The sequence below is a fragment of the Vibrio sp. 10N.286.51.B11 genome, from assembly GCF_041469245.1.
GTDB classification, from domain to species: Bacteria; Pseudomonadota; Gammaproteobacteria; order Enterobacterales; family Vibrionaceae; genus Vibrio; species Vibrio crassostreae_C.
In genome coordinates, this window is sequence record NZ_JBFRKI010000026.1 from 1 (window position 1) to 57,671 (window position 57,671).

Annotated in this window: 39 protein-coding genes, 1 pseudogene and 1 other annotated feature (1 of these 41 running past the window's edge); of the genes and pseudogenes, 13 read left to right on the plus strand and 27 right to left on the minus strand. The window is 45.9% G+C overall.

Translation table 11 applies throughout. The features are described from left to right. Positions 1-40 precede the first annotated feature (40 nt). The 3 genes from thrC to thrA are packed head-to-tail and all read right to left on the minus strand — an operon-like array spanning position 41 to position 4,754. Complete coding sequence (thrC, locus tag AB4154_RS13355; RefSeq protein ID WP_102394353.1) at positions 41-1,324, minus strand: threonine synthase; 1,284 nt, start codon at positions 1,322-1,324, stop codon at positions 41-43. Beyond that, on the minus strand, positions 1,321-2,277 hold the full coding sequence (gene thrB / locus AB4154_RS13360) for a homoserine kinase (protein WP_032545653.1): 957 nt from the start codon (positions 2,275-2,277) through the stop codon (positions 1,321-1,323). Before thrB ends, thrC begins: the two co-directional genes overlap by 4 nt. Before the next feature lie 17 nt (positions 2,278-2,294). Then, positions 2,295-4,754 (minus strand): bifunctional aspartate kinase/homoserine dehydrogenase I, encoded by a 2,460-nt coding sequence (gene thrA, locus AB4154_RS13365; protein ID WP_017059312.1) that lies wholly within the window; start codon positions 4,752-4,754, stop codon positions 2,295-2,297. A 29-nt stretch (positions 4,755-4,783) separates the two neighbouring features. Further along, positions 4,784-4,902, minus strand: a sequence feature (Thr leader region). A gap of 317 nt (positions 4,903-5,219) precedes the next feature. Between thrA and AB4154_RS13370 the strand changes: the two genes are divergently transcribed. Then, positions 5,220-5,678: a hypothetical protein gene (locus tag AB4154_RS13370; RefSeq protein ID WP_017070076.1), complete on the plus strand. Its 459-nt coding sequence runs from the start codon at positions 5,220-5,222 to the stop codon at positions 5,676-5,678. Positions 5,679-5,816: 138 nt separating this feature from the next. Here AB4154_RS13370 and AB4154_RS13375 read toward each other — a convergent pair whose 3' ends face one another. Further along, entirely contained in the window at positions 5,817-6,302 is a 486-nt protein-coding gene (locus AB4154_RS13375; RefSeq protein ID WP_017059310.1) for a putative 4-hydroxy-4-methyl-2-oxoglutarate aldolase, read from the minus strand. 47 nt (positions 6,303-6,349) lie between these two features. On the opposite strand from AB4154_RS13375, the pseudogene AB4154_RS13380 reads away from it, so the two are divergent. Further along, positions 6,350-6,451 (plus strand): annotated as a pseudogene (locus AB4154_RS13380) (ribonuclease activity regulator protein RraA); the annotation flags it as partial. A gap of 429 nt (positions 6,452-6,880) precedes the next feature. Beyond that, positions 6,881-7,597 (plus strand): two-component system response regulator ArcA, encoded by a 717-nt coding sequence (gene arcA, locus AB4154_RS13385; RefSeq protein ID WP_004741534.1) that lies wholly within the window; start codon positions 6,881-6,883, stop codon positions 7,595-7,597. A 136-nt stretch (positions 7,598-7,733) separates the two neighbouring features. Here arcA and AB4154_RS13390 read toward each other — a convergent pair whose 3' ends face one another. The 4 genes from AB4154_RS13390 to AB4154_RS13405 all read right to left on the minus strand — a co-directional run bounded on the left by AB4154_RS13390 (position 7,734) and on the right by AB4154_RS13405 (position 13,525). Further along, positions 7,734-8,177 (minus strand): hypothetical protein, encoded by a 444-nt coding sequence (locus AB4154_RS13390; protein ID WP_017062884.1) that lies wholly within the window; start codon positions 8,175-8,177, stop codon positions 7,734-7,736. A 7-nt stretch (positions 8,178-8,184) separates the two neighbouring features. Beyond that, positions 8,185-10,554, minus strand: a complete 2,370-nt coding sequence (arcB, locus tag AB4154_RS13395) for an aerobic respiration two-component sensor histidine kinase ArcB (RefSeq protein WP_372123292.1) — start codon at positions 10,552-10,554, stop codon at positions 8,185-8,187. 174 nt (positions 10,555-10,728) lie between these two features. Beyond that, complete coding sequence (locus tag AB4154_RS13400; protein WP_017059307.1) at positions 10,729-12,480, minus strand: diguanylate cyclase domain-containing protein; 1,752 nt, start codon at positions 12,478-12,480, stop codon at positions 10,729-10,731. Between the two features lie 91 nt (positions 12,481-12,571). Further along, a complete protein-coding gene (locus AB4154_RS13405; protein WP_017059306.1) occupies positions 12,572-13,525 on the minus strand; it encodes a TIGR01212 family radical SAM protein in 954 nt (317 codons plus the stop codon). A 529-nt stretch (positions 13,526-14,054) separates the two neighbouring features. Between AB4154_RS13405 and gltB (AB4154_RS13410) the strand changes: the two genes are divergently transcribed. From gltB (AB4154_RS13410) to AB4154_RS13455, 10 genes are all read left to right on the plus strand, one after another. Beyond that, complete coding sequence (gene gltB / locus AB4154_RS13410; RefSeq protein ID WP_371721277.1) at positions 14,055-18,602, plus strand: glutamate synthase large subunit; 4,548 nt, start codon at positions 14,055-14,057, stop codon at positions 18,600-18,602. Continuing rightward, positions 18,602-20,071, plus strand: a complete 1,470-nt coding sequence (locus AB4154_RS13415) for a glutamate synthase subunit beta (RefSeq protein ID WP_017066517.1) — start codon at positions 18,602-18,604, stop codon at positions 20,069-20,071. Before gltB (AB4154_RS13410) ends, AB4154_RS13415 begins: the two co-directional genes overlap by 1 nt. 428 nt (positions 20,072-20,499) lie before the next feature. Next, positions 20,500-24,963: a glutamate synthase large subunit gene (gltB, locus tag AB4154_RS13420; RefSeq protein ID WP_372123293.1), complete on the plus strand. Its 4,464-nt coding sequence runs from the start codon at positions 20,500-20,502 to the stop codon at positions 24,961-24,963. A gap of 16 nt (positions 24,964-24,979) precedes the next feature. Next, positions 24,980-26,392 carry an FAD-dependent oxidoreductase gene (locus AB4154_RS13425; protein WP_372123295.1) on the plus strand — a complete coding sequence of 471 codons (1,413 nt, stop codon included), beginning with the start codon at positions 24,980-24,982 and terminating at the stop codon, positions 26,390-26,392. Positions 26,393-26,564: 172 nt separating this feature from the next. Beyond that, positions 26,565-26,993: a DUF1499 domain-containing protein gene (locus tag AB4154_RS13430; RefSeq protein ID WP_017059301.1), complete on the plus strand. Its 429-nt coding sequence runs from the start codon at positions 26,565-26,567 to the stop codon at positions 26,991-26,993. Between the two features lie 127 nt (positions 26,994-27,120). Further along, positions 27,121-27,816, plus strand: a complete 696-nt coding sequence (mtnN, locus tag AB4154_RS13435; protein ID WP_017059300.1) for a 5'-methylthioadenosine/S-adenosylhomocysteine nucleosidase — start codon at positions 27,121-27,123, stop codon at positions 27,814-27,816. 10 nt (positions 27,817-27,826) lie between these two features. Next, on the plus strand, positions 27,827-28,786 hold the full coding sequence (locus AB4154_RS13440) for a cobalamin biosynthesis family protein (RefSeq protein WP_372098066.1): 960 nt from the start codon (positions 27,827-27,829) through the stop codon (positions 28,784-28,786). 1 nt (position 28,787) lies between these two features. After that, a complete protein-coding gene (gene btuF, locus AB4154_RS13445; protein WP_017062892.1) occupies positions 28,788-29,657 on the plus strand; it encodes a vitamin B12 ABC transporter substrate-binding protein BtuF in 870 nt (289 codons plus the stop codon). A gap of 74 nt (positions 29,658-29,731) precedes the next feature. Continuing rightward, positions 29,732-30,349, plus strand: a complete 618-nt coding sequence (locus AB4154_RS13450) for a TRIC cation channel family protein (RefSeq protein WP_017062893.1) — start codon at positions 29,732-29,734, stop codon at positions 30,347-30,349. Between the two features lie 204 nt (positions 30,350-30,553). Continuing rightward, positions 30,554-31,399: a LysR family transcriptional regulator gene (locus AB4154_RS13455; RefSeq protein ID WP_137002421.1), complete on the plus strand. Its 846-nt coding sequence runs from the start codon at positions 30,554-30,556 to the stop codon at positions 31,397-31,399. On the opposite strand, the gene AB4154_RS13460 is transcribed toward AB4154_RS13455, so the two are convergent. The 19 genes from AB4154_RS13460 to ftsL all read right to left on the minus strand — a co-directional run. Beyond that, entirely contained in the window at positions 31,350-32,129 is a 780-nt protein-coding gene (locus AB4154_RS13460) for a TSUP family transporter (protein ID WP_017059295.1), read from the minus strand. The genes AB4154_RS13455 and AB4154_RS13460 overlap by 50 nt on opposite strands. A 195-nt stretch (positions 32,130-32,324) precedes the next feature. After that, the gene (carB, locus tag AB4154_RS13465) at positions 32,325-35,555 is read right to left on the minus strand and encodes a carbamoyl-phosphate synthase large subunit (RefSeq protein WP_017059294.1); all 3,231 of its coding nucleotides are present in this window, start codon (positions 35,553-35,555) and stop codon (positions 32,325-32,327) included. A 16-nt stretch (positions 35,556-35,571) separates the two neighbouring features. After that, positions 35,572-36,726 carry a glutamine-hydrolyzing carbamoyl-phosphate synthase small subunit gene (carA, locus tag AB4154_RS13470; protein ID WP_010434758.1) on the minus strand — a complete coding sequence of 385 codons (1,155 nt, stop codon included), beginning with the start codon at positions 36,724-36,726 and terminating at the stop codon, positions 35,572-35,574. A 503-nt stretch (positions 36,727-37,229) separates the two neighbouring features. Continuing rightward, positions 37,230-38,054 (minus strand): 4-hydroxy-tetrahydrodipicolinate reductase, encoded by an 825-nt coding sequence (gene dapB, locus AB4154_RS13475; RefSeq protein ID WP_020628676.1) that lies wholly within the window; start codon positions 38,052-38,054, stop codon positions 37,230-37,232. A gap of 92 nt (positions 38,055-38,146) precedes the next feature. Then, positions 38,147-38,545: an 8-oxo-dGTP diphosphatase MutT gene (gene mutT / locus AB4154_RS13480; protein WP_017062897.1), complete on the minus strand. Its 399-nt coding sequence runs from the start codon at positions 38,543-38,545 to the stop codon at positions 38,147-38,149. Between the two features lie 348 nt (positions 38,546-38,893). After that, positions 38,894-41,620 (minus strand): preprotein translocase subunit SecA, encoded by a 2,727-nt coding sequence (gene secA, locus AB4154_RS13485; protein WP_017059292.1) that lies wholly within the window; start codon positions 41,618-41,620, stop codon positions 38,894-38,896. A gap of 390 nt (positions 41,621-42,010) precedes the next feature. Beyond that, positions 42,011-42,928 carry a UDP-3-O-acyl-N-acetylglucosamine deacetylase gene (lpxC, locus tag AB4154_RS13490; protein ID WP_010434751.1) on the minus strand — a complete coding sequence of 306 codons (918 nt, stop codon included), beginning with the start codon at positions 42,926-42,928 and terminating at the stop codon, positions 42,011-42,013. Between the two features lie 96 nt (positions 42,929-43,024). Beyond that, the gene (gene ftsZ / locus AB4154_RS13495; RefSeq protein WP_017059291.1) at positions 43,025-44,254 is read right to left on the minus strand and encodes a cell division protein FtsZ; all 1,230 of its coding nucleotides are present in this window, start codon (positions 44,252-44,254) and stop codon (positions 43,025-43,027) included. A 31-nt stretch (positions 44,255-44,285) separates the two neighbouring features. After that, a complete protein-coding gene (gene ftsA / locus AB4154_RS13500) occupies positions 44,286-45,554 on the minus strand; it encodes a cell division protein FtsA (RefSeq protein ID WP_010434747.1) in 1,269 nt (422 codons plus the stop codon). Beyond that, on the minus strand, positions 45,547-46,239 hold the full coding sequence (locus AB4154_RS13505; protein WP_017629344.1) for a cell division protein FtsQ/DivIB: 693 nt from the start codon (positions 46,237-46,239) through the stop codon (positions 45,547-45,549). Before AB4154_RS13505 ends, ftsA begins: the two co-directional genes overlap by 8 nt. Positions 46,240-46,517: 278 nt before the next feature. Further along, on the minus strand, positions 46,518-47,978 hold the full coding sequence (gene murC, locus AB4154_RS13510; protein ID WP_017059288.1) for a UDP-N-acetylmuramate--L-alanine ligase: 1,461 nt from the start codon (positions 47,976-47,978) through the stop codon (positions 46,518-46,520). Between the two features lie 13 nt (positions 47,979-47,991). Next, a complete protein-coding gene (gene murG, locus AB4154_RS13515; RefSeq protein ID WP_017062898.1) occupies positions 47,992-49,053 on the minus strand; it encodes an undecaprenyldiphospho-muramoylpentapeptide beta-N-acetylglucosaminyltransferase in 1,062 nt (353 codons plus the stop codon). A gap of 12 nt (positions 49,054-49,065) precedes the next feature. Continuing rightward, the gene (ftsW, locus tag AB4154_RS13520; protein ID WP_017059286.1) at positions 49,066-50,262 is read right to left on the minus strand and encodes a cell division protein FtsW; all 1,197 of its coding nucleotides are present in this window, start codon (positions 50,260-50,262) and stop codon (positions 49,066-49,068) included. A gap of 22 nt (positions 50,263-50,284) precedes the next feature. After that, complete coding sequence (gene murD, locus AB4154_RS13525) at positions 50,285-51,601, minus strand: UDP-N-acetylmuramoyl-L-alanine--D-glutamate ligase (protein ID WP_372123298.1); 1,317 nt, start codon at positions 51,599-51,601, stop codon at positions 50,285-50,287. 58 nt (positions 51,602-51,659) lie between these two features. Further along, on the minus strand, positions 51,660-52,742 hold the full coding sequence (gene mraY, locus AB4154_RS13530) for a phospho-N-acetylmuramoyl-pentapeptide-transferase (protein ID WP_372123300.1): 1,083 nt from the start codon (positions 52,740-52,742) through the stop codon (positions 51,660-51,662). After that, positions 52,739-54,112 carry a UDP-N-acetylmuramoyl-tripeptide--D-alanyl-D-alanine ligase gene (murF, locus tag AB4154_RS13535; protein ID WP_372123303.1) on the minus strand — a complete coding sequence of 458 codons (1,374 nt, stop codon included), beginning with the start codon at positions 54,110-54,112 and terminating at the stop codon, positions 52,739-52,741. Before murF ends, mraY begins: the two co-directional genes overlap by 4 nt. Next, complete coding sequence (gene murE, locus AB4154_RS13540; RefSeq protein WP_372123304.1) at positions 54,112-55,596, minus strand: UDP-N-acetylmuramoyl-L-alanyl-D-glutamate--2,6-diaminopimelate ligase; 1,485 nt, start codon at positions 55,594-55,596, stop codon at positions 54,112-54,114. Before murE ends, murF begins: the two co-directional genes overlap by 1 nt. Positions 55,597-55,614: 18 nt before the next feature. Beyond that, positions 55,615-57,372, minus strand: coding sequence for a penicillin-binding transpeptidase domain-containing protein (locus tag AB4154_RS13545; protein ID WP_372123305.1), 1,758 nt, complete (start codon positions 57,370-57,372; stop codon positions 55,615-55,617). Then, positions 57,369-57,671 carry the 3' portion of a cell division protein FtsL gene (gene ftsL, locus AB4154_RS13550; RefSeq protein WP_017062901.1) on the minus strand. It continues 15 nt past the right edge of the window, so 303 of the gene's 318 nt are visible here — the last part of the coding sequence; its start codon lies off the right edge, out of view — the gene reads right to left on this strand; it ends in the stop codon at positions 57,369-57,371. The genes AB4154_RS13545 and ftsL overlap by 4 nt, the downstream gene beginning before the upstream one ends.

The window sequence follows — 57,671 nt, forward strand, 5'->3', positions numbered from 1 at the left end:
ATTGAGCGCCGTTTTTATTTGTTCGAAAAACAAATGGACGTTACGGTTGAACTCGACGAAGCACAGCTTTTAGCGCTTCAAAATCGTTATCAAGATCTTCAGACAACAATTCCATCGCCGCGTGTTTTGCTAGCGGGCCAGGCAGTTCGATATCAGAACCTAGGATGTCATCAACCACTTCTTTGAATTTCGCTGGGTGTGCTGTACACAGGAACAAGCCAGTTTCGTTCTCTTGCAGTTGCTCTTCCAGTAGACGGTAAGCAATCGCACCATGTGGTTCACATAGGTAACCTTGTGCTTTTAGGTCGCGAACTGACTCAGCGCTCTGCTCGTCAGATACTTTACCTTTGCCTAGTGTATCTAAGCCCCAACCTTTCAGTTGGCAAAGCTCTTCGATACGAGGCCAGTTGTTTGGTTGGCTTACGTCCATCGCGTTCGATGTTGTCGCAACAGTCGGTTTTGGATCCCATTGACCTGTTTCTAGGTAACGAGGAACAGTGTCATTTTCGTTAGTTGCTGCGATAAAACGCTTAACAGGTAGACCTAGCGCTTTAGCCAATAGACCAGCCGTTAGGTTACCAAAGTTACCACTTGGTACAGAGATAACGAGGTTTTCACGTTGCTCTTTAGTCAGCTGAGAAGCCGCCTCAAAGTAGTAACAGATCTGAGCCATTAAACGGCTGATGTTGATCGAGTTTGCCGAATTAAGACCGATCTCTTTACGCAGTTCAGCGTCATCAAATGAGTCTTTAACTAGAGCCTGACACGCATCAAAGTCACCATCAATCGCCACAGTGTGGATGTTCTTGCCAAGCGTACAGAACAGCTTCTCTTGCAGTGGGCTGATCTTGCCTTTCGGGTAAAGAATCACAACATTGATGTTTTCCATGCCGTAGAAAGCATGCGCAACCGCCGCACCAGTATCACCTGATGTTGCCGTTAAGATAGTGATTTGACCACCATCAGAAACAGCTGCTAAAGATTGAGCCATAAAGCGGCCACCGAAATCTTTAAACGCCAGTGTTGGACCGTGGAAAAGCTCAAGCGCGTAAACGCCGTCTTTTACTTGGTTGATTGGTGCAGGGAATTGGAACGCTGCATCCACCATTTGGTCGATCTGTTCTTTTGGTAATTCATCACCAATCAATGCTGACAGAATCTTTGAGCTACGAGGGACAAAGTCCTCTGCTAGCAGCGCATCGATATCATCAAACTTTGGCAGTTCAGATGGGAAAAATAGACCTTGATTACGGCCTAAGCCTTGACGAACGGCTTGGCCAAAAGAGACTTGTTCATCATTTTCTTTGATGTTGTACAGTTTCATAACTCACTTCCTGTAACGATCGAACCCTGCTTATCTAGGCGACAAACGTGAACGAATCCTTCTTCATTTTGTACGTAATTTTGTTCTAACCAGCGTGCAACACGCTCGGCGACATCTTGTTCTTTGCAAATGCTAAATAGAGTTGGACCACTACCAGAAATACCAGTAGCCAGTGCCCCAGCTGACAGCGCGTATTTACGAGCATCAGCAAACCCTGGAAGCAGTTTCTCACGATATGGTTCAGCGATCACGTCTTTGATCATCTTCGCCGCCAGTTCAGGTTGACCTGAATGACACGCGTGGATAAAGCCCGCTAAGTGACGACCATGAGCAATAATATCCTGACGACGATATTGAGATGGTAGGATCTCTCTCGCTTCAGCCGTTGAAACCTTAATACCCGGATAAGCCATTACCCAGTACCAGTCGTCAAAACACGGTACTTCTTGGCTGATGATGCCTAGCTCTTCAAGCATGAGCTGCACACCACCAAGGTAACATGGCGCAACGTTATCGTAGTGGATACCACCTGAAATCTTGCCTTCCATTTCACCCATCAGAGCAAGCAGTTCAGTTTCATTCAGGGGCTGACCGTGAAAACGGTTTAGCGCATCCAGTGCCGCGACGATTGAACATGCACTAGAACCCAAACCTGAACCGATAGGCATGTTCTTTTCTAGTGTCATTTCTAAAGGCTTTAGCGTAACGCCTTTTTTATCAAGCTCTCTCGAGAACACCACCCAGCAGTCGTAAACGATGTTTTCTTTTGCTTCAGTTGGCAGCTTAGAAACAAAGCTGCCTGCAGTTTTAAGTGAGAATGGTTCATCACCGGCTTTAACCATAACTCGGTCACCTAGCAGCGTGCCATCCACTGGAGACACAGCGGCCCCCAGCACATCAAACCCTACACTGACATTACCGATTGATGCAGGAGCATAAACGACAACATCCATATCACTTGAACTCATTCTTAAACTCCTAATTTCCAACCAAGAGTACGCATCACATCAGAGAATACGCCAGCAGCTGTTACTTCAGTACCCGCGCCGTAGCCACGCAGTACTAGAGGGATTGGTTGGTAGTAACGGCTGTAGAATGCTAATGCGTTCTCGCCATCTTTAATCTTGAACATTGGGTCGTCGCCATCAACAGCAGCGATACGAACCTTACACTTACCTTCAGCGATTTCACCCACATAACGAAGTACTTTACCTTCTTCTGCTGCGATAGCTGACTGCTCTTTGAAGTAAGCATCCGCTTCTGGTAGGCGAGCCATGAACTCTTCAACCGTACCTGAATCATCAAAACCCGGTGGCAGAGCTTGGTCTACTTCAACATCTTCAAGTTCAAGCGCCATGCCTGCTTCACGAGCAAGAATAAGCAACTTACGCGCCACATCCATACCAGATAGATCATCTCGAGGATCCGGTTCAGTGAAGCCGTTATCTTTTGCAATATTGGTTGCCTGGCTCAGTGTCATACCTTCATCAAGCTTGCCGAAGATGTAAGACAGTGAACCTGAAAGAATGCCGTTGAACTTCTCAAGTTCATCACCTGCAGAGATAAGGTTCTGTAGGTTTTCGATGACCGGTAGACCTGCACCTACTGTTGTCTCGTACATCAGCTTACGACGTGAGTTGCGTGCAACTTCACGAAGCTGATGGTAGTAAGCCATGCTTGCTGTGTTTGCTTTCTTGTTTGGTGTTACTACGTGGAAACCAGCCGCTAGGAAATCAGCGTACTGCGCCGCAATACCTTCGCTAGACGTACAATCAACCAATACTGGGTTGATGATATGGTTACGTTGAACCAAAGCCGCTAAACGCGCTAGGCTGAACTCTTCAGTCGCACTCGACATACGGTCACGCCACTGCTCTAACGGTAGACCATCGCTGTCTAGCAACAAACCTTTACTGTTTGCTAAACCACATACGCGAATCACGATGCCTTTTTCAGCCAGTTTGCCTTGCTGACGTTGGATCTGGTCAACAAGCTCGCCACCAACACCGCCGACACCCACAACGAATACATCTAGGAAGTGCTTAGAGTTAAATAGGTTCTCGTGACACGCTTTGATTGCTTCAGAGATTTTGTCTTCAGGGATAACCGCTGAAATAGCGCGCTCTGAAGAACCTTGAGCAATAGCAACAATGTTGACGTTCACTTCAGCTAAAGAAGAGAAGAACTGAGATGCTACGCCACGTGAAGTGCGCATACCGTCACCCACCAGCGTTACAATCGCAACGTCATCCATGAACTCAACCGGCTCTAACAGGCCATCTTTAAGTTCAAGTTCAAACGCGTCTGACAACACTTGTTTCGCTTTCACCTTATCAGCCGATTCAATACAGAAGCTGATGCTGTACTCAGAAGAAGATTGAGTAATAAGGACAATAGAAACGCCAGCAGAAGACATCGCGCCGAATACACGACTCGCCATACCTACCATGCCCTTCATGCCTGGGCCTGATACGTTAACCATGGTTAGGTCACTTAGCGTCGTAATACCTTTGATTGCTAGGTTATCTTCGCCAGTGTCTTGGCCAATCAAAGTACCTGCGCCTTGTGGGTTGAAGCTGTTTTTGATCAGACAAGGAATGTGGAATTGCGCAATAGGAGCAATGGTTTTCGGGTGTAGAACCGAAGCACCAAAGTAAGAAAGCTCCATCGCCTCTTGGTAGCTAAGAGACTTGAGCAGACGAGCATCATCAACTAAGCGTGGGTCACAGTTGTAAACGCCATCGACATCAGTCCAGATTTCACAGCAATCAGCACGTAGACACGCCGCTAACACAGCCGCTGAGTAGTCAGAACCATTACGACCTAGTGTGACTAGCTCACCTTTTTCATTACCCGCAGTAAAGCCAGGCATGATGTTAACGTGACCTTTAGGAAGTGGAGATTGTTGGAAGTTCTGAGTAGAGACATCCACATCGACCATAGCTTCAAGGTGATCGCCTTTAGCGTATAGGTATTGGACAGGGTCAATCAGGCTTGCTGGTTGGCCTTTCGCTTCCAGTACCGCTTTCATTAACTGGATAGAGATTCGCTCACCTTTACTGATGATGCGAGCATTAACGTGGTTCGGGCACATACCAAGTAGGTTGATGCCATTCACGAACTGCTTTAGCTGAGCAAGAGAGGTATCCACCTGCTCTTGAAACGCGGCACCATCGATAGAAGGCACGACCGCTTTGATCTCTGCAAACAGTGTGTTAAATGAAGATTCGATCTCTGTAATCTGTGCGTCAGCTTCACCATTTTTCAGTGCAGCTTCAATAACAGCGACCAACTTATTGGTTGTTTTTCCTGGAGCCGATAGTACAACGGCTAGCTCTTCTTGCTGGGCATTATTAGCGATGATATCAGCCGCTCGTAAAAAACGATCTGCATCAGCTAATGATGAACCTCCAAACTTTAAAACGCGCATCCCTTTCTCCATAAGTCATAAAAATGGTACAAAAAAAGGCCTGTATCTTGTTGGATACAGGCCTTTTTTTTAAAATCCGTTACTTAGCAGCCTGCCCCAACAATGTTAATGTCGGTAATAATAATGGTTGTGGTCATTACTAGGTGGCTTACGTGCTGCATATCAAATTCTCTGCTTGTGCTTTACTCTACGTGTATCAATTTTTACCACTGGACGTCAATGAAAAGTTGCGTTTTTTTTACATTCGCACCGTTTTTCAGAGCAAACCGTCATTTAAGGGATAAAACACCCTGTATAAACCTTCACTTAAGATACTGGATTTACTCATTGAACAGGCAAGAGTGATCAGTTGCACATATAGTCATAACAAAATGCTATATCGATTGTGCAGCGAACGTACAAGTTCTGTGCTTTAATTGAACGATAACGTTCGAAGAACAATAATAATGACATCAGGAGTGGGAAATGAAGAGATTACTTATTCTTTTGGCTTTTGCTATGCCTGTTGTTTGTTCAGCGAATAGCTTGCCTCTACTACCCAGCCAGATCGATAGTTCTTCTCATAAATTCTTTATCTCCACACAAAACGCGTCGAGTGAAAGCTTCGATACTTGGAAGATAGACAGTGGCTACTCTTATAGCTTGTTTTCAGATGTGGATCTTTACGTCGGTACACGTATCAATAGTGCGGCACTGAAACAGGAAAGTGGATTCTTGAGTGGTGTCAGTTATCAGTTCTCAGAAAGAGTCTCTTTTAACAGTTCTCTACACACCTATAAAGACGAGACCGAAGACAATGAGAAATCGGTAGCCGCAGAGGTTTCCAGCCGAGTGCAACTAACAGATAACCTAGATTTGCATGCCACCCTTGATTATGAAGAGTGGCAGCAAGGTGTTGAAGTGGGACTAGGGTTTCGCTTTTAGTCTCTTTAGCTTGTTCTTTATTAACAGATTAGTGCGGATTGAGATCCAAACTTTTAGTACATCACAAACCATTCCCCGTTTAGTACATCACAAACCATTCCCCGTTCTAATCTATCAACGGCATTCAATTTGAGTCAGTTACGATTCAATTAACAGCTCAGATGAAATTAACACGCCATTCCAATCGGCATAAATATAGTCACCAGGCTGAATCAGTTGATTATGTATAGAGAGTGTCACATTCACTTGGCCGACACCGCGTTTCTCTGTTTTGAATGGCGATGCACCTAACGCCTGAACGCCAAGGTCCATTTGCGACATCATGCCTACATCACGCACCGCACCGTTTACAATCACGCCTTCCCAACCGTTTTCTATCGCGAGAATAGCGAGTTGATCGCCAAGCAGCGCCTTCTGGCATGAGCCATTTCCGTCAACGACAAGCACTTTGCCACAGCCGTCGGTCTCTAAAACCTCGCGAACCTTGGAATTATCGTGATAACAACGAACTGTTACAATTTTTCCAAAGAACGCACCACGTTGGCCGAAGTTCTGCAATGGCATGTTCAGTAGGGTGACTTCGCTTTCAAACTCATCACACAAGTCGGGTGTTATATCGTGCATATATCCTCCGTGAGTAAGGCGTTACCGGTTATGTCAGGCTAGCCTCTATGCTTTTATATGTTATTAAAATTAATCCTTTGTTTTCATTGTTCTATGCTCAATTTATTACTCAATAAAAGTTGATTGAGCATATTTATCTACTAGACTCTTAAGACAGCTTTCAGCTTCCTTGGTTCATAATCCGGTCTTTAGCAGGCAAGATGTGCGAAGCATCTCGAATAATCATTCTTGTTTTGGTGCTAAATAGTCACCATAACATTGGTTAAGTTGTAGCCATACTATTAAAGTTTGTTGCGATACGGCAATTGATGTAAATCAACAAAGTGAATGGAATTAACATTCTCGCGTTGTTAGCATGCTGTTAACATTATAGAATCCACTCCAATCACTAAAAGAATGATTGAAAGGCGTACTGGATCTACGTTATTGGGCAATACTTCAAGGAAGGCAGATAGCTGGAAGTAAGTGTTTTTTTGAAAACTTTAAGTTATCATCAAAAATACATTACCTGTATGTTATGTTTTTGCCTAGAATTTATTCTATTAGCACAGTTTCGTCACAAATTTAGGTACCGCCAAATGCAAACCCCGCAGATTCTTATCGTTGAAGATGAGCAAGTAACTCGTAACACTCTAAAGAGTATTTTTGAAGCAGAGGGATATGCTGTTTTTGAGGCTAGCGACGGTGAAGAGATGCACCAAGTGCTATCTGACAACCAAGTTAACCTTGTAATTATGGACATCAACCTTCCAGGTAAGAATGGCCTACTACTTGCGCGTGAACTACGTGAGCAAGCAAACGTAGCGCTTATGTTCTTAACTGGTCGTGATAATGAAGTTGATAAGATCCTTGGCCTAGAGATCGGCGCTGATGACTACATCACTAAGCCTTTCAACCCTCGTGAACTGACTATCCGTGCACGCAACCTTCTGAACCGTTCAATGAGCACAAGCTCTGTTCAAGAAGAGAAGCGTAGCGTTGAGAAGTATGAGTTCAACGGTTGGGTACTAGATATCAACAGTCGTTCTCTGGTTAGCCCAGATGGCGAAGGCTACAAGCTACCTCGTTCAGAGTTCCGTGCTCTACTTCACTTCTGTGAGAACCCAGGTAAGATCCAAACACGTGCTGACCTTCTTAAGAAGATGACTGGCCGTGAGCTTAAGCCACACGATCGTACTGTAGACGTAACAATCCGTCGTATTCGTAAGCACTTTGAATCTGTTTCTGGTACGCCAGAAATCATCGCAACGATTCACGGTGAAGGCTACCGCTTTTGTGGTGACCTAGAAGACTAATTCGATTCGCGCCTCTTACCATTTAGCACTACTCACCAGTAAGTGTTTTGAACACTAGAAGCGTCATCAATAGTTATTAAAAAGGGAGAATGCCAACGCATTCTCCCTTTTTTATTGTTCTTAATTGGATAAGATTTTAGTAAACCGTATCCACCTTAACGTCTTTCTCTACTAACCACTTCACGGTTTCGCCATCTTTAAGTTCCACCGCCACATCAACAGGCTTGTCACTGTCGATTTCTAGCTGCCATACAAACGCGACTTCCCATTGAGTTTCACTGTGTGTTCTTAAATCAAGATCGTCAGCCGTTACCAACAAGGTGTCTGCACCCTGTTTAACCGTAACACTTTCAACCGCAAGCGTTGCTGGCAGTTGTGAGTCTGACTCTAGGTAGATAGCACCATGTAGGGTCTTATCTTGAGTCTCGCCAATCGTTGGCATCTTGTTGTGCCAAAGGTTGCTTTTCATGGTAACTGTTGCTGCAGATACTTCGACTTGATTATCTTGCTGCCATTCTACTTGTGGCGCAGAACAACCCGCTAATGCCACTACACATGCGGCGAATGCTAATTTTTTCATTATTCTTCTACCTTTGATTTAACCAACTCTTTAAAACTTCAATGTCATTCTGGTATTCGTTATTTATCTCATCAACCCAATCTGAAATGTTCTCCCACCACGCAGGCAAATCTGGAGATTGAGCTTTCTGGGCAACTTGTTGGATGCGTTTCAGACCAATAGAACCTGCAGCACCTTTAATCTTATGTGCCTCAGAAACGATACTGGCTTTATCTTTCGCGACCATGTTGGAGTTCAATATTTCCATATACTCCGGCATCATATCTTCGAACATCGCGATGTTATCCAAAACCGGTTTCGGTCCAACAATATCAACATAAGACTCTAGCATATCAATATCAAGCAAAGTGGTATCAATTTCTGAAAGAAAAGGCTTACTCGCGTCGACTTTATCAATGCTCTCAACCTTATCGGTGCCCGCTACCTTCTCAATTACCTCTGGTGCATCTTCGATAAGTTCACTGATGACATCTTGGATAGCTCGAACCGACAAAGGTTTACTGATCGCTTCGTCCATACCTTTCTGGAAGTACTCTTGCTTGTTGTTTAATACGTTCGCAGTTAACGCCACCAAAGGCGGTAGCTGGCTGTATTTCTCGCGGTAGTATTGAGCAATATCGAAACCCGTCATATCTGGCAGTTGGATATCCAACAACACCAAATCATAGTCTTCAGGATTGAAAGCAATTTGCGCCTCTTTACCCGTCATCACGACTGTCACTTCATGGCCAAGGCTTTCAAGTAGAGAGCGAGCCACTGTGATATTGAGTTCAATGTCTTCGACCATAAAGATCTTAAGATTCGACTGTTTTCTTGGCGTTTTGATCAGAGCCTGAGTATCGTGATTCACTGGAACTCGAATCGAAACCGTAAAGGTACTGCCAAAGCCCTCTTCACTGATGACTTCAATGTGGCCATCCATCATATTAATTAGCTGTTGAGAGACAGCGAGACCAATACCCGTGCCGACAGCGTGCAAGTTGTCCGTGCCCGATTTCACCTGATAGTACATCGCGAAGATCTTCTCGATTTCACTTTCAGGGATACCAATACCAGTATCTTCCACTTCCATCGTAATGTTGGCAAAGTCACCATCAATGTCGGCGCTGACTGTCATCACCACTCCACCATCTTTGGTGAACTTCATCGCGTTACTAACAAGGTTCCACAGTACCTGTCTAAGACGAGTACCATCCACCTCAACAGCAGCTGGAAGATCAGACAATCTTTCTAGATCGAACCTTAACCCTTTCTGCTCAGCCATCAACGCAGAGATACTTTCGATCTCGACAACGAAATCTTCAAAGTTAATAGGCGTAGGGAAGAGTTCAAGCTTACGGCGGTCGAACTTATCCATATCAATAATATCGTTGAAGATATTACCCAGTGTCACCGCGCTCACCTTGATGGTTTGCATCTGCTTGCGCTGTTCGGTGGTCAGTTGGCTATCAAGCAGCATGCGGCTCAAGCCAATGATGCCGTTGAGCGGCGTTCTTAACTCGTGGCTAATAGTTGAGATAAAGGTGGTCTTATCGCGGCTGGCTTTTTCTAACGACTCTTGATGCTCTTTACGTTCAGTAATATCGCGGCCAAAACCAACCAAGCCCAAGTGACGACCATCTTTGCTGTAGAAAGGCACTTTACGCAGTTCGAAGTAACTCTTGCGGCCATCTGGGTATTCAAGCCATTGGTCATAAGTCAGTGCTTGGTTGTCAGCAAATACTTTCTTATCGGTTTCAACAACTTGCTGAGCGACCTCTTTACTGTAAACATCCCAAGGAGTTAAACCAACTAGCTCTTTTTCTGTTTTACCAGTGAGCTCTTCAACCGCACGGTTACAACCAGAGAACACACCATCTTCATTACGGTAGTAAATAAGGTCAGGCGAGGCATCGATAAACGAGCGTAACAGTGCAGTACGTTCTGCGAGTTCAAGCTGAGTACGCTCGCGCTGGAACACCTCGTTTTCGAGATCTTGCATTGCTTCTGCGCGCGCTTCTTCCGCTTTTTCACGCTCTTCAATTTCTTGATTAAGCTTCTCGATATTGAGCTGCATTTTATTGTTGAGTTCTTGGTCTCGCTCACGCATGTCGCCAAGTTTAGAGACCAATTTCGCTAACCTTTGACGTGATTCTTCCAACTGGTCCACGACCACTGACAGAAAATAAACCGCCCAAGGCGTGATCACTAAACCGAAGAAAACTGAACGGACAATGTCGATGTCATCAACATTGCCTTTGAGTGCAAGGGTGATACCGACTTGCACAACAACAGCGAGGGCAACAAGCGCTAGGGCGAGTAAGATAGAAAAGCGGACAATCCCCAGTTTTACGAGTAGATCCACGTAATACTGGGCAAGATTTTTCATGGGTTTCATTTAGCGCTCCATGCGATAAGACTAGCAACATTCTACCCTGTTTGAAGATGGGAGGTAAGCTAGCTACATCACACGCAGCAAGTGTTCAGCGGTAATTTCGAAGGTTAATTAACCAATACAAATACTAACTAAGCAAAAATAGCCGGGGATAATCAAATTGCCAATTTTATAGCGTTAGCGAATTGAGTATGGATGCACCATTGAACGGTTGCGACCGTCTGATTTCGCTTGATACAACGCACTATCAGCCAAGGCAACAGCCGATTCCATTTCATCATCAGGTGTAGGAATGTAAGAGATAATACCAATACTCACCGTGATGAATTCAGAGACTGTCGACTTCTCATGCGCAAGTTCCAATTTTAGGACTTCATCATGAATACGCTGCGCCACCAGCTGAGCACCTTCGGTCGTTGTATTTGGCAGAATAAAGCCGAACTCTTCACCACCATAACGAGCCACACAATCAGATGAACGATTCAACACCTGCTTAAATGCCTGAGAAACCTGAATCAAAGCATCATCGCCTTGTTGGTGTCCGTAAAAGTCGTTGTAGCCTTTAAAGAAGTCGATATCACATAGCATGATCGTCAGTGGCAGCTTCTCACGCACATGATAATGCCACAGTGTAGAGAGCTGTTCATCGAAACGACGTCGGTTAGACACTTTAGTCAGGCTATCCATAAAGCTGAGGCGTTCAAGTTCAAGGTTGGCTTCTTCAAGCTTTTGTTCTGCTAGATAACGCTCTGTAATATCACGCGCCATGATCAACACACCATTAGTGCTCGATGCTGGATCTCTAAACGGTGATTTGACTACATCATACCAAGTAAATGTTCCATCACTTGAGACCACTTTGTCGATATAACGCAGTGATTTACTTTGATGAAGCACTTGATGATCGGTTTCTGATATTCGCGTATAGATGCTATGTGGCACCACATCTTGTAAACGTTTACCGATCAAGTCACTGACTTCAGAGATACCCAGCGCAGCCACAAATGGTTTATTACACGCTTGATAAACCATGTTTTCATTAAAGATACCAATCGAGTCTGGGCTGGCCTCCAGGAGGTTTTGCAAGATGGTGTCACGCTGCGCAAGTGCCACTTCGGTATCTTTTCGCTTCTCCATCTCGCCACGCAGTTTCTGCTGCATGTCATGCCAATCGGTCACATCATGACTAATAGAGAGCGTGCCGATGGTTTCTCCATCTTGGGAAAGCAGCACACTTTGGTAGGTTTCAAGCAAGCAGCTTTTTCCATCTTGATCTGTAGTCCAAGAGCGTTCACTTACACGACCTTTTAATACTCCACCAGAAACACTCAGGGTGCCCTCTTCAGCACGACCATGCCAAAACTTTTTAAACGAGCGATTACTCGTCACTAACTGACCTTTCTGATCTTTCACGTAGATCAGCTCAGACAAAGAATCCAAAGCGGTACGAGCAACATTCAGTTCTCGAACTTCTTGGGACAGTTCTTCGTTAGTGTTTTTATAAGGTGAGGCGTGAATCATCCAAGCCTGCTTATTTCTAAAATGGATCTTACGACCGATCAAGTTGATCTTGAACGACTCAAATTCAGAAAGCGCCCACAGGGAGACCTGCTCGAAGGCTCGAGAGTTGATGTGGTTGGTTAAGTAGTGACGAAAGCTGTTCTCGCTTTCCACAGTAGGAAAGCGAAAATTAACACCGATTTGGCGGATACCAAGCAACTGCATGGCTTGGCGATTGGCATAGAGTATTTCGCCACTTCGAACATCAACAAAGTAGAGTGGCGACGGGGTAGCAAGTAGAAGCGTTTCGATATGCGACTGATAACGAGAATAGAGATGCCAGCAGATGAGAGCAATCAGCAATACAACAACGATATAAATACCGTAGCCATACGCCCTGTCCCACAACCAAGTCATTACCAGTTCCATTTACTCTCAATCTATACCATAAAATCTGCTAGGGAAATGTTACCATTATTTATTGGTTTTATCTGCTGTTACCTACAGTCACCCATTTCTATTAATTGGCCGCGTTTAAAACAGGCAACGTGTACTCGAATGCAGAGCCCGTTTTGATGCCTTGAGCACCGGTTTTATCCAACGAACGACCTATTTCAGTCATCGCTAACCAGCGGTTCTCACACCATAAAGGAGAAAGTAAGGTTGGGCGTCTCGCCGCTGAAGAAACACGGTGATAAACCACGTCCGCAGGCGTGCGTTGAATGATCTCACTCGCGATATCGATGTACTCTTCAAGGCTTGGGGCTTCTAGCTTTCCTGCCTTCCACGCCTTAGCCATGGTACTGCCCTCTACTATATGAAGGCCGTGCAGCTTAATACCATCGGTGCCAACGGCTAATACCTTGTCTAAGGTTTCAAGGTTATCCGCTTTGGTTTCTTTTGGTAGACCAACAATCAGGTGAGTACACACCTTGATACCTAAAGCGCGTGCGCGTTGGGTGATCGTTTCATACACCGCAAAATCGTGGCCGCGGTTAATTCGCTTGAGGGTTTTATCATTGGCGGTTTGCAGGCCAAGCTCGAGCCAAATCTCATAGCCTTGTTTAACGTAGCCCGCTAACAGATCCAACACCGCATCAGGCACACAGTCTGGTCGCGTACCAACACAAAGGCCGACGATCTCTGCACCGGGTGCTTTTAGCGCCTCTTCATACATATTCTTGAGCACTTGCACCTCAGCATAAGTGCTGGTGTACGCCTGAAAGTAAGCCAGGTACTTCTTGGCACGAGCAATCTCACCCGCACGATCTTTTAGCTGGTCAGCAATACTTTGAATTTGAGTTTGTTCATCGGCAAAGGAAGCCACGTTACAAAACGTGCAACCTCCACGGCCAATTGTCCCGTCTCGGTTTGGGCAGCTGAAACCACCATGAAGCGTCAGCTTGTGAACCTTCTCGCCATAACGGCGTTGAAGGTCTTGGCCGATAGTATTGACCAACTCGTGTAATTGCATATTTTCAAAGCACTCAAGTAAATAAGAATGAATATCAGTCTTTTTTGAAAAAAAATTACATCCCTGCAAAATTCGACCAATTAGTTTACTCAAGGCTTTTTGCGAGCAACCTAACAAATATCAATAAACATGCAAAAAATCGGCTCTATTTGCCTAATGTTGCACATTTGTTAGGCATTAAATTCAAAATAAAACGAAAAAAATGGTCTACATGGGTCAACTTTCATTGCAATTCGCCTAGACAAAATTGTAGGATACTTACACATATTGGCTATTTTTGAGTATTTACTTACAACGAAAACTTGCTAATAAGTCGGTGATATCTAACTCCCACCTATATAAACCACTAGTTTGTGGTTAAAAATAAACAGGTATCACTAAGGATTGTTTTTCTCGCAATACTTTTCCTGCGAGATACGGAAAGGATTCAAACCGCCAGCATAGGCAGGTTTAGACCCATAAATATAAAAGGACAAGGCTGACTTTATACAAATAAGTTGCGCCTAGATTTAACTGGAAGGATGTATCTATGGTAGATCAAGAGCAGAACTCACAGGGTCTGTATACTCCTGAATTGGAGCATGACGCTTGTGGTATCGGTTTTGTTGCGCATCTAAAGAATCGCAAATCTCATGATGTAGTAACTCAAGCACTCGATATGCTTGCACGTATGGAACACCGTGGCGGCCAAGGCTGCGATCCGTGTTCTGGTGATGGTGCAGGTATCCTGCTACAGAAGCCGCACGAATTCTTACTAGAAGAAGCCGTAAAGCTTGGAATTAAGCTGCCATCTTTTGAAAAATATGGTGTTGGTGTTGTACTTTTCCCTAAAGATGAACACAAACGTGCACAGTGTCGTGACATTCTAGAACGCAATGCACAACGCCTTGAGTTAGAAGTTATCGGTTACCGTGAACTTCCAACGGACAATTCAATGATTGGTGCTGACCCACTAAGCACTGAACCTCAATTTGAACACGTATTTATTTCTGGCGGCCCTGGTATCACACCAGAAGAGCTTGAGCGTAAACTGTATGTTCTACGTAACTACACGGTTCGTGTATGCCTAGAAAGCGTTTCAAATATCGGTGATGACTTCTACATCAACTCTATGTCTTACAAGACATTGGTGTACAAAGGTCAGCTAACAACTGAACAAGTTCCTCAGTACTTCCTAGATCTGCAAAACCCAACCATGGTGACAGCTCTAGCACTAGTACACTCTCGCTTCTCTACCAATACATTCCCACGTTGGCGTCTAGCTCAGCCTTTCCGTTACATCGCGCACAATGGCGAAATCAATACGGTTCGCGGCAACCTGAACTGGATGAAAGCACGTGAAGCAATCCTAGAATCGGATCTGTTTACACAAGCTGAAATCGACATGCTGCTTCCTATCTGTCAGGAAGGTAGTTCGGATTCATCAAACTTCGATATGGCGCTTGAGCTACTTGTTCTTTCAGGTCGTACTCTGCCACACGCGTTGATGATGATGATCCCGGAAGCATGGCAAGAAAACAAAAACATGGATCCAACTCGTCGTGCGTTCTACCAGTACCACGCGAACGTAATGGAACCATGGGATGGCCCAGCATCAGTATGTTTCACCGATGGTGTTCAAGTAGGTGCAACACTTGACCGTAACGGTCTGCGTCCTTCTCGCTACACAGTAACTAAAGACGACTTCCTAGTAATGGCGTCTGAGTCTGGTGTTGTTGAGATTGCACCTGAAAACGTTGAGTACCGTGGTCGTCTACAACCAGGTCGTATCTTCGTTGCTGACCTTGAGCAAGGCCGCATCATTTCTGATCAAGAAGTGAAAGACAGCATTGCTAAAGCACAACCTTACGAAAAGTGGGTTGAAGAGAACCTTCTGAGCCTGAAAAAGCTACCGGATGCGAGCAACGAATTTAGCCAACCTTCTCCAGAGAAACTACTACACAAACAACAATCGTTTGGCGTGAGTTCTGAAGAAGTAAACGAAATCATTCTACCTCTTGCGAAAACAGGCTACGAGCCACTTTCTGCAATGGGTGCTGACTGGCCGCTAGCGATTCTTTCTCACCAATCGCAGCACCTTTCAAACTACTTCAAACAGTTGTTTGCACAAGTAACTAACCCGCCGATCGACCCGATTCGTGAGCGCATGGTTATGTCTCTGAACACTTACCTAGGTAAAGACCAGAACTTACTTGCTGAAACACCTGAGCACTGTCAAAAAGTAGAACTTGAGTCTCCAGTACTGTCTAACTCTGAGTTAGAAAAACTGCGTGCAATCGATAACGAGCACCTTCAGGCGAAGACGCTGGATATCGTATTCCAAGCAAATGGCGACCAAGGTAAGTTAGAGCGCGCACTTAAGCGTATCTGCCAATACGCAGAAGACGCAGTGATTGATGGCTACTCTATCATCCTACTGACAGACCGTGCGGTTAACTCTAACCATGCCGCTATTCCAGCAATGCTGGCGGTTGGCGCGGTTCACCACCACCTAATCCGTAAAGGTCTACGTGCTAAGTGTGACATCGTTGTTGAAACGGGCGACGCTCGTGAGACACACCACTTTGCAACGCTTATCGGTTATGGTGCAAACGCAGTTAACCCATACCTAGTTATTGAAACGATTGTTGAACTGCAACGTACTAAGAAGCTAGATCCAAACGTACACCCACGTGAGTTATTCGATAACTACCGTAAAGGTGTTAACGGCGGTCTACTTAAGATCTTCTCTAAGATGGGGATCTCTACGCTGCAGTCTTACCACGGTGCACAAATCTTTGAAGCACTTGGTGTTAGCAAATCAGTGGTTGAAAAATACTTCACAGGTACTGTTTCTCGTATCCAAGGTCTAACGATCGACGATATCGCGCGAGAAGTATTGGTTCGTCACCGTGTTGGTTACCCAGCTCGTGAAATTCCAGCTCAGATCCTTGATGTTGGTGGTGTTTACCAGTGGAAACAACGTGGTGAGAAACACTTATTCAACCCAGAAACGATTTCTCTACTTCAAGAATCGACGCGTAACAAAGATTACGGTCAGTTCAAGAAGTACGCAAAAGCAGTTGATGACCAAGGCGACAACGCAGCAACGCTACGTAGCCAACTGGACTTCATCAAGAACCCTGCAGGCTCTATTCCTCTAGCAGAAGTAGAACCAATCGAGAACATTCTTAAGCGTTTCGCAACCGGCGCAATGAGCTTTGGTTCAATCTCGCATGAGGCTCACTCAACACTGGCTGTTGCGATGAACCGCATTGGCGCGAAATCAAACTCAGGTGAAGGTGGTGAAGATCCAGCACGTTTCGAACGTAAAGAAAACGGCGACTGGGAACGTTCAGCAATCAAACAGGTGGCTTCTGGTCGCTTTGGTGTAACGTCTTACTACCTATCTAACGCTGATGAGCTACAAATCAAGATGGCTCAAGGTGCGAAACCGGGCGAAGGTGGTCAACTACCTGGTGATAAGGTTGATGACTGGATCGGCGCAACGCGTCACTCGACTCCGGGCGTAGGTCTTATCTCGCCACCGCCACACCACGATATCTACTCAATCGAAGATTTGGCTCAGCTGATCTACGATCTGAAAAACGCGAACCGTAACGGTCGTGTCAACGTGAAGCTAGTATCAGAAGCTGGCGTAGGTACGATTGCATCGGGTGTAGCGAAAGCGAAAGCTGACGTGGTACTTATCGCAGGTTTTGATGGTGGTACGGGTGCATCTCCGATGTCTTCTATCCGTCATACCGGTCTGCCTTGGGAGCTGGGTCTAGCGGAAACGCACCAAACACTACTGAAAAACGGCCTACGTAACCGTATCGTTGTTCAATCTGATGGTCAGATGAAAACACCACGTGATCTTGCAGTAGCAACGTTACTTGGCGCTGAAGAATGGGGCGTAGCAACAGCAGCTCTAGTGGTTGAAGGCTGTATCATGATGCGTAAGTGTCACAAGAATACATGTCCTGTTGGTATCGCTACACAGAACAAGACTCTGCGTGAACGTTTCGACGGCCGCGTAGAAGACGTAGTCACTTTCTTCCAATACATGGCTGAAGGTCTGCGTGAAGTAATGGCTGAACTTGGCTTCCGCTCTATCGATGAGATGGTTGGTCAATCGCACAAACTTAAAGTTCGTGATGACATCGGCCACTGGAAGTACAAGAACCTAGATCTAACACCTGTACTGCACATTGAGCAGGCACGTGAAGAAGATGGTATCTACAACCAGACGCAACAAAACCACAACCTAGAAGACGTTCTAGACCGCAAGTTGATTCAAGCTGCGATTCCAGCTCTTGAGAAAGGCGAAGCCGTGAATGCGAGCTTCCCTATCATCAACACGGACCGCTCTGCTGGTACCATGCTGTCGAACGAAATCTCGAAGGTTTACAAAGACCAAGGTTTACCACAGCCAATGAACGTTAAGTTCCACGGTAGTGCTGGTCAATCTTTCGGTGCGTTCCTTGCGAAAGGCGTTAAGTTCGAAGTAGAAGGCGACGCGAACGATTACTGGGGTAAAGGTCTGTCTGGCGGTACTTTGGTACTGTACCCAGATGCGAAATCTTCTATCGTTGCTGAAGATAACATCGTGGTTGGTAACGTATGTTTCTACGGTGCGACCTCAGGTGAATCTTTCATTCGCGGTATGGCAGGCGAACGTTTCTGTGTTCGTAACTCAGGTGCGAAGGTTGTTGTTGAGGGCGTTGGTGACCACGGTTGTGAATACATGACTGGTGGTGTTGCCATTATCCTTGGTTCAACAGGTCGTAACTTTGCTGCGGGCATGAGTGGCGGTGTTGCTTATGTTTGGGACAAAGCGGGTGACTTCGAAACCAAGCTCAACCCTGAACTTGTAGACCTAGATCCAATTGAACAAGAAGATAAAGATCTTCTACTGGATATGCTAACTAAGCATGTTGAATTCACAGGAAGTGAAGTTGCTCAATCTTTCCTAGACAACTTTGAAGCAAGTGTTGCATCGCTAGTTAAAGTAATGCCACGCGACTACAAAGCTGTTCTTGAAAAGCGTAAAGCTGAAGCACAACAGGCACAAACGGAAGAAGTGGAGGCAGTATAATGGGTAAGCCTACTGGATTTTTAGAACACGGTCGTGAGCTTCCAAAGAAGCTCGACCCGTCAGTTCGAATTGAAGACAACAAAGAGTTCGTACTTAACGAAGAGTTTGGTGAAAAGATCAATACTCAAGCCTCTCGTTGTATGGACTGTGGCGTACCTTTCTGTCACAACGGCTGTCCGATTGGTAACATCATCCCAGAATTCAATGATGCGGTTTACCGTGACAGCTGGGAAGAGGCTTGGAACATCCTAAGCTCTACCAACAACTTCCCTGAGTTTACCGGTCGTGTTTGTCCTGCTCCTTGTGAAAGTGCCTGTGTTCTTGGTATCAACCAAGACCCAATCACTATCTGTAATATCGAGAAAACGATTGTCGAAACTGCGTACCGTGAAGGGTACGCAAAACCTAAAACACCACGCTCTCGCACAGGTAAAACTGTCGCAGTTATCGGTTCAGGTCCTGCTGGCTTAGCCGCAGCGGAGCAGCTAAACAGCGCTGGTCACTCGGTAACGGTATTTGAACGTGACGAGAAAGTCGGTGGTCTACTTCGCTTCGGTATCCCAGACTTCAAACTGGGTATGGACGTGATTGATCGTAAGATCAACCTAATGGCTGAAGCGGGCGTTGAGTTTAAAGTTAACCAACACATCGGTGTTGATGTTAACGCTCAGCAGCTACGCCAAGAGTTTGATGTGGTATTGCTAACGGGTGGTTCTACGGTTCCACGTGACTTGCCAATCCCTGGTCGTGAGTTGAAAGGCGTTCACTTTGCCATGGAATTCCTTGGTCAAAACAACCGCCGTGCTAACAACCTAGATCTTAAAACAGAAGAGATTCACGCTAAAGATAAGCACGTTGTGGTTATCGGTGGTGGTGATACTGGTTCTGACTGTGTGGGCACATCAAACCGTCATAAGGCAGCGAGCATTACTCAGGTTGAGATCATGCCGATCCCACCAGAGAAGCGCCCTGCAAACATGCCTTGGCCTCAATACCCAATGATCATGAAAACCACCACTTCTCACGAAGAAGGTTGTGAACGTCACTGGAACATCTTAACCAAAGAGTTCATCGGTAACGAGCAAGGTCAAGTGACGGGTCTACGTATTGCTGACATCGTTTGGCAAGATGCGAAACCAGGTGAGCGTCCAGGCTTTGATGAAGTCGCGAACTCTGAACGTGTTATTCCTTGTGACATGGCATTCCTAGCAATGGGCTTCTTACACCCGGAGCCAACCGGCGTGCTTGCTCAACTAGACATTAAACTGGACGAGCGCGGTAACGTCGCTTCTGAAGGTTTTGCAACGAACCAGAAAGGCGTTTTCGCTGCTGGTGATATGCGTACTGGTCAATCTCTAGTTGTACGTTGTATTAATGAAGGTCGTGAATGTGCAATTGCCATTGATGACTTCTTAATGGGTAACTCAAACTTAGAAGCGAAAGCTGATTCACTCATGCTTTCCGCATAATATTTCTCGGGCTAACGTCGATGACGTTAGCCTAGAGGAAAAGCAATACCCTTCCTAACTTTTATATTTGGCTAGCACTCGATGCTAGCCTTTTTTCTATCTGGCATTTGTCGTTTTCAAAATCATCCTGTTGTATATGTTAAATCTCGTTAACATTAACCTTATATATCTCATTGATATCCATCGACTATTTTAGATTATTAAGTGGCTAATCGCGTTTATGCATGATAATTAACCATGAACTTGACCTTAAACACAATTAGCTATACGTTGTAAAGCTGATGAAAATAAAATCAATCGGTTTTGTTAACACAACCAATAACGTTTTAACTGGCTAAAGCAAACTATCAGTTTATAAAAAACAACAAGTATATGAATAGTTAGTCATTTACTGTCTGGATGACAGAGAAGCAAAAGGGAGAATTGCAATGGCTCTATATGATCCTAGTCTTGAAAAAGACAACTGTGGATTTGGTTTAATAGCGCAAATGGAAGGCCAACCTAGTCATAAGTTGGTAAGAACTGCTATTTCAGCCCTCGATCGCATGACACACCGTGGTGGTATCGCTGCGGATGGTAAAACCGGGGATGGCTGTGGCTTATTACTACAGAAGCCTGACTCTTATCTCAGAATTATTGCTGAAGAGAATAACTTCAAGCTCGGCAAGCAATACGCTGTCGGCATGATTTTCTTCAGCCAAGATCCAATCAAAGCGCAATCCGCGCAAGACATCGTCAATAAAGAGCTCGCTCAAGAGACCTTAACGGTTGCAGGTTGGCGCGTAGTACCGACCAACACCGACGTATTAGGTCCGATTGCCAAAGATTCAGTTCCCAATATTCAGCAAGTGTTTATCTCGGCCCCCGCGGGTTGGCGTGAACGCGATATTGAACGACGCCTTTATATCGCTCGTCGCAGAATTGAAAAACAGATCACCGAAGACAAAGATTTCTATATTTGTAGCCTTTCGACACAAGTCATGGTTTACAAAGGTCTGTGTATGCCGGCCGATCTTCCGCGATTTTACCTCGATCTTGCAGACTTACGCATGGAATCGGCGATATGTCTGTTCCACCAGCGTTTCTCAACCAATACTCAGCCACGTTGGCCACTGGCTCAACCATTCCGCTATTTAGCGCACAATGGTGAGATCAATACCATTGAAGGTAACCGTCAGTGGGCTAAGGCTCGTGCCTATAAATTCTCTTCGCCGTTGCTGCCAGACTTACAAACCGCCGCACCCTTTGTGAATGAGACAGGCTCAGATTCATCAAGCCTAGATAACATGCTCGACCTGTTCCTTGCCGGTGGTATGGATGTGTTCCGAGCGATGCGCATGCTTGTGCCGCCCGCTTGGCAAAACCACCCAGATATGGACCCAGATCTACGTGCATTCTACGACTTCAACTCAAAGCACATGGAACCGTGGGATGGTCCTGCTGGTATCGTACTTTCAGATGGTCGTTACGCTGCGTGTAACCTAGATAGAAACGGCCTGCGTCCTGCGCGTTATGTGATTACCAAAGACAATCTAATCACGCTCGCATCAGAAGTCGGTATCTGGAACTACGCACCGGATGAAGTCGCAGAGAAAGGCCGTGTTGGCCCGGGCGAACTGTTGGTAATAGATACTCGCCGCGGTAAGCTATGGCAATCTAATGAGATCGACAATGACCTCAAAGGCCGCCACCCATATAAAGAGTGGATGGAAAAGAACGTTCACAAGTTAACGCCATTTTCTGCGCTGCAAGATGACCAAGTGGGTAAGCGTAGCTTTGACGATGATACGCTCAAGACCTACCAAAAACAGTTTGCGATGAGCAACGAAGAGTCCGACCAAGTGCTGCGTGTGCTTGGTGATATGGGGCAAGAAGCAGTAGGCTCAATGGGCGACGACACGCCAATGGCTGTGCTCTCTTCAAAAGAACGCTTGGTCACTGATTACTTCCGTCAAAAGTTTGCACAAGTCACCAACCCACCGATTGATCCATTGCGTGAAAAACACGTGATGTCTTTGGCGACCAGTATTGGTAAAGAGATGAACGTGTTCTGTGAAACAGACGGTCACGCCTATCGTGTCACGTTTGATTCACCAGTACTGCTTTACTCAGACATGCAGCAGCTTCTGCAGTTGAGTCAAAAACATTATCGTCATGTCATTCTCAGCATGCACTACGACCCGAATAACCAAGATCTAGAACAAGCAATCAAAGCAGTATGTGATAGCGCCGAACAAGAAGTCAGCGAAGGTGCGGTTTTAGTTGTGCTGTCGGACAAAGGTTTAGAGAAAGGAAAACTACCGATCCCTGCAGCCATGTTGGTTGGTGCGGTGCAAACAAGGCTTGCTGATACCAACCTGCGTTGTGATGCCAACATCGTTGTTGAGACAGCAACTGCGCGCGACCCACACCAATTTGCTGTGCTGCTTGGCTTCGGTGCAACCGCGGTTTACCCATACCTCGCTTATGAAGCATTAGGTAAAATGTTGGATGATGGCTCTTTAGATAAAGACTATCGCACCGCGATGCAGAACTACCAAAACGGCATCAACAAAGGTCTGTATAAGATCATGTCGAAGATGGGTATTTCTACGATTGCTTCATATCGCTGTTCGCAACTTTTCGAAGCCGTTGGCCTACATTCCGACGTTGTTGAGCTCTGTTTCCGCGGAGTTACCACACGAATCCAAGGTGCTAGCTTTAGCGATTTCCAACAAGATATCTATAACTTATCGCGTAAAGCGTGGACTAAGCGTAAGCCTATCGAGCACGGTGGTTTACTGAAATACGTACACGGTGGTGAATATCACGCCTATAACCCAGATGTGGTCGGCACACTGCAAACCGCAGTGAAAACCGGCGAAACTTCGGATTATCTCTCTTTTGCGAAGCAAGTAAATGCTCGTCCAGCTGCGATGTTACGTGACTTAATGAGCCTTAAAAAAGCCGATAAGCCACTAACACTTGAGCAAGTAGAGCCGAGCAGTGACCTCTTTAAGCGCTTTGACTCGGCAGCGATGTCGATTGGTGCTCTAAGCCCAGAGGCGCATGAAGCACTGGCTATGGCGATGAACCGTTTGGGTGGTTACTCAAACTCTGGTGAAGGTGGTGAAGATCCACGACGCTTTGGTACCGATCGTAACTCACGCATCAAACAGATAGCGTCTGGTCGATTTGGCGTAACTCCACATTACTTGACCAATGCAGATGTTCTGCAAATCAAGGTCGCGCAAGGTGCGAAGCCCGGAGAAGGTGGTCAACTACCAGGTCATAAGGTGACGGCAGAAATCGCTAAGCTGAGATACTCAGTTCAAGGTGTTACGCTGATCTCCCCTCCTCCGCACCACGATATTTATTCTATCGAGGATCTAGCGCAGCTGATTTTCGACCTTAAACAGGTCAACCCTAACGCCTTGGTTTCAGTGAAGTTAGTATCTGAACCAGGTGTCGGCACGATCGCGACAGGTGTAGCAAAAGCCTATGCCGATCTAATCACTATCTCTGGCTACGATGGCGGTACCGCAGCGAGCCCACTGACCTCGGTAAAATACGCAGGTTGCCCTTGGGAACTAGGCTTAGCCGAAACTCAACAAGCACTGGTGGCTAACGGGCTTCGTCACAAGATCCGCCTACAAGTCGACGGTGGTCTGAAAACTGGTCTCGATGTGATTAAAGGGGCGATTTTAGGTGCTGAAAGCTTTGGCTTTGGTACCGCACCAATGGTCGCAATGGGTTGTAAATTCTTACGAATCTGCCACCTCAATAACTGTGCGACAGGCGTCGCGACTCAAGATGAAACATTGCGCCGCGAATACTTCAAAGGCCTGCCAGATATGGTGGTGAACTACTTTACTGGCCTAGCCGATGAAGTTCGCCAGTACCTTGCAGAGCTTGGTGTAGAAAAACTTACAGACCTGATTGGTCGTACTGACTTGCTTGAAGCCGTTCAGGGTCTCACTGCGAAACAGAGCAAACTTGATCTATCTTCAATACTCGAAGCTCCAGTTTCTCCAGAGGGTCACCCACTATTTTGGACCGAGCCAAACGCACCATTTGATAAGGCGCAACTCAACCAACAGATCCTTGATGATGCACTCGATGCAATTGAGAAACGTCAATCCACCAGCCTTTACTACAACGTGATCAACACAGACCGCTCGATTGGCGCTCGTATCTCTGGTGAAATTGCTAAGCGATACGGCAACCAAGGGATGGCAGGTTCACCAATCAAGTTATATCTCGACGGTACCGCAGGTCAGTCTTTTGCGGTTTGGAACGCAGGCGGCGTTGAGCTTTACCTAACAGGCGATGCTAATGACTATGTTGGCAAAGGCATGGCTGGCGGCAAAGTGGTTATCAAGCCTCACCAAGGCACCGCATTTACCTGTAACGAAGCGACCATCATAGGCAACACCTGTCTGTATGGCGCAACCGGAGGCAAGCTATTTGCAGCTGGTACTGCGGGCGAGCGATTTGGTGTACGTAACTCAGGCACGGTTGCCGTGATTGAAGGTGCGGGTGACAACGCCTGTGAATACATGACAGGCGGTATTGTTGCCATTCTTGGCGCAACTGGCGTCAACTTCGGCGCCGGTATGACAGGTGGTTTTGCTTATGTCATGGATAAGAATGAAGACTTCCAAGGCCGAGTAAATAACGAGTCGGTCGAGGCACTTTCTCTGTCTGATCTATTTATCCACCAAGAACATCTGCGTGGCTTAATTGCAGAACACTTAGAAGAGACTGGCTCAGTACACGCTGAAGCTATTCTGGCGAACTTTGATGAATGGATTCCGAAGTTCTACCTAGTGAAGCCAAAGACGGCGGATCTTAACACCTTGCTCGGTCACCAAAGCCGCAGCTCTGCTGAACTTCGTGTTCAAGCGCAATAATTGGAAGGAGCCAATAATGAGCCAGAATGTATACCAATTTATTGATTTGAATCGCGTAGACCCAGCGAAGAAACCAATCAAGATACGTAAGATTGAGTTTGTAGAGATCTACGAACCTTTCACTAAACAACAAGCTAAGGCGCAAGCTGACCGCTGTTTAGACTGTGGTAATCCTTACTGTGAATGGAAGTGCCCAGTCCACAACTACATCCCTCAATGGCTCAAGCTTGCCAATGAAGGGCGCATTATCGAAGCGGCTGAACTGTCCCACCAAACCAACAGCTTGCCTGAGGTTTGCGGACGAGTTTGTCCTCAAGACCGTTTGTGTGAAGGCTCTTGTACCCTCAACGACGATTTCGGCGCAGTAACCATCGGCAACATTGAAAAATACATCAATGACAAAGCGTTTGAGATGGGTTGGAAGCCAGACATGTCGCATGTCGAATGGACTGATAAAAAGGTCGCAATCATCGGTGCAGGCCCCGCAGGTCTTGCTGCTGCTGATATCTTAGTTCGAAACGGTGTGAAGGCCGTAGTATTTGACCGCTATCCGGAGATCGGTGGCCTGCTCACGTTTGGTATCCCATCGTTCAAACTAGAGAAAGGCATCATGGAAAACCGTCGCCGTATCTTTAGTGGTATGGGTGTCGAATTTAAGATGAATACCGAAGTCGGTAAAGACGTTCAACTACAACAACTGGTCGATGACTACGATGCTGTCTTCTTAGGTGTCGGTACCTATAAAAACATGCGTGCTGGGTTAGATAACGAAGACGCACCGGGCGTTTATGATGCACTGCCATTCCTTGTTTCCAATACCTACAAGGTCATGGAACTGGATAACCCAACACCATTCATCGACATGAAAGGCAAAAAAGTGGTTGTGCTCGGTGGTGGTGATACGGCGATGGACTGTGTCCGAACTTCGATTCGTCAGCATGCAGCTAATGTTGTTTGTGCTTATCGCCGAGATGAAGCGAATATGCCGGGCTCTCGCCGTGAGGTGAAGAATGCGCGTGAAGAGGGTGTGAAGTTCAAGTTCAACCTCCAACCTATTGGCTTAGAGCTTAACAGCACTGGTCATGTGGTTGGCGTTAAATTCGTAAAAACCGCTTTGGGTGAACCTGATGAAGCAGGTCGCCGTCGCCCGGAACCTGTCGAAGGTAGTGAGCATGTTCTTGAAGCAGATGCCGTTATCATGGCATTTGGTTTCCAACCTCATGCGATGGAATGGCTAGAACCTTTCGGTGTGGAGCTCGATCAGTGGGGTCGCATCAAGGCTCCTAACAAACAAGAGTTTCAATACCAAACCACCAACAGCAAGATCTTTGCAGGTGGTGATGCGGTTCGAGGATCTGACTTAGTGGTGACCGCTATCGATGAAGGCCGTAAAGCCGCAGAAGGGATCTTGGACTACCTAGAAGTGTGACTAATCTAAGGTTTCCTTTATTACTCAGGCCGTTACTATAAAAAAGGGATCCAATGATGGATCCTTTTTTGAATTAGATACGTTTATCACAAGCATATCGAAAAATACGTAAAACAATCGCAAACAAGCCAATACCTATAACTACAATTAAAACAACGCCATAGGAAACATTATGAAAAAAGCAGCTCTCCTCTCGTTATCACTTTTAACGTTAACCGCTTGCAGCCAAGGAATCACGGACATGAAAGACAGAACTTCATCACCTTGTGGAGACAAACCAAACTGCGTATCAACTCAAGATGATCGTGAGCAACATGCATTGGCCGCGTTTGAGTTGTCAGATTCAGCGAGCTTAGATGCGATTGAGCAGGTTGCGCTAACCTTACCGGGATCAAAAACCGCGAGTAAAACAGAAGATTATCTGCGTGTTGAATGTACTTCGCGCATCATGCGTTTTGTCGATGACTTAGAACTTAAAATCACGGATGGCAAACTGATCGTGCGTTCAGAGTCTCGTACTGGCCATTCTGATTTTGGCGTAAACCGAAAACGAGCTGAACAACTTCGTGCTAGCTTGAAAAGCGAAGGCCTAATCAAATAGATAAAAGAATACGCAGATAAATCGCTACTATTCGGATGAGAAGTGCCTCTGGGCAGTCGCTCGACACTTCTTATCCATGCTACAATTTCGCTCTACTGTTTAAATATTATTTATTAAGAGACTACACATGAAAATCGGCATCATTGGCGCAATGGAGCAAGAAGTTGCGATCCTAAAAGCAGCAATTTCAGACATTACTGAAGTTAATAAAGGCGGTTGTACCTTTTTCTCTGGTCAGCTAAATGGTGTTGACGTTGTTTTGCTTCAATCTGGCATTGGTAAAGTAGCAGCGGCTGTTGGTACTTCAATCCTACTAAGCGAATACCAACCAGATGCCGTTCTGAACACGGGCTCTGCTGGCGGTTTTGATTCAACACTGAACCTTGGCGATGTGGTTATCTCAACTGAAGTTCGACACCACGATGCAGACGTTACAGCTTTCGGTTACGAAATCGGCCAAATGGCAGGTCAACCTGCAGCGTTCAAAGCTGACGACAAACTGATGGCTGTTGCTGAACAAGCACTAGCACAAATGGAAGACAAGCATGCCGTTCGCGGTCTTATCTGTACTGGCGACGCATTTGTTTGCACAGCAGAACGCCAAGAGTTCATCCGCAAGCACTTCCCATCTGTTGTTGCTGTAGAGATGGAAGCATCGGCTATCGCTCAAGCTTGTCACCAATTCCAAGTACCATTCGTGGTTGTTCGTGCAATCTCTGATGTTGCAGACAAAGAATCACCAATGAGCTTCGAAGAGTTCCTGCCACTAGCAGCGCAAAGCTCTTCTGAAATGGTTATCAAGATGGTTGCCCTACTAAAGTAAGCGACTAGACATGCAAACACTGTTTGATCAGGTATTTGCAAATGGCGTGCTCCTTGTGATGTGGGGAGCACTGCTTTTTCATTTAATTTTACCTATCCCCCATGCCGCACACCCCACGACCTTATGGCATAAGTTTGCTGAGCTTTTAGCAAGCAAGGTTAATAACAATAACAACCACAACTATTCCCAAAGTTTAATCTCAGGCACATTAGCCTGGGGGTTAATGGTACTGCCAACTCTGGTTATTCTATTGGCACTGCAACCATTGGTTTGGCAATCTCAACTGTTTGAATTGGCACTGTTATTACTCGCGATTGATTGGCGCAATAATGAAAAGCTGGCTAACCAACTGATCAAAGCACTTGGCCGAGAAGATAAAGCGGCCGCTCGTCAGTTACTGGCTCCGATTGTCAATCGTCAAACCGAATCACTTTCGTCACTTGGCCTCGGCAAAGCCGCCACAGAAACCATCATCATGGGTTACGCTCGTAACGTAGTTTGTGTGTTTTTCTGGTACGCCATTGGTGGTGGAATCGCTGCGTTAATGTATCGCCTTGTGGTCGAGTTAGCTCGAGCTTGGTCGCCAAGTCGCAAGCAATTTTCTCCGTTCGGCTCAACGGCGATCAAGATAGTCGCGATTCTCGAATTTATACCGATGCGTTTGTTTGCTTTGATGATCGTATGTGGTGATAAAGCAACGCACACATTTAAGATGATGTTAGTCCAAAGTCGCTCTTGGCCACTACCCGGCCCAGCCTGGTTGATCACGGCTGTTGGCAACAAGCTTGAACTATCATTGGGTGGCCCTGCGATTTACGACAACACTAAAGCCATTCGCGCAAAATTAGGCGGAAGAATCGCACCGTCAGCTCTGCATCTATCTCAGGTTCAGAAACTACTCTTTGGTCGCATCGCTATCTGGATCTTTTTACAAAGCCTAGCCTTACTATTTATTCACCAAGGGATTTAGAGTGGAATCTTCAGCACTTGTTACAAGCCTTACTATTTTGTCTTCCAGCTTATGGCTGCCTTTATCATTTGCAGAAGAAGTACCACTGACTCAAGAACAAGTACAGCCGGCTCAACGCGTGGTCAGCCTTGCTCCTCATGCCACTGAACTCGCGTACAGCGCAGGTTTAGGTAACAACCTTGTCGCCGTAAGTGAACGAAGTGATTACCCACCACAAGCCGATAAGCTTGAAAAAGTGGCAAACTATCAAGGCATCAAGGTTGAGAAGATCATCGCACTTCAGCCTGATTTGATTCTTGCGTGGCCAGCGGGAAACCCGCCCAGAGAGCTCGCGAAACTAGAGCAATTTGGTTTTAATATTTACTACTCCAAGACCAAAAGCCTAGACAGTATCGCAACCAATATTGAACAACTGAGCCAATACGCTAGCGATCCAAGTATTGGCGAAAATAACGCTCAGCAATACAGAGAGCAGCTCAACGCCTTGAGACTAAAATACAAAGATGCCGAGTCAGTAAACTACTTCTACCAACTCAGTGAAAAGCCGATCATCACTGTTGCTCAAGGACACTGGCCAAGTGAGGTGTTTGAGTTTTGTGGTGGCCACAATATTTTTGAAGACAGCGCCTCTCCCTATCCGCAAGTTGGTATTGAACAAGTTGTATTAAGAAAACCGCAAGTAATCTTCACTTCTCAGCACGCGATTGAGAATGGAACCATGTGGCAAACATGGGAAGATGAGATCCCAGCTGTCGCTCAAAATCAGATTTGGTCCCTCAATTCTGACTGGATTAATCGCCCGACAACGAGAACTTTGAAAGCGATCCAACAAGTGTGCGATTTCTTTGATAGAGCTAGGCAAAATCACTAACTATTTGCTGCGTTTTTTCGTACAATTCGCCACCGACCTGTCCCTACAATTTTAACTATAAGAGCACCAGTATCATGGACTCCATGCTGCTTTATATTATCGATTTATTTGGCACTGCCATCTTTGCCGTCTCAGGCGTATTTGTCGCTGGCCGTCTTAAGATGGATCCCTTTGGCGTCGCCGTTCTAGGCAGTGTAACCGCGATTGGCGGCGGCACAATTCGTGACATGGCATTGGGTGCAACTCCCGTGTTTTGGATCACCGATACCACCTACCTTTGGGTCATCATCATCACCTGTTTGCTGACCATGATTATTGTAAGACGCCCGAAACGTCTGGCTTGGTGGATATTGCCGGTATGTGATGCGATTGGCCTAGCGGTGTTTGTTGGCATTGGTGTAGAAAAAGCACTTATCTATCAAGATTCAGCACTAGTGGCGATCATCATGGGTGTCATCACCGGCTGCGGTGGCGGTATTATCCGCGACGTACTTGCCCGTGAAGTGCCTATGATTCTAAGAAGTGAAGTCTACGCGACCGCTTGTATCATTGGTGGTACTTTCCATACCATGGCGATCAGCATGGGGCACGATTCAGAAACTGCATTTCTGGCCGGCGTGTTCTCAACACTATTGATAAGGCTTGGCGCTATTCGTTGGCATTTATCATTGCCGACCTTCGCCATCAAATAAGCTAACGTTACAAAGTGAAAGGCTCCGTAAAGGAGCCTTTCTTAATTTGAGCTCCCCAACACAATTATTATGCTCTCGCGCTACACGTGCGAGCATAGCTAAAAATACCTAACTTGGTTCAAAGCTTTAGTTTCAAGACTAGAGAATGAATGTTGTTTGAGGTAAGTTGAAACAATCATTCCCAACTTTCATGAATATAACCCAATGCTACTCGAAGGAATCGAAACTCTACTGGTATTGAGTAAAGCAAAGACCATGAGCCGCACAGGCAGTTTGCTTTATATCAGCCAATCAGCGGTCAGCAAACGGATTGCGAATTTAGAAAAGAAGCTAGGTAAAAAGCTCATTGAACCGAGTGGCCGACAGATAAAACTCACGCCAGATGCGATAGCATTAATAGAGAGTATTGGCCCGACATTCAATGAACTTCGCGGGCTTATTTATGAACAGCAAGAGTTGGAAGATACTACTCTCATCACCCTAGACAGCACTAAGTCTCTGATAGCCGGTTATTTAGGTGAGATGATGGGCCAGTTCATCCAGCAAGATAAGTACATCACCATTACCACCAACCACACGCCGAGAATCATAGAGCGAGTGCAATCTGGTAAGGCGACCTTGGGGTTGTGTGCTGGCTTACTGCCACCGCATCATGGGTTGATGACCTTCCATCTATTTGATGAGCCGTTTTACATAGTGAGTAAGTCACCGCTAACGGAGCTTCCTCCAATGGTCATCACTAACGACATGACCAACCCTGCCAATTCTTATCAACTTTCTGTATTAGAGAAGTTTGGTATCAAACCCTTGATGGAGATGGATGCCTACACCGCAGCGGCGCAACTTGCATTGGGCGGGACTGGGCCAGCGTTAATACCGCTCTCTATCGTAAAAACACTCAATATTGAGCCTCAATATCTGTATAGCTTCACCGAATTAGCAGGCTTGATTCGGCCGATTCATATCTGTGTCAGACCAAATAGTTACCAGTCTCCACGAGTTAAAACACTGATAGAATCGATTGTTGATGCTGTTCCCAAAGCAGTTTAGACGCCATTAGCATCGACATCACGATCACAAGGGGGCGAATCCATTTCTGCCCTTTTGTCACCACCACTTTAGCGCCAAGCTGAGCGCCCATAAATCCACCGACCGCCATCACTAATCCCAACTCCCAAATAGGCAAACCAGCCAAAATAAAGAAAATTAAGGCAGCGATATTCGAGGTAAAGTTAAGTACTTTAGTACGCGCCGTAGCATCGACTAACGAGAAGTGACCAATAGCAACAAAGCAGACGGTGAAGATAGAACCTGTTCCTGGGCCAAAAAAGCCATCATAGAAACCCACGCCGCCACCAATACACAGAGCAAACATGGCCTCAGAGATCTTCTGTTTTCCTTCAGACGCTCTAGTTTGGGGTGCCAACAGGAAATAGAGAGAGATAGCGATAAGCAGCAGTGGGATAACACTGGTCAGTAGGCTCGCATCAATGTGCTGGACTAACTCAGCGCCAATTGCAGAGCCAATAAAGGTACAAAAGATAGCAAGGCGCATCTCTTTGATGCTGACGATACCGTTGCGCACGAAATACCAACTCGCGGAGAAGCTGCCAAATGAGCTTTGGAGTTTGTTGGTTGCCAGTGCCTGCGTGGGTGGAACTCCAGCCGCTAGCAATGCAGGTAGAGTCAGTAACCCACCGCCGCCAGCCATTGCATCAATAAAGCCTGCTGCCGTTGCAACAACAAACAAGATAGCCAATATTTCTAGAGTGATTTCCATATACCCAACGCCTTAAAATCCTGTGTAGCGACAAGTTACCACTCACAGCAGACGAGCAATAACGAAACACAAGATTCTAACCTATTCCAAATATTCATCATTAAGCTACCGCGGAATAACAGACATAAAAAAGCCCACTCCGAGGAGTGGGCTTTGAGCATTTATATCCGCATATCAGCGATACACTTTAGGCGATTAAGCTTGAGAAGCTTTAACCTGAGCGTGTAGCTCTTGAACTGAAGTTACTGACGTTTTCGCGTCTGCAGTGTGCGCCATACAAGTCGCGAATGCAGCATTTAGCGTAGTCGTGTAGTTAACTTTCTCAGCAAGTGCACCACGACGAAGAACTTTAGAATCTTCAATCGCTTGACGGCCAGCTGCAGTGTTCACGATGTACGTATACTCGTTGTTCTTGATACGGTCAAGAATGTGAGGACGACCTTCGTGTACCTTGTTTACTAGACGTGGGTTGATGCCCGCTTCGCCAAGGATAACCGCAGTACCGTGAGTTGCGTCTAGCTGGTAACCAAGCTTAGATAGTTTAGATGCTAGGTCAACAACACGCTCTTTGTCGCCTTCGCGAACAGAAAGAAGTGCACGACCGCCTTCTGGGTAGATGTTACCACAACCCAATTCAGCTTTAGAGTATGCTTCTGCGAACGTCGCACCAACACCCATAACTTCACCAGTAGAGCGCATTTCTGGGCCTAACAGTGGGTCAACACCAGGGAACTTGTTGAATGGAAGTACAACTTCTTTCACTGAGTAGTAAGGTGGGATGATTTCTTTCGTAAAGCCTTGAGACTCTAGAGATTGACCCGCCATTACACGAGCGGCAATCTTAGCGATTGGCGCACCAGTTGCTTTAGATACGAATGGAACCGTACGTGCTGCACGAGGGTTAACCTCGATTAGGTACACTTCATTGTTCTTAACAGCAAACTGCGTGTTCATCAGACCACGAACACCCAACTCGAACGCTAGCTTTTCAACTTGCTCGCGCATTACGTCTTGGATTTCTTGGCTTAGCGTGTATGCAGGAAGAGAACATGCTGAGTCACCAGAGTGAACACCCGCTTGCTCGATGTGCTCCATAATACCGCCGATTACAACGCGCTCACCGTCACAAATCGCATCTACGTCTACTTCAACAGCGTCATCTAGGAAGCTATCAAGTAGTACTGGAGATTCGTTTGATACGCTAACTGCTTCGTTGAAGTAGCGACGTAGGTCTTGCTCGTCGTATACGATTTCCATCGCACGACCACCAAGTACGTAAGAAGGACGTACAACAAGTGGGAAGCCGATTTCACGAGATTTCTCTACCGCTTGCTCCATTGTTGTTACTGTCGCGTTTTCTGGTTGAAGTAGGCCTAGACGGTCTACAGCAACTTGGAAACGCTCACGGTCTTCTGCACGGTCGATTGCGTCTGGGCTAGTACCGATGATTGGTACGCCAGCAGCTTCAAGAGCACGTGCCAGTTTAAGTGGCGTTTGACCACCGTACTGAACGATAACGCCTTTTGGCTTCTCAACACGAGCGATTGCTAGTACGTCTTCCAGAGTTACTGGTTCGAAGTACAGACGGTCAGACGTATCGTAGTCTGTAGAAACTGTCTCAGGGTTACAGTTAACCATGATAGTTTCGTAGCCATCTTCACGTAGCGCTAGTGATGCGTGTACACAACAGTAGTCAAATTCAATGCCTTGGCCGATACGGTTTGGACCGCCGCCTAGAATCATGATTTTTTCTTTGTCTGTTGGGTTTGCTTCACACTCGTCATCGTAAGATGAGTACATGTAAGCCGTATCTGAAGAGAACTCAGCTGCACACGTATCTACACGCTTGTATACCGGGTGGATATCGTATTGGTCACGTAGACGACGGATTTCGCTTTCCGCTACACCTAGAATCTTAGATAGGCGCGCATCAGCAAAACCTTTACGCTTAAGCTTGTTTAGCTCGTCTTTATTTAGACCAGCAAAGCCTTTCGCTTTAAGTTCTTGCTCTAGCTTAACGATGTCTTCGATTTGAACTAGGAACCAACGGTCGATTTGCGTTAGGTTGAATACACCATCTACCGACATACCAGCACGGAATGCGTCAGCGATGTACCAAATACGCTCTGCGCCAGCTTCTTTAAGTTCGTGACGGATAGTCGTTAGAGCATCTGGTGCGTCTAGGTCTACCATTTCATCAAAACCAGTCGCGCCAACTTCTAGGCCGCGAAGTGCTTTTTGTAGAGATTCTTGTTGGTTACGGCCGATAGCCATAACTTCACCAACCGACTTCATTTGCGTCGTTAGGCGGTCGTTAGCACCTGCAAACTTCTCGAAGTTAAAACGAGGAATCTTAGTTACTACGTAGTCGATTGTTGGTTCGAATGATGCTGGAGTTGCGCCGCCAGTGATGTCATTCATTAGCTCGTCTAGCGTGAAACCAACAGCCAGTTTCGCTGCAATCTTAGCGATTGGGAAACCTGTTGCTTTAGATGCTAGTGCAGAAGAGCGAGATACACGTGGGTTCATCTCGATGATAACCATACGGCCATCTTTCGGGTTGATACCAAACTGTACGTTTGAACCACCTGTTTCAACACCAATCTCACGCAGTACTGCTAGAGATGCGTTACGCATTAGTTGGTATTCTTTATCTGTCAGCGTTTGAGCTGGAGCCACAGTGATTGAGTCACCTGTGTGAATACCCATTGGGTCGAAGTTTTCAATCGCACATACGATGATGCAGTTGTCGTTTTTGTCACGAACCACTTCCATCTCGTACTCTTTCCAACCGATAAGTGATTCATCGATAAGAAGTTCATTAGTTGGAGATAGATCCAAACCACGACGACAGATTTCTTCAAATTCTTCTTTGTTGTAAGCGATACCGCCACCAGTACCACCCATCGTGAACGATGGACGAATGATACAAGGGAAGCCAACCATGTCTAAAACTTTGTAAGCTTCTTCCATCGTTTTCGCTGTATCAGCAGTTGGACACTCAAGGCCAATTGCTTTCATTGCTTTATCGAAGCGTGAACGGTCTTCTGCTTTATCGATAGCGTCAGCCGTTGCACCAATCATTTCAACACCGAACTCTTCAAGAACGCCGTGCTTTTCTAGGTCTAGAGCACAGTTCAATGCAGTTTGGCCACCCATAGTAGGTAGAACTGCATCAGGCTTCTCTTTAGCGATGATGTTACGCACAACTTCCCATTGGATAGGCTCGATGTAAGTTGCATCTGCCATGTCTGGGTCAGTCATGATTGTCGCTGGGTTCGAGTTTACAAGAATAACTCGGTAACCTTCTTCGCGAAGCGCTTTACAAGCTTGAGCACCAGAGTAATCGAACTCACATGCTTGGCCGATAACGATCGGGCCAGCACCTAGAATAAGAATACTTTTAATGTCAGTACGTTTTGGCATTGTCTACTACTCCGAATTACGCTGTGTGCTGTTTGATTAGTTCAATAAAGTGGTCGAATAACGGCGCTGCGTCTTCTGGACCTGGGCTTGCTTCAGGGTGACCTTGGAAGCTGAATGCTGGTTTGTCTGTACGGTGAATACCTTGTAGAGAACCATCAAATAGTGATTTGTGCGTTGCACGTAGTGTCTCTGGAAGGGTTTCTTCGTCAGCAGCAAAGCCGTGGTTTTGCGAAGTAATCATCACAACATCACGATCTAAATCTTTAACCGGGTGGTTTGCGCCGTGGTGACCAAACTTCATCTTCACTGTCTTAGCGCCTGACGCAAGAGCAAGAATCTGGTGACCTAGACAGATACCGAAGATTGGTAAGCCTTTTTCTAGGAACACTTTTGTCGCTTCAATTGCGTAAGTACATGGTTCTGGGTCACCAGGGCCATTTGAAAGGAAAACACCGTCTGGGTTCAGAGCAAGTACTTCTTCAGCTGAAGTCTCAGCAGGAACAACCGTTAGGCGGCAGCCGCGGTCAACAAGCATTCGTAGGATGTTTCGTTTTGCACCGAAGTCATAAGCAACAACGTGGTATGGCAATTCTGAGTCTGCTTTCGCTTCAGGAAGTCCACCCGTAAGCGTCCACGAACCTTGTTTCCATTGATACGCTTCTTTTGTTGTAACTTCTTTCGCAAGGTCCATACCTTTCAGGCCAGGGAATTCTTTTGCTTTAGCTAGAGCCAAAGCTTCGTCTAGGTTTCCGTCGTTTACTGAAGAGCCAGCTACAATACAACCGTTCTGTGCGCCTTTTTCACGAAGAATACGCGTCAACTTACGAGTATCAATATCAGCGATACCAACAACGTTTTGCGACTTAAGGTAATCAGAAAGGGATTGTTCATTACGGAAGTTAGAAGCGATTAGAGGGAGATCGCGAATCACAAGGCCTTGAGCGTGGATTGAAGAAGATTCTTCGTCTTCGGAATTGGTTCCGGTATTGCCAATGTGAGGGTAAGTAAGGGTAACGATTTGTTGAGAATAGGAAGGATCAGTGAGGATTTCTTGGTACCCCGTCATCGAGGTATTAAAAACGACTTCACCAACTGCAGAACCTACAGCGCCAATGGCTTCACCGTGAAATACTGTCCCATCTTCTAGGACGAGTAGTGCTGACTTCTTCAAGACAACCTCCAGAAATAAAAATGCATTAAAATTGATTTAATTTGCAAATCTACCTTCCTGCAACACCAAAAACTGCGTGTTTATGGAAATTAGACAAATTGGCGGTATTTTAGTGATCTGCGTGATACGTGTCAACATTTAACTCAAAAGAAATTAAACATTTGTAAGGACTAATTCAATTTACCCCCTCAAAGCTCCAAAAGTTCAACTTTCATGCGCATTTAGCTCGAATATTACGATTTTCTAATTTTCACTCCTCATTTTAGCCAACCATAGAGTGATAAAAATATCAGCAACAAAACGCAATCGATAAATACCAAGAGAAAACATGACAATTTAAAGATCTAAAACAAAAAACACACTAAAGACCACATAAACAGCATAGAAATGGAGTCAAAAAGGCGATAAGAAGAAAGTAGAAGGAAGATCGGAGAAGTGAGATTACTAAGGAAAATGCACCAAATAAAGAAAGCGCCGGCAATTGCCAGCGCATAAATATCTATTTATAGGTCATTCAAACCAAGCACATCCGTCATGGTATAAAAGCCTGCTGGTTTATCATTTAACCAAACCGCGGCCTTGATTGCGCCATTAGCAAAGGTCATTCGATCAGTGGCTTTATGGGTAATTTCCACTCGTTCACCGATATCAGCAAACATAGCGGTGTGTTCACCAATAATGTCACCGGCACGAATCGTCGCGAAACCAATCTCATCTTTAGTGCGCTCGCCAGTAATACCCTCGCGTGACCATACAGCTACATCGTTCAGCTCATTGCCCATAGCACCCGCAATAGCTTCGCCCATACCAATCGCAGTACCTGACGGTGCATCGACTTTATGACGGTGATGAGCCTCAACGATCTCGACATCACAGTAATCGCCCATCACTTTAGCGGCCTTCTCTAGCAGCTTAAAGACCAGGTTCACACCAACGCTGTAGTTAGGTGCCATTACGATAGCCATCTCTTTTGAAGCAGCATCAATCACCTGCTTCTCTTCTTCAGAGAAGCCCGTTGTACCGATGATCAGTTTTTTACCGTGACGTTTACAAAGTTCAATATTCGCTAATGTGCTAACAGGGGCAGTAAAATCGACAATCACATCAAACTCTTCGATGGCTTTAGACAAATCATCGACTAAAGCAACATCAAAACGACCTTCACCGCATAACTCGCCGACATCTACGCCGACCAAAGATGACTCTGGACGCTCTGAACCAGCTCCAACACTTGCTTCTGAATTATGATGAGCGGCTTTCACCAAGTTGCGGCCCATGCGGCCCGCTGCTCCTGCAATTGCAATTCTTACCACTGCGAATATCTCCATTGTTTTGGTTACCGTTGCCACTTATCTCTTGCAGCAACGTTCAATCGATTAATCTCTTTAAACTAACAACAATCTCAAACTCAGGCTAGCAATTACGAAAACTCTTTTATTACTCGCTCTAAAATTGGCACATTTGCCTCTGGGAAGGCGTATTGATTCAATGATTCTAGGCTTACCCATTCACCTTGCTGACCTTCTTTACCATAAGGCTGCTCTTCAAAATCAGTCACGAGAATGAAATCGAACTTAAGTGACTTATCCGTGTAATCAAATTCAAGATGCTCAAACAGAGACTGCTCGGTCACCTTGATACCGACCTCTTCATCAAGCTCGCGAGTCATCGCTTGCTCAATAGTTTCGCCCTCTTCAACCTTGCCACCTGGAAATTCCCAGAAGCCACCTTTGTGCTTGTCATCTGGACGCTTAGTGATAAAGACCTGTGACTTATCTTGATTGAAGATAATACCCGCTACGATATGGATTCTTTTCATTGATGGTGTTCCTTAATAAAACGCTGAACTCACATAGTCCCTAAACACGTCATCCTCAAGAAAGAGGAACGACTGAGTTGGGGATCTAAAACTACGCGAGCCTAACTAAACAAGATTCCCTACTACGCTCACTCCTCGCTATAGGGAATGACAACTTCCTTGCGTAACAAAGTAAGCCATGAAATTTACATACAAAAAGAGCCGCCTAAGCGACTCTTTATATTCTATTTGTCAGTTTTATGAAGCTAAGTTGTAGTGTATGAGAGCAAGGCGGTGGCACGGAGCTTACGACTGTAAGTGAGTACCACCAACGCAGCTATCATGCGCTACAGCAACGATTCATTAAACTTACGCGATTTTACCGTGACACTGCTTGTACTTCTTACCGCTACCACATGGGCATGGCTCGTTACGGCCAACTTTACGCTCGTCACGCACTACCGTTTGTGGAGATGCCGCTTCAGCTTCATCGTCAGCTAGCTGGTTTTCAGCTGTTGCATGTTGCGCTTGTGCACGACGCGCCGCTTCTTCAGCTTGAGCTTGACGTTGAGCTTCCATCTTTTCAACTTCTTCTTGTTGCTGAACGCGCACTTTAGAAAGGATGGTAACAACGTCTGTTTTCAGTACATCTAGTAGGCCTTCAAACAGTTCAAACGACTCGCGCTTGTACTCTTGTTTCGGGTTCTTCTGAGCATAACCACGTAAGTGGATACCTTGACGAAGGTGATCCATCGCAGCCAAGTGCTCTTTCCAAAGGCCGTCTAGCGTTTGTAACATCACAGATTTCTCGAAGTTACGCAGTACTTGAGCACCAACCACTTCTTCTTTCTGTTTGTACGAATCAACCGCCATAGCAAGAATACGCTCACGCAATGCTTCTTCATAAAGCTTGTCGTCTTCGTCTAACCAACCTTGAATATCAAAGTCTAGATCGAAGTCATTCTTCAGACGATCTTGCAGACCCGCGATATCCCACATATCTTCAAGAGACTGAGGTGCGATGTATTCATCAATCACTGATGCCAATACATCTTCACGGTTGTGTTCGATCATCTCGCTGATATCGTCAGAGCTCATCAGTTCATCACGAAGCTCATAAACCACTTTACGTTGGTCATTGGCTACATCATCGTACTCAAGAAGCTGCTTACGAATATCGAAGTTACGACCTTCAACTTTACGTTGTGCTTTTTCAATTGAGCGAGAAAGCATCTTAGATTCGATCGCTTCGCCTTCGTCCATACCACTTTGGATAAGACCAGCCATACGATCCGATGTGAAGATACGTAGCAGAGAATCTTCCATTGATAGGTAGAAACGAGAAGAACCCGCATCACCTTGACGACCAGAACGACCACGTAGCTGGTTGTCGATACGGCGAGATTCATGACGCTCAGTACCAATGATGTGCAGACCACCTGACTCAAGCACTTTATCGTGGATTACTCTCCAGTCAGCTTTGATCTTCTCGATCTGCTCTTTGGTTGGATTCTCTAGCTTCTCAACTTGTGCCTGCCAGCTACCACCTAATACGATATCGGTACCACGACCAGCCATGTTAGTTGCGATAGTTACCGCACTCGGCATACCAGCTTGTGCAACGATCTCTGCTTCCATTTCGTGGAATTTAGCATTTAGAACGCTGTGCTTAATTTTTGCTTTTTTCAGTGCGTTAGACAGTAGTTCAGACTTCTCGATAGAAACCGTACCAACCAATGATGGCTGACCAGCAGCTACACGGTCTTTGATGTCTTCAATGATCGCATTGAACTTGTCTTCTTCGGTACGATAAACCACATCTGGCATATCGTTACGAACCATAGGCTTGTTGGTTGGGATAACCACTGTTTCTAGGCCGTAGATAGACTGAAATTCGAAAGCTTCTGTATCGGCTGTACCTGTCATACCTGACAGTTTTTCGTATAGACGGAAGAAGTTCTGGAATGTAATCGATGCTAGCGTCTGGTTTTCATTCTGAATCTTCACACCTTCTTTAGCTTCAACAGCTTGGTGTAAACCTTCAGACCAACGACGACCTGGCATAGTACGACCAGTATGTTCATCAACGATAACCACTTCGCCTTCTTCAGTAACGATGTAGTCGACGTCTTTCTCAAACAGTACGTGTGCACGCAGCGCTGCATTAACATGGTGCAATAGGCTGATATTAGTTGGAGAGTAAAGCGTGTCACCCTCTTCCATCAGGCCGTTTTTGACCATTAGCTCTTCTACAAATTCTTGACCGTTTTCAGTCAGGTGAACCTGTTTCGATTTCTCGTCCATGGTGTAGTGACCTTCACCACGGTACTCTTCAGAATCTTCTTTATCTTGGCGCTCAAGGTTAGGGATCAACGTGTTAATACGCGTGTAAAGATCTGAACTATCTTCAGCTGGGCCAGAGATAATAAGTGGAGTACGAGCTTCATCGATTAAGATTGAGTCAACCTCATCGACAACAGCAAAGAAGCGCTCACGTTGAACACGATCTTCAGCACGGAAAGCCATGTTGTCACGTAGGTAATCGAAGCCAAACTCGTTGTTTGTTCCGTATAGGATATCCGCTTGGTACGCTTCTTTCTTCTCTGGTGGAGCCATGTTTGGCACGTTTACGCCAACAGTCATACCAAGGAATTCAAATAATGGGCGGTTTGTTTCCGCATCACGCTTCGCTAGGTAGTCGTTCACCGTTACTACGTGAACACCTTTGCTAGGTAGGGCGTTAAGATAAGCTGGTAGGGTTGCTGTAAGAGTCTTACCTTCACCAGTACGCATTTCTGCAATTTGGCCAGCATTTAGAACCATGCCACCAATCATTTGCACGTCAAAGTGACGCATGCCGTAAACACGCTTAGACGCTTCACGTACCGTAGCAAATGCTTCAGGTAGAAGTTGGTCTAGCGATTCACCTTTATCTAAGCGCTCACGAAATTCAACCGTTTTTGCTTTTAGTTCTTCGTCTGAAAGTGCTTCAAACGTTGGTTCGAAGTTATTAATTTCTTTTACAATTTTTCTAAGGCGGCGCAGTGTTCTGTCATTGCGACTGCCAATTACCTTTGTCAGCAGCTTAGTAATCATGTGCTTGGAATCTCTTCGTTCTCAGATCGTCCGCGATCTATTTTAAATGCCGTCAGTGTCTCTACTAGCTATGAACTAGTCTTCAGTTACTAACCAAGGATACTGAGATAAATCTAGTATCTTTGATATTGTACTTGAGAGTAGAGTTTTCAAGGCTTGAGTTAAAATTAATGCCCTTTAGTGTAAGTAATTTTCACACCAACAACCATTTATAACCCCATTTGTTTGATGTGCTTGGAACTTTTCTTTCTAATTGCTGATGGATTAGCCAGACTGCAGCTCATTGGGAGACAACTTTCGGATGTTGACGACACTGTATCTGGAAAATAGATACAAAAAAACCAGGTCAATGACCTGGTTTTCGAAATCTTATATTGCTGTAAACAACAATTACGCTAGAACCATTCCTGGTTCAGCAAATGCAACAGGAGAGCCTACTTCTTCTTCGAATGTTGCCCATTCCCAAGCTTCTGCGTCAGCAAGTACTGCACGTAGTAGTTGGTTGTTTAGGCCGTGACCTGATTTGTATGCACGAAACTCACCAATAATAGCGTGTCCACACATGTACAAGTCACCAATCGCATCTAGTACTTTATGAGTTACGAACTCATTGTCAAAACGTAGACCCTCTTCATTAAGAATTCGGTATTCGTCAAGTACGATAGCATTATCAAAGCTACCACCAAGTACTAGGTTTTGAGATTGTAGATACTCAATGTCGCGCATGAAGCCGAAAGTACGAGCGCGAGAGATTTCTTTCACAAAACCTTGTGAAGAGAAATCAAACAACAAACGTTGCTCATCAGATTCAATTGCTGGGTGGTTAAAGTCGATCTCAAAGTCCATACGGAAGCCGTTAAATGGAACAAACTCTGCCCACTTATCGCCATCTTCAAAACGGATAGGCTTTTTGATACGAATAAAACGCTTCGCTGCATTCAGTGTTTCTACACCCGCTTGCTGTAGCAAGTATACGAATGGGCTTGCGCTACCATCCATAATTGGGATTTCAGGAGCATCTACTTCAACAATAATGTTGTCGATGCCCATACCCGCTAAAGCTGCGTTAAGGTGTTCCACTGTAGAGATACGTACGCCTTCGTCATTAACAAGAGCTGTACATAGCATAGTGTCACGAACTGACGCTGGATCAGCTGGGAAATCTACAGGTGGATTTACATCTGTACGACGATAAACAATACCTGTATTTGCAGCTGCCGGGCGAAGAGTAAGTGTGACTTTACGACCAGAGTGGAGACCCACACCAGTTGTTTTCACAATTTCTTTCAGAGTACGTTGTCTGATCATCTGCTTGCCTCGTTATCAGTGCTACAAATCACGGTCAGTATTTACCGACCGCGAATTTTACCATTAATTCGACGATAGTCAAATTTTGGGTATTTGTTAATCAGCCTGACGTCGTAAGAATGCTGGAATATCTAAGTATCCACTCTCTTTCTCAGCCTTAGGTGCTGCACTTTGGCTAGCGCCTGTACCTGAAGAAACAGGTGACGTTGTTGGTTGCGGCTTAACTTGAGGTTTAACCTCAGTTTTTTCTTGCAATGGTTGTGCCACTTTCTCTTCCACTTTTGGTGCAGTTTGAGCCGCTACCTGTGGTTGAGGAGTTGGTGCAACCTTAGCTTTACCACCAGCAACTAATGTAATGTCTGGTTTTTTCTCTGTGCCGATACCTGTTGCTACAACAGTTACACGGATTTCATCCGTCATATCAGGGTCTAGAGAAGTACCAATCACAACTGTTGCGTTATCAGATGCGAATGCCTTAACTGTATTACCTACTGTTTCGAATTCATCTAGACGCATATCTAGGCCTGCTGTGATGTTCACAAGAACGCCACGTGCGCCAGCTAGGTCGATGTCTTCTAGTAGTGGGCTAGAAATTGCCGTTTCAGCAGCTTCTTCAGCACGGTCTTCACCTTTTGCGATACCGCTACCCATCATTGCATGACCCATCTCAGACATTACGGTGCGAACATCCGCGAAATCGACGTTAATCATACCAGGGCGAGTAATTAGCTCAGCGATACCTTGTACAGCGTTTTTAAGTACATCATTGGCACTTGCGAAAGCTTCTAGCAGAGTTACGCCGCGGCCAAGTACTTTAAGTAGCTTCTCATTTGGAATCGTAATTAAAGAATCCACATGTTTAGAAAGCTCTTCAATACCTTGCTCAGCAAACGCTAAACGTTTTTTGCCTTCAAAGCTAAATGGCTTAGTTACAACAGCAACCGTTAGCACACCCAACTCTTTCGCAACTTCAGCAATAACTGGAGCAGCACCTGTACCAGTACCACCGCCCATACCAGCTGCGATAAATACCATATCTGCGCCAGTTAGAACTTCTTTAATTCTTTCTCGATCTTCGAGAGCTGCATCACGGCCTACTTGTGGGTTTGCACCAGCGCCCAAACCTTTAGTGATATCACCACCAATTTGGATCACGCTGCTCACGCTTGTTTTACGAAGTGCTTGTGCATCAGTGTTAACACTGATGAATTCTACGCCTTCGATTGATTCACGTACCATGTGCTCAACAGCGTTACCGCCACCGCCACCAACTCCAACGACTTTAATTACTGCATCGTCAGACATTTCCATCATCGGTTCAAACATGTGTTATCTCCGTTTTTTCCTGCAACTCAGGTTAAAACTCTTTTTGTATCCAATTACGCAATTTGCCAAATAAACCAGACATAGAAGGTGCTGAACGCTTAGGTTCGCTGTAATCACCTTCATCACTGATCTGACAATCTCTTGCGTAATGAAGTAAACCAACCGCCGTAGAATGATACGGCTCTTTAACATAGTCAGTTAAGCCACTAACTTCTAACGGCTTACCAACTCGAACTTGATTGCGGAAAACACGTTCCGCACACTCTACCAATCCGTCAATTTGTGCCGCTCCACCAGTGAGAACGACGCCAGCTGCAAGGTGGTGTTTAATACCTTCATCTCGTAGCTGTAATTGAACCGTATCAATAGTTTGGTTAACGAGACCCATAAGTTCAGTGTAACGTGGTTCAATCACTTCCGACAAAGTTTGTCGTTGCAAACTTCTCGATGGGCGACCACCAACACTTGGGACGTTAACAGAGTCATCCTTGCTTACGAGTTCACTCAGAGCGCAACCATGGTTTACTTTTATCTCTTCAGCATCGCTCACTGGCGTGCCGAAAGCGAAGGCAATATCACTGGTTACTGCATTTCCTGCGTAGGAAAAGACTTCTGTGTGTCGAAGTGCGCCGCCAGTCCAAATGGAAATATCCATTGTACCCGCACCGATATCGACAACACATACTCCAAGCTCTCTCTCGTCTTCAGTAATTACCGCATTGCTTGAGGCAAGTCCTGAAAACACGATTTGTTCTACTGTGAGACCACATCGTTCAACAGCTTTAATAATGTTTCTCGCCATGTCGCTATGGCAAGAAATTAGGTGAACACTGACTTCCATTCGAACACCAGATAAGCCAAGTGGGTTCTTAATCCCTTCTTGATAATCAATGGTAAATTCTTGTGGGATCACGTGCAGAATTCTCTGCTCATCACCTATTTTAATTGATTTCGCGGTATGGATCGCTCGATCCATATCGTCTTGAGACACCTCTTCATCAGAGATAGTGCCCATGCCTTTTTCAATTCGGCTTGCGATATGTTTACCCGATAGCGAGATAAATACATTGCTGATTTGGCATTCCGCCATCAACTCTGCTTGATCAATAGCTCGCTGAACCGACTTAACTACCGACTCTAGGTCGTTTACACCACCTTTATCCATACCTCTGGATGGGCTTTGCCCAGAACCAATGATATTGATTTGACCATCAGGCAATATTTCACCAACCAGAGCTGATATGGTCGCAGTGCCTATATCAAGACCAACGATTATGTTGTCATCTGCGGTCTTAGTCATCTGTGCTCTCTTCTAACTCTTGCTCTGGAAACCAGCCTACAGCGGCTCCCGTATCATACCTGAGGTCGATGTAGCTCACTTGATTCGCTTTACTACCAAGTTCGTTGTAAAGCGAAATGAAGCGTTCAACACGCTCATCTAAAGAATCTTTACCTAGTTCTAAACGGATACCGTTATCTAGGATTATTTGCCAAGCGCGACGCTCATTGAGAACGAGAGAGGTAACGGTTAACCCTAGACTGTTAATCAAAGGGGTTATCTGTCGCCACTTTTCTATCACTTCTTGGCTGGTGCCGTCTGGGCCGTAAAGCTTAACTCTATCGCCCTTCAACAGGCCGATATCACCATTAAACACCTGACCATCGTCATTCAGCAGCATGTTACCGTTCCAGATTGCTGCCGCATGGTACTCAGTCAAAAATACTTTTATTGTGTCTGGCCACTGCTTACGAATGGAGACCACTGAAACCCAAGGTAACGCTTCTAAACTGTCTTGCAACACACCGATGTCTTGCGACATGAAGGTTCCAATATGCTCTAGCTCGCCAAAGGCATGTTGAACATCACCAGCGGTTACGTAAGTTAAGTCGCCTTGAAGTACTATTTTGGAGAGAGGCAATCGCTGATCGTCCCACATCCAAGTTAGTGTGGTATAGAAAAGAAACCCAATGAATAGCAATACCATGACAAAAAAAGACCCGCCTAAGGCGTGTTTCTTGAGCGACGGTAAACTGAATAGGTGGCGGTTTTCGCTAAAAGTACTTTCTACCAAAGCCCGCATTCCCTGTCGTTGGTTCGCAATTCTATTCCCTATCTTCGTAATAGAGGTAAAAGCACTTACTTTAACCTATGAATTATACTGAGCAAAATCAAACTATCAAACGTTGATAATAAGATTTTTGGTCAATTTTAGGTCAATCGCAAGAAGTGAGCGATTGACCACAGTCTGTAGACAGTATTCTGTTACGCGTTCTGCATTTTATTAATGTCTAACTGTAACGATTCCAACTGCTTCGCTACTCGACCAACATCGCCTGCACCCTGCGTTAAAACAAGGTCACCGCCTTGAATTACGTTGGCTAAAGCCGATGGCAGTGCGTTGATATCGGCAACAAAGATTGGGTCTATCTTACCACGCCCACGAATAGTTCGACTTAATGAACGTCCGTCAGCCCCTGCAATAGGTTTCTCACCTGCAGAATAAACATCTAACAGAATTAGGACATCAACCTGCTCAAGAACGTTCGCGAAATCATCATACAGATCGCGAGTACGGCTATAACGGTGCGGTTGGAAGATCATAACAAGACGTTTATCAGTCCAGCCACTACGAGCAGCTTGAATCGTCACATCAACTTCGGTTGGGTGATGACCGTAATCATCGACCAGCATTGCAACGCCTTTACCTGTTTCATACTCACCTAGGTGATCGAAACGGCGACCCGTGCCTTCCGTTCCCGCCATCGCTTTGAGAATCGCTTCATCGCTGATGTCATCTTCTGTTGCAACAGCAATCGCAGCCGATGCATTCAATGCGTTGTGGCGACCTGGAATGTTCAACGTGATATCTAAGTTAGCTTTACCTTCACGTACAACCGTAAACTTGCCTTGTTGACCTTCTTGTACGTAGTTTTCAATACGAATATCTGCGTCTTCAGAGAAACCGTAAGTAATCACCTGGCGGCTCACCTGAGGGATAAGTTCACGTACAACAGGATCATCTACACACATCACAGCCTGGCCGTAGAACGGCAGGTTGTGTAGGAAATCGATAAATGTCTGCTTTAGCGTTTCGAAATCGCCGCCATAGGTATCCATATGATCCGCTTCAATGTTAGTTACGATACTAACCATAGGTTGCAGATGTAAAAATGAAGCATCACTCTCATCGGCTTCAGCGATAAGAATACGGCTTGAACCTAAACGTGCGTTAGTGCCAGCACTTTTAACCAAACCACCGTTTACGAAGGTTGGATCTAGGCCGGCTTCCGAGTAAATCTGTGTCACTAGCGCAGTCGTGGTTGTTTTACCGTGCGTACCTGCCACAGCAATACCGTGACGAAAACGCATCAGCTCAGCCAGCATTTCTGCACGACGAACGATCGGTGTGCGCGCTTCACGAGCTGCAATAATTTCTGGGTTTTCTTCGTTGATAGCGGTTGAAACAACCACCACACTTGCGTCGGCAACGTTACTCGCTTGGTGACCGATATAAACGGTCGCACCCTTGCTAACTAAACGATCAGTCACTGGGTTTTGAGCAATATCAGAACCCGTGATCTGGTAGCCTTCATTTAGCAAGACTTCAGCAATCCCGCTCATTCCGGCACCACCAATACCAATGAAGTGGATAGATTTAACACGGCGCATCTCTGGCACCATTGCACGGATTTGCGCTAAGTCTTGGGTATGTTCAATCGTCATCAATTCAATCTCATTATTTTGCTAAAGCTTTAATCGCTTCAGCGACGGTCACATCAGCATCAAGCTTGGCGGCTTGACGAGCTTTTGTTGCCATCATTTTTAATTCATTTCTATCAAGCTGCGCGATAGTGTTCGCTAGCTTATCAGCCGTTAGTTGAGGCTGTTCAATCATTAACGCTGCGCCACATTCAACTAAATGGTCGGCATTCAACGCTTGTTGTCTGTCTTTGTGCATAAACGGAACGAAGATAGAACCGACACCTGCCGCAGACACTTCTGATACGGTTAATGCACCTGAGCGACACACTAATAGATCTGCCCACTCATAAGCTTGCGCCACATCATCAATAAATTCAGTCACTTGAACATTACCAACAGAATGTGATTTGTATTGCTCAATAACTTGTTGTTGATTGTTCTTACCCGCTTGGTGCATCACAGTGAAGCCTTCACCAAGCTGCGCCATCGTTACTGGCAAGGTATCGTTTAGGATTTTTGCGCCCTGACTGCCGCCCATAACCAAGATGCGGATGTCACCATCACGCTCAGCCATGCGTTGCTCGGGTTCAGCTAAGGCAACCACATCTTCGCGTACTGGGTTACCCACCACTTCTGCGGTAGGGAAAGCACCAGGGAAAGCTTGGAAAACCTTTTTAGCAATCTTAGACAGCCATTGGTTGGTTAAACCTGCCACTGCATTTTGTTCATGCAGAACCACTGGAATGCCAGACAACCATGCCGCGATACCACCCGGGCCACTCACGTAACCACCCATGCCAAGTACCACATCAGGCTGCCATGCTTTAATGTGTTGTCTTGCTTGAAGTATGGCATTAATAATCTGGAACGGCGCTTTAATTAACTTGCTAATGCCTTGACCACGCAGGCCTTTCACTTTGATGAAGTCGATTTCAATGCCATGCTTTGGCACTAAATCCGCTTCCATTCTGTCTGCTGTGCCTAACCAGCGAATTTCCCAACCTTGTTGCTGAAGCTTTTTCGCTACTGCTAACCCTGGGAAAACGTGACCGCCAGTACCACCAGCCATCACTAAAAGTTTTTTGTTTTGTTTCATCACGTTAGATTCTTATTCTACTAATTCGTTTTGACTATCAGCTTGTTCTTTTTGTTGCATTCGGCATTCGTGGTCAATGCGCAGCAGCATTGATACCGCCACAGACATAACAATTAAACTCGAACCACCATAACTGATTAGCGGTAGGGTTAGACCTTTGGTCGGAACGATGCCAGATGCAGCACCTACGTTAACAAGCGTCTGAAACGCAAACCAAATACCAATACCAAAAGCCAGATAGCCGCTGAACACTTGATCGTGTTCAAAGGCTTTTTTGCCAATAAAAATGGCTTTAAAAACCAAGCTAAAGATGAGTATCAAGACCAAGGTCACGCCAACAAAACCCAATTCTTCTGCCAACACAGCAAATACAAAATCGGTGTGCGCTTCGGGTAAGTATTCGAGTTTCTGAATTGAGTTACCGAGCCCTTGCCCCATCCAATCACCACGGCCAAACGCCATCAATGACTGAGTTAACTGGTAACCACTGCCGAACGGGTCGTTCCAAGGTTCCCAGAATGAGGTAACACGTCGAACACGATAAGGTTCTATAACAATCAAACCGACGACCGCGGCAATACCTGCCACCATCAAGGCGATAAACTGTGAAAGCTTGGCACCAGCAATGAATAGCATGCCGAACAGGGTCACTAGCATTACGACCACAGTACCTAAATCGGGCTGGCCTAGCAGCAGCACGGCAAAAGCGCCGAATACCATGATCGGTTTACCAAAACCACCGAAGAAGGTTTTTCTCACTTCATCTTGCTTCCGAACCAAGTAGCCCGCCATAAAGATAAACAGCGATAACTTGGCGACTTCAGCGGGTTGTAAGTTAAATAGCCCTAATGGGATCCAACGCGATGCGCCGTTAACCGACTTACCGACGGCTAATACCACAATCAGTAAGAAGAAGGACAAGCCCAGTAGATACATACTGTATTGAAACCAGCGTTGCATCGGGATTTGCAATATGACGCTAGAGACACCTAACGCCAATACAAGGAAGATGGCATGACGGAACATAAAGTGAAACGGCTGATCGGTTAAACGAGCACTGATGGGGAACGAAGCAGACGTCACCATCACCAAACCTGTCAGCATTAGCCCAAGAGCAATCCACACCAATTGACGATCGTAAAGCGCCTCGGGAGTAGCACGGTTTAGCCACTGCCAGATGGATTGATTAATCTCTTTGACTCTTTGCACTGAATGTTAGTCCTTCAACACGTTAAGCATACTCATGAGCAAGCTCAGTGAACGCATCACCTCTTGCCATGAAATTATTAAATTGATCGAAGCTTGCGCACGCCGGAGACAGCATCACCATATCTCCAGCCACCAGCTGTGGCGAGATAGATTCGATTATCTGCTGCATGGTATCGAACTTTTGTGCCGATGGGTGCAGAGGCATGAATTGATCTGCATCTTCACCGAAACAACACAGCTGAACACGCTCAAGTTGCGCCAATACTGGTTCAAGCTCACTAAAGTCAGCACCTTTACCAACGCCGCCAACCAAAAGATATAACGTACCTTGATACTCCAACCCAGACAGGGCTGCCAATGTGCTGGCTACATTCGTTGCTTTGGAGTCATTAACCCATTTGATTTCGCGCTTGTCAGCCACGACTTGGCAACGATGCGTCAAACCGTTATAGGCCTTCAAAGCATCAAGACTTTTGCTGTAGTCGATACCAACTTGCTTCAATAGTGCAAGTGAGACTAACGCATTCGCCACATTGTGACGTCCAACCAATGTTAAATCTTGGGTAGCAAGGACAGGTTTACCGTGATCGACCAACCACTCAGTACTATCAATCGTTGATACACCAAACTCTTGGTTATCTAGGCCAAAAGTCAACAATGGCATTGTCTGGTCAGGGTAAGTCTCTTTGTCTTCACGATTAACAGTCGCACACTGCGCGTTATTAAAGATTCTTAACTTGGCGTCACGGTAATCGGCCATGCCTTGATAGCGATCCATATGATCTTCTGACAAGTTCAAAAAGGCCGCCGCTGCAAGGTTTAGACTGGATGTTGTTTCTAATTGAAAGCTTGAAAGCTCAAGGACATACAAATCAGCATCAAGCTCAAGAAGGTCTAAGGCAGGAATACCGATATTGCCACCAACGCCAACGTTAAGACCGGCAGCCTTAGCAAGCACACCCGTTAGATCGGTCACAGTACTCTTACCATTGGAACCTGTGATAGCCACAACAGGCTTATCTACAGCCCAACCAAACAACTCGATGTCGCCAACGACAGGCGTACCCGCTTGAAGCACATCTTGAATTTCAGGTGTCGCTAAAGCAATCCCTGGGTTAGCAACCACCAGATCAGCCTCAGCTAACCATTGGCTATTCCAGCTTCCAGAATGCAGCTCAACCGACTCAGGCAAAGATTCTTTTCCTGGCGGTAGATCTCGCGTATCAATGACCTTCACATGCGTATGAGGTTGATATTTCACGAGATGTTTAACGACAGAGAGCCCGGTAATACCGAGCCCCACAACCACTACATTTTGAATATTTTGCCAACGTTCCATTTAAACAAGATGCTCTTAATAGTTTTAAAGAGCCTCTAATACAGAGGCTCGCATAGGATTAACGAACTTTCAGTGTCGCTAGGCCAATCAGTACCAATACCATTGAGATGATCCAAAAGCGCACGATAACACGCGGTTCTGGCCAGCCTTTCAGCTCATAGTGGTGGTGAATCGGTGCCATACGGAAAATACGCTGGCCACGTAATTTGTAAGAGCCCACCTGCAGGATTACTGACAAGGTCTCCATTACAAACACACCACCCATGATCACTAGTACCAACTCTTGACGAACGAGTACCGCAATCACACCTAACGCACCACCCAGTGCTAGAGAGCCAACATCGCCCATGAATACTTGTGCTGGGTAAGTGTTAAACCATAGGAAGCCAAGGCCTGCACCAACGATAGCAGTACATACCACAACCAGTTCAGAGGTGTATGGGATGTATGGAATGTGTAGGTATGCTGCAAAGTTAACGTTACCTGTCGCCCAAGCGATAACAGCAAAACCCGCTGCAACCATAACCGTTGGCATAATCGCCAAGCCATCTAGGCCATCAGTTAGATTTACTGCGTTACTGGTACCCACAATAACAAAGTAAGTTAGAACAATGTACAGTAAACCAAGTTGTGGCATCACATCTTTAAAGAAAGGCACCACCAATTGTGTTGCTGCCGTGTCTTGCCCATGAGCATACAGAGCAAATGCTACTACCAAAGCAATAGCCGACTGCCAGAAGTACTTCCAACGAGCAATCAGACCATCAGTGTTCTTACGAACAACTTTACGATAATCATCAACAAAACCAACTGCACCGTAACCGCCTAGAACGACAAGCACTGCCCAAACGTAAGGGTTTGATAAGTCAGCCCAAAGCAAGACTGTAATAATGATCGCAGCAAGTATCATTACACCACCCATGGTTGGTGTACCACGCTTACTGAAGTGAGACTCTGGGCCGTCATTACGAACAACTTGGCCAATTTGCAGCATTTGCAGACGCTCAATTAAACGAGGTCCCATCCACAGCGACAGACATAAAGCCGTCAAAATGCTCGCGATTGCACGAAACGATAAGTATTCGAACAAACGGAAAAAAGAAAGGTGTGGCTGTAGTAGCTCTGCAAGCCAAATTATCATGAAAAGTTCTCCTTTAAAGCAGCGGCTATTTTACTCATTCCTGCACTATTCGCGCCTTTTACCAACAAGGTATGTGACGCGTTTTCTGGCAAGCATAAGTGTTGCTCTATGTGCGCGATCATCGTTTGATGCGTTGCGAAGTGGGTACCATTACAGACCTCACTAATCACCTTGGTATCATCACCGTAAGTGAGTACATGCTCAAAAGCGAATGGGGCAGCATATTCACCGACTTGACGGTGAAGTGCAAGGCTTTCGTCGCCTAATTCAGCCATATTGCCTAAAATCAACCAACGTTGACCTTTGAAGCTCGACAGCAGTTTGGCTGCCGCCTTCATCGCGGGTACGCTGGCGTTATAACTGTCATCTATCAGCTTGATATTCTGACTTAATTGTTGAACCTCAACTCGCCCTTTGACAGAGATAAGATTCGCTAAACCATTTTTTACTTCTTCAAGCGTGGCACCAAACTGAATGCTCAACGCTGCTGAGGCCAACGCATTCGCTACGTTATGCTGACCGATAATGCCAAGCTCAACCGGCAGAGCGCCTTGCGGTGTTTGCATCTCAAAGCACGCTTCGCCCTGCTCATTAATGCGAATATGCTTAGCAAAATAATCTGCCGTGCTGTCGCTTTCAGAAAAGGTCAGTACGTTTTTGTCTGCAAGGACATCTTTCCAGAAGTCACCACCATTGCTCTCTAGGTTAACAATAGCAGTATCACCAGCAGCAAGCCCCTGAAAAATTTCGCCTTTCGCTTGCTTCACACCATCGATAGAGCCAAAACCTTCTAAGTGTGCCGCCGCGACATTGTTCACCAACGCAACCTGTGGTTTAACAAGCTGAGTGGTGTATGCAATTTCACCGATGTGATTGGCGCCTAGTTCGATCACTGCGTAGTCGTCGCTTGACTCACTACGCAGCAGGGTTAACGGTACCCCAATATCATTATTGAAGTTGCCTGCTGTAAACAGCACCTTGCCACGTTGTTGTAGAATACTCGCGACCATCTCTTTGACGGTCGTTTTGCCACAGCTTCCTGTTATCGCCATGGTTGGCACGTTACATTGTTTGTGGATCCAAGCACTTAGCTGACCTAAAGCAAGTTTAGTATCTTCAACAACAACTTGAGTAATATTTAGGTCAAGTTTTCGTTGAACTAATAACGCACTCGCGTTTGCTTCAACGGCTTGATGGCAAAAGTCATGCGCGTCGAAACGCTCTCCAACAATAGCGACAAACAAGGCGCCTTCTTCAACGGTACGAGTATCCGTTGAAACTGCATTGATTACGTTATTGTTCGAGTTGCCCGCTTCAATCAGCTCACCACTGACCACGGAGCAGATTTGCTCAAGTGATACATCAATCATTATGAAATACCTAAAAGTTGAAGCGCAGACTCTCGGTCTGAGTAATGTACCGTTTTATCTTTCAATACTTGGTAATCCTCATGGCCTTTACCAGCCAGAAGAATAATGTCATCGCTGCCTGCCTGCTCAAGCGCAAACTTAACGGCTTGATAGCGATCGTGTTCGACAAACGCAGCTTCAGGTTTACTTAAGCCAGCCAGCATGTCTTTGACAATCAGTGCCGGTTCTTCGCTGCGAGGGTTATCATCTGAAATAATGATTTTATCGGCGAACTGCTCTGCGGTCGCAGACATCATTGGGCGCTTACCAGTGTCGCGATCTCCACCACAACCAAAGATTGCCCACAGTTTACCGGAGCAATGCACGCGCAGTGCTGCCAATGCTTTCTCTAACGCATCGGGCGTATGAGCATAATCGACAACCACCTTGGCTTTGCTCGGAACTTGGAAAAGCTCCATTCGGCCAATCACAGGTTGAAGCTGAGGCGCAGTGTCGACTAAGATTTGCTTGTCGATACCCAAAGAAAGCAAAGTAGCAAAAGCAACCAGTACGTTTGATGCGTTGAACTGACCAATCAGTGGAACAGAAAGCTTCCCTTGCCCCCAGCTACCATCGAAAGAGAGCTTGATACCGGTTTCTGCATAAGCGACATCAGATGCCCACACCGACTGTTGATAGCCCATTAGCGGTAACAGTGAGACTGCAATAGTATTGGATAAGTCCGGCATCCAAGCTTTACCCACTTCGTCATCCACATTGATCACTGCGTGCTTGCATTTGTGTTGAGTAAACAAGCTCATCTTAGCCAGAGCGTACTCTTCCATCGTGCCATGGTAATCAAGATGATCACGACTCAAGTTAGTAAATACACCTACCTCAAAGTCCAAAGCCTTTACTCGACCTTGTACCAAACCATGAGAAGATATTTCCATTGCGGTATAAACCGCTTTTTCTGCAGCTAACTCACTCAGTGTGCGCTGTATTTCGATGGCACTGCCTGTGGTGTTCGCTGCGGTTTTTAGATTGTCTAAGAAACCATTACCTGTCGTGCCCATTACCGCTGAGCGTTGACCGACGAGATCAAGCCATTGAGCAATCAGCTGGGTGATGGTGGTTTTGCCATTGGTGCCGGTAACACCAATCAACTTAGTCGCTTGAGACGAGTAAACACGACCAGCTAACTCAGATAGCACCAAGTTAAGGTTGTTAATGTAAATAACAGGGACAGTATCCAACCATTCAATCAGACCATGAGGCTTTTCAGCATCGGCCTGTGCAATAACAGCATGAGTTCCCAGTGCGACCGCTTTGTCGATAAAACGACGGCCATCAACAGCATGTCCGACTACGGCAACAAAAATATCACCTTCCTTGATGGCTCGGCTATCTAGCTCCAATTGCTCAACAGCAATAGACTCCAGTTCAGGTGAACCAAAGTCTCCCCAAGGAGAAAGTAAAGATGACAGCGTGAGGCTATTACTCATATTGAATCCTGATTAACTCTATTCTTGAAACTTATTTTCATCAGCAGGGACGTTCATTATTTGCAGTGCACCCTTCATGATTTCAGAAAAAACGGGGGCTGCGACTGAACCACCATAGTAAAGGTCACCTTGAGGTTCATTGATCATCACAACCAAAGAGACTCTTGGGTCACTCACTGGAGCAACACCTGCGGTATAGGCGAAGTACTCGTCTCCATAACCACCGGAAATCGCTTTTCTAGATGTACCTGTTTTTGCTGCTACTCGGTAACCCGGCACGGCAGCTCTTGTCGCTGTACCGCCCTTTTGGGTTACGCCTTCTAGCATGTTCAAAACCAGTTCAGCATTTTCGCGCTTGATGATCTGTTTTGAGAAATCTTGGTCGTTGCTTTTAACGATATGGATAGGTTCGTAAACACCGTGATTCGCTAACGTCGCATAGGCATGAGCCAATTGCAGCGGAGTAATCGCTAGACCATAACCAAAGGATAAGGTAGCGATTTCAAACTTAGACCAGCGTCGACGGTTCGGGAAAATACCCGCGGTCTCACCGACTAGATTCAGCCCAGACATCTCGCCAAGACCAACAGAACTGTACATGCCCAGTAGCGCTTCAAGTGGCATATCCAGTGCTAACTTCGCCACACCGATGTTACTCGACTTCTTAAGGATTAACGCCAAGTCTGCCTTACCAACTTTGGAAGTATCACGTACACGGCTACCACCGATTTGCATGATGCCGTTACCCGTATCAATTACAGTATCAGCATCCGCGGTACCATTTTCGAGAGCGGCAAGAACAACAAACGGCTTAACCGTCGAACCTGGCTCAAAAGCATCGGTGATCACGCGGTTACGCATCTTAAAGCTTTGTAAATCAGCACGATTGTTTGGGTTGTAAGACGGTGCGTTAACCATGGCCAAAACCGCACCCGTTTTTACGTCTAATAAGATGGCAGATCCAGACGTCGCCTTGTGATCGGCTACCGCCTGTTTAATCGCTCGATAAGCGATGGCTTGTAAGCGCTGATCGATGGTCAATTCGAGTGGTTTACCTTCTTCACGCTCTTCTAGTGCAATGTTTTCAACTACTCGCCCGTAACGGTCTTTACGGATTGTACGTTTACCTGCTTCACCCGTGAGCCACTTATCGTAGCTGCGCTCGACACCTTCTAGGCCGTGTCCATCAATTCCGGTCACACCAATAAGATGCGCGCTGACTTCACCGGCTGGGTAATAACGACGTGATTCTGCTTTAAGACCAATACCCACCAGCTTTAAGTCGCGGATGTATTTCGCCATTGCTGGGCTAACTTGTCTTTGTAGGTAGATAAAACGACGAGATTTGTCGCTGGAGATCTTGTTGATCATCGATTGTCGATCTAAGCCAAGTACATCAGCTAGCGCATACCAACGATCAATTTGGGCCATGCCATTTTTATCGAAGATGGTTTTCGGGTCAGCCCATACCGCCTCAACAGGCACACTGACGGCAAGTGGTTCGCCATTGCGGTCTGAAATAATACCGCGGGCAGAAGGAATAGCCTTAACACGTACAGAACGAAGGTCGCCCTGACGAATTAAGTTATCTGGTTCAATGACTTGGATGTAAGCCACACGACCTACTAGTACAGAAAAGGCAACCAACACAAAAGCAATAACGACGTTGAAACGCCATTTAATCAGAATTGGATCCGAGTCCTTTTCGCTCTTCACTCGCTCTTTCGTTGGTTTCTTAACGGCTTTCGCGGGGGCTTTTTCCTTTTTTCCGGTCATTTCAGTGTGATCACAACTTCTTTGTCGGAGTCTGGACGTTTCATGTCTAGCTCTCGTTTTGCCGATGCTTGAACGCGGCTATGTTCAGCCAGAGCCGTCTCTTCAAGCATTAAATTTCGCCATTCATTATCAAGCTGTTCACGCTCACTCAATGCCATGTCTTTTTGCGTGATTGCCTGACGTGACATGTGTGTCGTGAGAACGACCCCCATCGCGCTCGCGAAGATACAGATAAGCAACACCAATGGGACTTTACCCACGGAGATCAAATCAAAAAATATTATCTTGGCTAAGTTAGG

Coding starts and splice junctions, on each gene's coding strand:
- thrC (WP_102394353.1), bottom strand. CDS start 1,324: ATGAAACTGTACAACATCAAAGAAAATGATGAACAAGTCTCTTTTGGC.
- thrB (WP_032545653.1), bottom strand. CDS start 2,277: ATGGATGTTGTCGTTTATGCTCCTGCATCAATCGGTAATGTCAGTGTA.
- thrA (WP_017059312.1), bottom strand. CDS start 4,754: ATGCGCGTTTTAAAGTTTGGAGGTTCATCATTAGCTGATGCAGATCGT.
- AB4154_RS13370 (WP_017070076.1), top strand. CDS start 5,220: ATGAAGAGATTACTTATTCTTTTGGCTTTTGCTATGCCTGTTGTTTGT.
- AB4154_RS13375 (WP_017059310.1), bottom strand. CDS start 6,302: ATGCACGATATAACACCCGACTTGTGTGATGAGTTTGAAAGCGAAGTC.
- arcA (WP_004741534.1), top strand. CDS start 6,881: ATGCAAACCCCGCAGATTCTTATCGTTGAAGATGAGCAAGTAACTCGT.
- AB4154_RS13390 (WP_017062884.1), bottom strand. CDS start 8,177: ATGAAAAAATTAGCATTCGCCGCATGTGTAGTGGCATTAGCGGGTTGT.
- arcB (WP_372123292.1), bottom strand. CDS start 10,554: ATGAAACCCATGAAAAATCTTGCCCAGTATTACGTGGATCTACTCGTA.
- AB4154_RS13400 (WP_017059307.1), bottom strand. CDS start 12,480: ATGGAACTGGTAATGACTTGGTTGTGGGACAGGGCGTATGGCTACGGT.
- AB4154_RS13405 (WP_017059306.1), bottom strand. CDS start 13,525: ATGCAATTACACGAGTTGGTCAATACTATCGGCCAAGACCTTCAACGC.
- gltB (WP_371721277.1), top strand. CDS start 14,055: ATGGTAGATCAAGAGCAGAACTCACAGGGTCTGTATACTCCTGAATTG.
- AB4154_RS13415 (WP_017066517.1), top strand. CDS start 18,602: ATGGGTAAGCCTACTGGATTTTTAGAACACGGTCGTGAGCTTCCAAAG.
- gltB (WP_372123293.1), top strand. CDS start 20,500: ATGGCTCTATATGATCCTAGTCTTGAAAAAGACAACTGTGGATTTGGT.
- AB4154_RS13425 (WP_372123295.1), top strand. CDS start 24,980: ATGAGCCAGAATGTATACCAATTTATTGATTTGAATCGCGTAGACCCA.
- AB4154_RS13430 (WP_017059301.1), top strand. CDS start 26,565: ATGAAAAAAGCAGCTCTCCTCTCGTTATCACTTTTAACGTTAACCGCT.
- mtnN (WP_017059300.1), top strand. CDS start 27,121: ATGAAAATCGGCATCATTGGCGCAATGGAGCAAGAAGTTGCGATCCTA.
- AB4154_RS13440 (WP_372098066.1), top strand. CDS start 27,827: ATGCAAACACTGTTTGATCAGGTATTTGCAAATGGCGTGCTCCTTGTG.
- AB4154_RS13450 (WP_017062893.1), top strand. CDS start 29,732: ATGGACTCCATGCTGCTTTATATTATCGATTTATTTGGCACTGCCATC.
- AB4154_RS13455 (WP_137002421.1), top strand. CDS start 30,554: ATGCTACTCGAAGGAATCGAAACTCTACTGGTATTGAGTAAAGCAAAG.
- AB4154_RS13460 (WP_017059295.1), bottom strand. CDS start 32,129: ATGGAAATCACTCTAGAAATATTGGCTATCTTGTTTGTTGTTGCAACG.
- carB (WP_017059294.1), bottom strand. CDS start 35,555: ATGCCAAAACGTACTGACATTAAAAGTATTCTTATTCTAGGTGCTGGC.
- dapB (WP_020628676.1), bottom strand. CDS start 38,054: ATGGAGATATTCGCAGTGGTAAGAATTGCAATTGCAGGAGCAGCGGGC.
- mutT (WP_017062897.1), bottom strand. CDS start 38,545: ATGAAAAGAATCCATATCGTAGCGGGTATTATCTTCAATCAAGATAAG.
- secA (WP_017059292.1), bottom strand. CDS start 41,620: ATGATTACTAAGCTGCTGACAAAGGTAATTGGCAGTCGCAATGACAGA.
- lpxC (WP_010434751.1), bottom strand. CDS start 42,928: ATGATCAGACAACGTACTCTGAAAGAAATTGTGAAAACAACTGGTGTG.
- ftsZ (WP_017059291.1), bottom strand. CDS start 44,254: ATGTTTGAACCGATGATGGAAATGTCTGACGATGCAGTAATTAAAGTC.
- ftsA (WP_010434747.1), bottom strand. CDS start 45,554: ATGACTAAGACCGCAGATGACAACATAATCGTTGGTCTTGATATAGGC.
- AB4154_RS13505 (WP_017629344.1), bottom strand. CDS start 46,239: ATGGTATTGCTATTCATTGGGTTTCTTTTCTATACCACACTAACTTGG.
- murC (WP_017059288.1), bottom strand. CDS start 47,978: ATGACGATTGAACATACCCAAGACTTAGCGCAAATCCGTGCAATGGTG.
- murG (WP_017062898.1), bottom strand. CDS start 49,053: ATGAAACAAAACAAAAAACTTTTAGTGATGGCTGGTGGTACTGGCGGT.
- murD (WP_372123298.1), bottom strand. CDS start 51,601: ATGGAACGTTGGCAAAATATTCAAAATGTAGTGGTTGTGGGGCTCGGT.
- mraY (WP_372123300.1), bottom strand. CDS start 52,742: ATGATAATTTGGCTTGCAGAGCTACTACAGCCACACCTTTCTTTTTTC.
- murF (WP_372123303.1), bottom strand. CDS start 54,112: ATGATTGATGTATCACTTGAGCAAATCTGCTCCGTGGTCAGTGGTGAG.
- murE (WP_372123304.1), bottom strand. CDS start 55,596: ATGAGTAATAGCCTCACGCTGTCATCTTTACTTTCTCCTTGGGGAGAC.
- AB4154_RS13545 (WP_372123305.1), bottom strand. CDS start 57,372: ATGACCGGAAAAAAGGAAAAAGCCCCCGCGAAAGCCGTTAAGAAACCA.